Below are 55,394 nucleotides of genomic sequence, written 5' to 3' on the forward strand. Positions count from 1 at the left end.
GTCGGAATACAGGGCGTAGTTTTCCCGCATCCAGCCGATGTCCAGCGAGCCGCTGCTGAGCCCTTCCGCCAGCATGCCCGGCGCGCCGTAGAGATCGAGCTGTACGGCGCGACGCTGGCCGTTGATATCGGTAATGACCACCTCCGCCTGCCCGCTGCCGGTGAAGGAGGGCAGGGTATCCAGCAGAAAGTCTCCCGGCGTGACGCGCTGGCTGCTCTGCTTAAGGCCGTCGATATACAGATCGACCGTGGAAGGCAGCACGGCCGTGTCGCTGTAGCGGCTGCGCGGTTCGGTATTGAGCTGGGGATTGAGCTCAAAATTACGTGCCCAGTGCAGACCGCCAAAGCGTACCTGCCGGCTCCAGCGGGTGCCGGTGGTGATGCTGTCGCCCAGCGCCAGCGTGGTCAGCGAGTCGGTATTATCCCACTGCCAGCGGGTTTCGAGACGGGTGTGGGTAGGCCGACCGGCGCTGTTTTCCTCCCCGGCATGGCTTGAAAAACTGCTGCTGAACGTTCCGGGTAACCCTACGGACGCGGTCAGTATGGTCTGGGCATTAAGCTGGCGTTTCCCCTGCGCGTCGCTGGCGTAGAGCGCGTATCCGAGCGTGTAAGCGTTGACGGGCTGCGCATCAGGATAGCGAAACAGCGGCGTGGGCTTTGTGACGGTCAGATGCTGCTGGCCCTCGAACGCCTCTGCCTCTGCGGTAATCGACACCTGCTGGGACAGCACGTCGACATTGACCTTCAGGCCCGGCAGGGACGTCAGTTCAACCCACCCGGCGCCATCGTCCGGGGCGTGAAGCCCCAGCTTTTTCATGTCGCTGCGGCTTATCCATAGCGCATTATCCACCACCCGGCAGGCCCAAAGCTCTCCTCGCGGAGCGTGGTTCACGGTAATCGCCAGCCATTGCACGGTGTTGGCGGGTTCAGTCCGGGCTGACAGCATGAGCGGTACCCAAAACAGGAGCGCGAGAAGCGAGCGGGCGCAAGGGTATCTGGCTGGCATGGTGGTCATCATTGAGATAGACGCGTAGCGTGCTGAGCGCGTGTCGTGAAGCCTGCTTAAGCGGTAAAAGGGCGGTTTGTCCCGGGAGCACATAGCCCGCCAGGCCTTTAATCGACCCTACAACCTGCCCATCGGCCGTCAGGGCCTCAAGGTGGCTCAGGCGGATGTGGCGGTTTCCGGCGTTAAAGCAGCGGAGGGTGGCCGGCATTTCTGCCTGCTCACAGCTCAGTGCATCGTGGCTGGCTGGCGCGTCCTGGTTCCCGGCAATAAACACCGGAATCGAGTAGCGCAGCAGGAAGTGCACCGCGTTGGGATTGGCGGCACGGGACGTGGCGTCCGGCAGCTCGTCAATGACCAGCCGGTAACTTTGCTCCTGTGCACGGACGCCAGGCTGCATGACGATAATGCGCACCAGCTGCTGCTGGCCCGGCGCCAGTGATGTCATCGCCGGGCTGCTGACCACCTCCTCGGTGGCCACCAGAACATCTTTACCGTTTTTTTGCGTCCATTCGTACACCCGAATCTGCGCATGGATGGCCGCTTTCCCACTGTTAGTGAGATAGACCGCCGCTGCCCGCTGATTGCTCTGCAGGTCGAGCGTTACCGGGGCCACCTGAAGCGTGGCGGCCAGCGCGTAGCGCGACAGCAGCGCCAGCATCATGAGCCACAGAATGAAGCAGGGAAGGTAGCGACGCACGATCAGTACTCCAGTTTTAACGTGATATCGTCGCTGTAGGTACCTGCCTGGGCGGTTGTCAGCGCCCCGGCGTCAATGACGCCATACAGCGTTTCCTCCTGTTCCGCACCGTTGCCGGTATCGTCCAGGCCATTCGTGCCGGTGATTTGCGTCTGTTTGCCTTCGTCGGCAAAGAGTTTCCACGCAATCTTCTGCGCGCCCGTTTCGCCGTTTTCCGGCTTCAGCCAGAAGGTACCGTTTTCGCCGTCGTTGCTGGTGGCTGTAAGGGTGAAAGGCGTGCCGTTGGTACAGACGATATCGACCTGCGTTTTGGCCTGGATTTCGCTCGACTCATCGGAGCCGTGACGCGAGAAGTTGAGGTCGTTGGCTTTAAGGGTGCACGACTTCACGACCTCAAGTGATACGTGCATCGTCGCGCTTGCGGTACTGTCTGCGGCGATCGCAGCAGCAGGAAGCAGGAGAACGGAACAACTTACAAGGGTGGGAATAATTTTCATGATCTTATTTCCTGACGTGAGTAACAGTGCAATTACAAAGCGAATGACTGAGCGTCCAGCAGGCAGAGTTTTCGATGGAATTCCGCCAGGCTGTGACAACAAAATTTGTTCATCGCGTTACGCTTGTGGGTGTAGATCGTTTTAGGGGACTTATTCATGATTTTTGCGATGCGAACCGGACTGAATCCTTTATGGAGCAACATGCAAACCCGCCTCTCCTGATGCGAGAGCGTGGCGGCGTTTTCGATGGCGAATGTCGTGTCGCTAAAACAGTGGCTTAGCTGCGCAAACGAGAGGTTGTCCGCGACCACTCGGACCCGCTCGTTGCGCAGGCAGGCGTGAACGTCGCAGACCCGCGCGGCATCCGTAAATACCAGCCAGTTCTCTCCAGCGTGTGTATTAAGCAGCCGTTCCTGCAGGTGCAAAAGCCCTTCAGGATTAACGTCATGGATCCAATACATCTCCGGGCGAGGGGTAACGGCCGTCGAGATCATCGAAGTGAGGCCAAGCCATAAAAACGTATTCCCGCTCAGAACGATAACCTGATAACCAGCATTCGGAATGAAAGGGGTCATTTTCTACCCCACAGATAGCCCTGGCCGTAATCGGCCGCGCTGGCGCGGGCCAGCGCGAAATCACCCGCGGTTTCGATGCCTTCGATCAGCACCTTGCTGGCGACGCGCTTGCACTGGCGGGTGAGATGCAGAAACTTTGCCTGCTCGATCCGCCCGTTCCAGAAGGTATGTTTGTCAATTTTGATGCCGCAGAAGCGGATCTGGCTGGTCAGAAGATCGGGAAGAAGGTCTTCGCAGACATCGTCTGCCCACACTTCTATCCCCCACTGATGGAGCGTCGCGATGCATTTCCGCAGCACCTGGCTTTGCGTATCCTCAAGCTGGACCATCGTATGGAGATCGGTGACCTCGATAGCAAGTCTCTCCGGGCAGGGTGTCTCTTCTTTTAGCCTGTCGAGGAAGTCCGTTTCCAGCAGTAAATCCGATGTCGCATTGAGATAATACTTGTCGCCATCCTTGCAAAACATGGCATGACGAAGCTGCGCAAAGAAGTGCGCTTTACGCTGCGTCGCGGGCATCGAGCTAAAGTAATCTTCAAGATTGACGTGGGGCTTTGCCGTAGACAATACCTCCCAGGCAATCACATTTTCACTGCGCAGTGCCCGGATGGATTCGAACTTATAGCCGGTTAGCATGATAAAAGTGCGTAACGCTCCGTTGTGATTTCAGGAGTCGCACATTTTATTGATTTGTATTTTTGCGGGATATTTATAGATAAAAATGGCTTATATAAAGTGTTTTTATCTAATTTATAAGCCTGATATAGGATTATTTATTTTCATAAGCGCCCGGCAGCACGCCGGGCGCGACGCGTGTTAACCCGCTTTGCTGACGATTTTGATTTCAACCATGCCGATCCCGAGCTCGCGCGGTGAGTGCCCAAGGATATTCCCCTCGTTCGTGGACTGCGGGTCCGGCGGCACGATCACCAGGGTATTGCTGCGCGAAGGATTCTCAAAATGCAGCGTCTGCGTGCTCACGTCGTTCCCGAGCGTCAGCGTCTGCTCCCGATCGCCCACGCGCACGGGTACGGGCTTGTTAGCGTTAGGGCCATACGCTCTGGCGGTGATCACCAGGTCGAACTGTTCCGGCAGGGGATGGGCGTACTCAATTTTCACCTCGTTGCCCAGCTGCGCGTTGGACCAGCGCCCCCACGACTCCGGACGCGAGATGCCGCTAAACTGCTTCACTTCCTCGGGCGCGCCGGCCACGTTAAAGATAAAGCTGTCCGCTTTGTAGCGAATATCGTTATCGCTGACTTTAAGCATGTCGATGTTGTGCTGATAGCGCGCGGTATCAATCACCGTATCGTTGAACGCGGTTTTGCCTTTCCACTGGGCTTTATCCACGTGCTGCACGGTTTGCTCCCCGCCGAGCTGACCCTGAGAGACGCACCAGTCGGTAGAAAGCGCCAGCGGCTGCGACCAGAGCTGGCCCATTTTGTAACACCTGTCGACCCAGACAAAATTATCGCGTGGCGCAAAATCGGCCAGCTGATAGCGCAGCGGCGCGGAGTACTCGCTTTCCGGCAGCGGCTCGACGCGACCCTCCGACACGCGCACCAGCAGCGGCAGACGGAAGCTGCTGCCCGAGAAGGCAATCGTGTTTTTATCCCGATCGACGGTGAAGTCTTTCATCTCTTTCGGGAAGTTCCACAGGCGGATAATGTCTGGCTTCCAGGCGAGGATTTTATCCTTCATGTTGAGGAACACTTCCGACAGGGATTGTCCCGACAGCGTGCTGCGGCCCAGGCCAATAAAGTTGTCGCCGCCCAGAATGTCCAGCACGGTTGCGCCGTTATCCATGGAGTTGCGTTTGGTGGCAATTACCTCCTGCTGCGGCTGGTCGCCGCGCAGGACAAAGAACAGGTTGCTGCGGTCCTGCTTGTTGAGCCGATCCCAGGCGCTGTTTTTCATCGCCAGATGGTCAGACGAAACGACGATGACAGTATTTTTAAACCAGGGCGAGGCTTTGATTTTCTCGACCAGCGCGGCAATGTGCTCCTGACTGCAGGTGACGGCGCTGAAGGACTTGTTGTTTTTGCCGTCCACGTCGTAGCTTTTGCGTTTGCAGCTGCGCGAGACGAACCCGTCCGGATGGTGGGTATCCACCGTCAGCGCAAAGAGGGAGAAACGCTTGCCCGCGCGGGAAAGCTCCTCGAATTTCTTCCAGGTTTCGTCGAGTACCGTATCGTCATAGAAGCCCCAGTCGTTGCGGTAGCTCGGATCGGCAACCGTCGTTTTTAACTCTTCTGAGCCATACAGGTGGTCAAAACCGTGGGATTTCAGGAACACGTCTTTTCCGGCAAAGCGCAGGTTTGCCCCCTGCACAAAATAGTTTTCGTAGCCGGAGTTTTTCAGGATATCGCCGAGGCAAATATTCTGTGGGAAGAACGTCGACATTGAGGCTGAGGCGTTACCTTCAAAAGGCGCGAACAGCGGGATACCGCACTGGGAGGCAACCATACCGGCAATCGTATAATCCGTGCCGGGCAGCTGCATGGTGTGGCTGAAATCGAGACCTTCATTTTTCAGCGCGCCCAGGTCCGGCGTCAGGTTGGGGAAGGCATCGTTATCAAAGTACGTGCGCTCCAGGCTTTCACCGTAGATGTAGACCAGATTGAGCTTCGGGCTGGCGATCGTTTTGGACGGTTCTTTGTAGTAAGCCGCGAAATCCGGATCGCCGTCGCGAGACTGGGATTTCACCAGCTCGGTGATCTGATGGAACGCCGGGCTGGCGTCGACGGAGGCCAGCGCCAGGAACAACGCCAGCAGGCTATAGCCATGATGGTGCGGGTGATGGCGACGTCGGCGCAGCACCCAGGCCAGCGCGCCAAAAATCGTCACCAGCGCGGCGATAAGGCCTAGCCCCGGAAGAATGTATTTGCCCACGCCCGCGCCCGTCAGGCTGTTCGTCAGCGTGTAGAGCACCGCATCGTTAATACCGTCACCGGTAAAATAGTCGCTGGCGTATAAGGTAATGTTTAAAATAATAAAAATGCCGAGTACTACCAGCGTGGCGATAAACCACCAGGTGTGACGGCCGGCTTTCCAGGCGTAAACGCCGACAGAAGCTAGAAAAAGGATAAGAGACATGAATTCTGACAACAGCATATCCTCATGACGCCAGGTGCTTCGCTGGCTAACTGTTTATTTTTTGGGTCATACAATGTAATTGCGATGTCGTTAAGCTGCAATTTTAGTGTCACGAAAGTGTGCTGTTGTTAGGATTTGGTTTAGAAAATCGTTTTTATGAAGAAGGTCGCATCCTGACAACCGGACGCTGAGACGGTGGCAACCAGGAAAAACGCTCGTTTAGCGCCGCGTTGCAAGACTATCGCATTAAACGCGGCGTGTTGTGGCAGAAAAAGGGATGGATCAGGAGATGAAATTAAGGCCTTGTTTCAGCACCAGATCGCAGGCTTTGGTTTTCACCTGTTTTGCCAGAGAAGAGTTGCCGAGGGTGCTCAGGTTTAGCTGCTGCCCGTTTTGCGCGTTAAGCAGGCCCTGAATGCCGTCCATATAGTTGGTGTCCGCTTTCTGCTCCTGGGTATCCAGACCCAGTTTACCCAGCACCTGATTTTTCACGTTTTGCGCGTCGGTTACGGAGGCCAGCTTTTGCTTTGCGCAATATTCCAGAATCCCCGCCGCGTTGTTCATCGTGCCCGCGCTGAGGCTCTGAGAGCTGCTGCCCAGCAGGCTGGTGAGGGAAGAGGCGGAGAGTCCACCCTGAGAGCTGCTGCTCTCTTTGGTCAGCTCATTTGCCGCGCTTGACAGGGACTCCTGCCAGGACGCCGCTTCCGCTGCGCCGGTCATCAGCAGAGCGCCTAAAAAGGTGCTGATTAGAATCTGTTTTTTCATCATGGCTCTCTCAAAAAGGTCCGTTTTGGGCCGAAGGGGTTCCAGTATATACCTATGCCCTGGCGGCGATTCCTGGAACTGTCTTAATACTCTTTGCCGGTAACGCGGCTGCGGTAACTTTCCCAGTCGAAGATGACATAAAGACTATTACCCAGCTTCATGCGGTCCATGACGCGTTCACCCAGTAAGCGGGTCATCTCGTCGATATTGTGGTTCGTCAGCATGCCGGTGGGGCGCTTGGACGAGGAGCGGCGGTCGACAATCTGGTTGATGATCACTTTTTCATAGCGGGATTCTGTCTGAACGCCAATCTCGTCGATGACCAGTAAATCAACATTGCTCAGATCGTTGAGCAATTGCTCTTCGCTGGTTTCGCGGTTGCTGAAGGTATCTTTCATCGCGGACATGATATCGGCCACGGTGATGATAAGAACCGATTTACCCCGCAGAAGCAGCTCGTTGCAGATAGCGGCTGCAAGGTGGTTTTTTCCGGTGCCCGGCTTGCCGCTAAAGATGAAGCTGGCGATATTGCCGTCGAATTCATCCACGTACTGACGGGCGGCGGCAAGGGCGTTCATCTGCCCGCTGGTCTCGATTTTATAGTTATCGAACGAGCAGTTCTGGTGCAGGGGACGGATACCGGAACGGTTAAAGGTGCGCTGCATTTTCATCGCCCGGTTCTCCCTGGCGAGCGCGGCGGCGCGGATCTCACCTTGCTCTTTTTGCCACGCCAGAAGCTCTTCACCCGTGGTAAACGCGGGCTTCACGTTGGCAGGCATCATTTTTTGCAGACGTTTCATCAGGTCGCCGACGTTCTTCATTTCGCACCTCGGAATCCGTTGGGGATCTGTTTATCCGGTTCGGAAAACGCGTTGATATCGCGTTTGGGCTGGCCGTTGTTGCCGGCGCGGGTAATTTGAAGATGACGCGCGAGCTTTTGCTGCCATTGAATATGGGTGAAGACTTTCCCTTCCGCCTGCCACCAGGCGGTAAACGCGGCGAGCTCTTCCGCGGTGGCCGGCTGGGTTAGCGCAATGCCCCACAGCGCGGCCTGCCGCTGAAAATCCGCATCCGGCTGCCAGCCCGCGTACAGGGCAAATTTCCCCATCGGAACGGTCACGGGGACGTTAACCGGTTCATCAAAGAACTGGTTATCCAGCGTGATATCGCTCGCCGGGCGTGACAGTTGCGCTTCAATCTCCAGAAGCTGCGCCAGGCGTTCCGGCGTGATTGCGTAGAACGCCGGCGCGTTGTCGGCAAAAACCGCAACCGTGCCGCCTTCGGCATGGGTCAACACACCGCGTGGGTCGCGCATAAAGGCATCAATGCCAGCAATGCTGGTGGTCAGAATTCTGGAGGACATAACGCTTACTCTACTGATTACTACGGGCGTGATATGGGCTTATGGTAGCACAGAGAGAGGAAAGGGAAGGAGGGGATTTCCCCGGTGGCGCTGCGCTTACCGGGGCTACAGTCATAGACCTGATAAGCGCAGCACCATCAGGCATTTATCACGCGATGATATTCAGGGTCACGTCGATGTTGCCGCGGGTCGCGTTAGAGTACGGGCAAACAATGTGCGCCGCATCGACCAGCTTTTTAGCTTCCGCGGGATCCATACCCTCAACGTGGATGTTCAGTTTTGCCTCGATACCAAAACCGGTTGGCAGCGGTCCAATACCCACTTCGCCTTCAATAAAGGCATCTTTTGGCAGGGTGAATTTGTCGCGTGCGGCCACGAACTTCATCGCGCCCAGGAAGCAGGCAGAGTAGCCCGCAGCAAACAGCTGCTCAGGGTTAGTTACTTCTCCGCCCATGCCGCCCATCTCTTTTGGCACGCCCAGTTTTACGTCCAGTACGCCATCGGAAGATGTCGCGCGACCGTCACGGCCACCGGTTGCTTTTGCTTTGGCGGTATAAACAACTTTTTCTAAAGACATGGCAGGTTCCTCATCTTGCTTTAATGTGTGCTATTAAATAGCGTGCGATATATATGGGTGATAATCACGCATAAAGTATAGCTTTACGCGCGGTGTAGCTGTTGTCGCAAAAGTTCGAGCTGCTGTTTGAGCGCCAGCAAAGTGTCGGTATCACACTGCGCCGCGCAACCCACCGCATGGGGAATACCCAATGCCTGCTGCTGTAGTTCACGTCCCGCTTCACTCAGGGTGACGGCGACCTGACGTTCGTCTTTGCGTGAACGATGACGGTTGATTAACCCGGCACTTTCCAGCCGCTTCAAAAGCGGCGTCAGGGTCGCAGAGTCCAGAAACAGGCGTTCGCCGATGTCCGACACCGTGACGTCATCCTGCTCCCACAGCACCAGCATTACCAGATATTGCGGGTAAGTCAGGTTGAGCGGTGCCAGTAGTTGCCGGTACAGCTTGTTAAGCGCCAGATTTGCCGAATAAAGGGCAAAGCAGAGCTGGTTATCCAGCTTGAGCGCAGCGGTTGCGTCGTTCGTTTTCGCGTTCATGAAATGAATATAGGTAGTGTGCGATTTAATTGCAAGCAATTTTATGGGCAGGTGTAGCGGAGCGCCACCTGAACGGCCATTTTGCGGTAGTGCTGGCGCTGAGCCTGTTCGTCCGCCCCGTCTTCAAACAGCAGCGTGAAGGTGTAACTGTTGGCAACGTAGTGAAAGCTGAAGCTGCTTATCAGGCGGTGAAGATCGCGGGCGTCAACCGTCTGGCTGAAGAGCTGTTTTTCTTTGCCCCGGTGCAGGATGCTCTCAAGCAGGTCGAGCGCGCTACGGTTGACCTGGCGAAGATAGCTCGACTGCTGCATAAAGCGGCCCCGCTGCATGTTTTCCATGCAGATAATCCGGATGTAGTCCGGGTGGTCGGCATGATAGTCAAAGGTGGCTTCAACCAGATTGACCAGCGCTTCGACGGGGGGCATTCCCGCCAGGCTTAGCGCTTTTTCACTGGCGCGAATCTGGGTGTAAACATGTTCCAGAACCAGGAGATAGAGATTCTCTTTATTCTTAAAATGGTAAACCACCATGCGTTTGGTGGTACCCGCTTTCTCCGCGATCTGCTCCATGCGGGCACCGTTCAATCCATACTCGGCAAAAAGCGCGATGGCGCTCTGAAAAATTTTCTCTTTCAGGCTGGATTCTTCGCTGTGCTCGGGGTGTTCGCTGCCAGGGTTAGCCACATCCTTTCCTTATTTTCACCAAACGGACCAGAAGGATTATCTCCATGGCAGCGAAATAACACAAATATCAAACGCGTGGGCGTTTGCGGTACAGCCACAGTCCGGGGATCGACAGCCCTATGGAGAGCGCGCCGACGATGGACGAGGCCTTAAGAAAGTTGCTCAGGAGGAGGATCATCTGCGGCTCAGTGTAGCCAAAATGGCTGATTTTCACCGCGGAAATCATCGCCGTATACGCAGATATGCCCGGGAACATCGGGATCACGGCGGCGACGGTGAACACCTTGGGATGCGCCAGATACCAGCGCGACCACTGGATGCCGATACTGCCAACCAGCATGGAGGCCATAAATGTCGACCATTCGATGTTAAATCCTGCGGTCATCATCACCATTCGCGAGCCATGACCAATCGCGCCCAGCAGCGCACACCACCGCAGAGCGCGTTGCGGAACGTTAAACACCATCGCAAAGCCGACGGCAGGAATGGCGGCCAGAAGCATGTCCTGTGCCAGCGCCAGCAGAAAATCTATCACGCCCATCCGCGTAACCCCCAGAGCGTCATGGCCATCACTACGCCGATGCAGGTCGCCAGCGTCAGCAGGCTGGCAATAGCCCAGCGTGCCAGACCGGTATTGATGTGTCCTTTAAACATGTCGGCAACGGCGTTGATCAACGGAAAGCCCGGAACAAGCAGAAGCACGCTGGCGGCCATGGCAATCGTCGGGGTAGTGGCAAACTGCGGCAGGCGCAGCAGCAGGCCGGAAACCGTGGTGGCGACAAACGCGGTAATGCAGAAGTTAATTTGCGGATGCAGCTGCCGGTGCGTCAGCAGCTGGCGAACATACATGGCGATACTGCTGGCGAAAAAGGTGACGATCGCGCCGTCCCAGCCGCCTTTATTGAGCTTACAAAAGCAGGCGCAAGACAGCCCTACCATCACCACGACAAGCCAGCGCGGATAACGTAATGGCTTAATTTGGCTGAACCGTTTTTCAATCTCACGAAGATCGAGAAGCTTATGTTCAGCAAGGATGACGATGTGCTGCACTTCGGTTACGACGTGCATGTTAATGCCGCGGTCATGGTTTTTGCGGGTGGAGGTCAGGCACTGTCCGTCTTTGATCGTGGTCAACACGATGGCGTTGGATGAAATAGCGCTTTCAACGCTATCCATACCCAGCGCCAGTCCCAGCCGGGTGGAAAGCTCCTCAACAAGCGCGCTTTCCGCGCCGTGCTGGAGCAGAAAAAGACCGCACTGAATACATAGCCGCGTGATAGCACGCTGCGTTGACCGATCTGCCTGCATGTATTGTCCTGAAGAAGGTGAAAAGTTGCCGGTTGGCCCATAGCGATTATTTTTAGCACAAAGTGCAGTGCCTCTTGCTGTGGGTCAGATCAAGGTTTATGCAAACAGTTGCTGCCCTTAAGTGCGGAAGGGGTTGGGATTAATTCATCATTTTGGTGAATTATTAATATTAAAATATAAGTTATTTATATTTAGTTATTCTAATTTTATATTGTAGTTATTTTAATGACACTGCAATTAAAATTAATTTCGCTTTGTGAGATATTACTGCTGTTTAGGCATTTCTTAAACTACGAATACATCTCATCTTCTGCTTGTATTAACCTGCTTTACACTCAGGGACGAAAATACTCATACGTTGATGCGTTTTAACGTTACTCATCAAATGAAGAATGGACACGGAGGGTCTATGTTGTCTTTGCACGGTAAGCATAGCGTTATCATTAGCCGGATACCGGTCATGCAAAACGGGTTAGGGGGCGTGATGACTCGCCATTTCCCCGATTTTGAATTGACCTATTGCAGCTCATTGCAGGAGTTAACGCTGCTCCAGCTACGCCGCGCTGACGTCATCATTGCCGATATTTCAGGCGAATACTGGAATCCTCGGGGCGCGCTCGAAGAGTATTTCAGTTTATTGAATCAATACCGGAACATTCACTGGATCTTTTTAGTTTCGCGTCCGCTTAACCCTATTGCCGTTGAGTTACTTGTGCGCCCGGAAAGTACGTTGCTTTCTGATATTGAACCCATTGAAGGGCTGGTTAACGCTATTCGGGCAGGTAGCGAACGCGCAGAGCGGGTAAGCCAGGCGTTGCTAACCCCGGAACCTCAAAGTACGGGGGAAGAAGACGAACAGGTTATCGCGCTCACGCACTCCGAACGCAAAGTATTGCGGCTGTTAGGTAAAGGATGGGGAATTAACCAAATCGCCACATTGCTCAAGAAGAGCAATAAAACCGTCAGTGCGCAGAAAAACAGTGCGATGCGACGGCTGTCATTACGCAGTAATGCCGATATGTACGCCTGGATAAACAGTACACAGGGAATGCGAGAGCTGAGTTTGATGTCAGCCTATGGAGAGTTCGAGGAATGGAAAAAACCGATTCAACAAGACATATCGCCATCGTCGAAAATTGCACGATGAGTGCTGTTGGGCTAAAGCATCTTTTTGCGACGCCCGGCCTGAATCATTATCAGCTGCATCTGTTTAGTGAGTTTGACAGCTTTAAGAAAGCACTTCAGCACATCAATTTTTTCTCGCTGATCTATTCATATTCCGATGCGCGAGAAGAGCGTCGTAGCTGCCTGGCGCACCTGCGGGATTTTGCGTTTACGCATGGCCATATCCAGCGCATTATCCTGGTCGCTGATGAGATGGAAGCAAGATTAATTAGTCATCTTTCCCCGTCACGCCTTCACGGTGTGGTCAGCAAATCGCTGACGCTTGAGCGCCTGCAGAATGAACTCATGGTATTGCTGAGTGAAACCCTGCGCATCAATGACAATATGATGAATCACTGGTACCGGAGTCAAAGCAGAATGTTAAGCCCAACGGAACGGGCAATATTGCGTTATATGTCTTGCGGCTATTCCATTCCTCAAATCGCGGCACAGCTTGAACGCAATATTAAGACCATCCGGGCGCATAAGTTTAATGCGATGGTGAAGTTGGGGGTAAACTCTGACGTAGGGCTACTCGATGCGGCGGATATTATTACCCACCTTTCTGCAAGAGAACCGCGAAGTTCGGTACTCAGCAAGCCGACCTTTTTATAACCTGCCTGTTGCGCGCCAGAAAGGATCTGGCGCATCAATCAGATGCAAACATCAACCCATTTTGCGGACGTCAGCTCTGCCATTCTGTCAGGTGAGATACGAACGGCACTATGAATTGCGCCTGCGGCGGGCAGGACTTCGGCGTACTGCTTTAATGAAATATCGCAGTAAACCGCGAGCGGGTTTTCCAGGCCGAACGGGCATACGCCGCCAACGGGATGACCGGTGATGGTCACCACTTCATCACTGCTGAGCATGCGCGCTTTTGCACCAAACGTGTCTTTCAGCTTTTTGTTATCCAGGCGCGCATCGCCTTTCGCTACCACCAGAATCACCTCATTTTTCACCTTTAATGACAAGGTTTTGGCGATTTGTCCCGGTTCAACACGATGGGCGGCAGCAGCCAACGCAACGGTAGCGGTACTCTGACTAAGTTCAATAACGTCTATATCCGGCGCGTTGTCGGCAAAAAACTGCTGTACAGACTGCAAACTCATTGTTTCCTCCTGACAAATATCCTGCGTAATCTGTCATAAGAATTTATGCTCTGTAAATATCTCTTCAGTAACAAATATCCCGAACGGCTAATTTCTGGATCCTCTTCACAATCACGGAAACCGGTTACAGTAACCGGTTGCAGAGCGTGATGCGTCGATTAATACTGAGTACGTAACGTCCCCTGTACCCAATAATAAGAGCAAATTATGAAACCATTCCGTCTGAGCAGTACCCCTGGTCCACAAGCCAGCAAGGTTGTGAAGGTGATTTATGGAACAACGTGCGGCGCAAATGTGCCCGTAACAAACGTCTGACAGGAGATCTGCCATGTCTGCCAACCATGCTGCGTTTAACCTGATATTCCGTTTTGTTGAAAATTACGTGAGCCCGATTGCCGGGCGGATCTCTTCCCAGCGTCATGTCATGGCTATCCGTGATGGGTTTATCTCCGCGATGCCATTTATGATTGTGGGTTCATTTTTGTTAGTGTTCGCATACCCGCCGTTTTCGCCGGATACCACCTGGGGTTTCGCCCGAGCATGGCTGGATATGGCGAAGCAGTTTGAAGGTCAGATCCTGACGCCGTTTGATATGACGATGGGCATTATGTCCATTTATATCTGTGCCGCCATTGCCTACAACCTTGGCAAACACTATGTCAAATCGCACCAGTTAGACCCGTTTATGTGTGCCATGCTGTCGCTGATGGCGTTTCTGCTGGTCGCGGCACCGAAAACCAAAGGCACGCTGCCAGTCGATAGCCTGGGTGGGACGGGCATTTTTACTGCGATTCTGGTGGCGATCTACTGCGTTGAGATGATGCGTTTCCTCAAGGCGCATAACATCGGTATTCGCCTGCCAGACCAGGTACCTCCGATGATCAAAAACTCTTTTGATCTGCTCATCCCGGTGCTGGTAGTGGTGTTGACGCTTTATCCTCTGAGCCTGCTCATTCAGTCTCAGTTCGGCATGCTGATCCCGCAGGCCATTATGTCGGTCTTTAAACCTTTGGTTTCCGCAGCGGATTCCCTGCCTGCGATCCTGCTGGCCGTGTTGATTGGCCATCTGCTGTGGTTCGCCGGGATCCACGGCGCCGCCATCGTCTCCGGGATGCTGCAGATGTTCTGGCTGACTAACCTGGGCGCTAACCAGACCGCGCTGGCCGCCAGCCAGCCTCTGCCACATATTTTTATGGAGGCGTTCTGGACGTTCTTTATCGTGATTGGCGGGTCGGGCGCCACGATGGGGCTGGTGATTTGCTATCTGCGTAGCCGTTCAGCGCATTTACGCTCTATCGGGCGTTTGAGCGTGGTACCCAGCTTCTTTAACATCAACGAACCCGTCATTTTCGGTACGCCAATTGTGATGAACCCGGTGTTCTTTATTCCGTTCCTGCTGGCACCGATGGTAAATGCAGTGCTGGCCTGGGCGGCGATGACGTTTGACCTGATTGGCCGCGTCATCTCAGTGGTCCCCTGGACGGCACCGGCGCCAATAGGCGCAGCGTGGGCTCTGGGGTGGGATTTCCGCGCGGCTATTCTGGTTGTGGTTCTGGCCTGCGTATCGGCAATCATCTACTTCCCGTTCTTCAAAGTGTACGAGAAACAGCTGCTGGAGCAGGAAGCTGAAGAAGCGCAGCGTAACGCGGAAGAGGACAATCAGCAGGTGGCTTAGCTAAAAGCAAAACGGCAACTCAGGTTGCCGTTTTTAGTGTTTGTTCCCTGTCCCTGTGGGTGAGGGCATCAGGCCGGGGCCGACTACTTCAGCGTGCAATCCCCGCACTGCTTAACATCCGGCAGGCGGTAGCGCTGGCAGCAGGTGCGGCGAACCAGAAGCCCATCACGGAGCACGACGGTACGGAATAACGGGTTGTCGCGGCCATCGGAAAGCTGTTTTGCAAAGAAACAGGACTGACGCAGGGCATCAACGTTCTCATCACCAAGCAGAGGCTTCATTTCCGTTAAATACCAGTGGATTAAATAGCCCGTATTGCTCCAGATAAGCTTCGCGTTAATCTCTCCCGTCGCTTCAAGCGCTTCCACCACCGGGATCAGGGCCTGAGTGATAAGCCGCTCCATACGTTCCTGAGCCGTCAGGCGTTCCGCGTTCTGGTCTTCGTGCAGATCAATCCAGAAACAGGCTGCGCGCCCGGTTTCGTGAAATTCGACGTGGAAATTATCCGGCGAGAGTTCCAGCATGCTCTTCTGGGTTAACAGCGCCAGCATGAGGGGAGGCACCATCAGCCCGATATACCACTGCGCCCAAAGAGAGAGCAGTGGTTTATTTTCCCGCGTAAGAGTGGGCTGATTGCGATAGATATGGTCGGAATAGGTGGCCAATAGCGACTGCAGTTTTGTTGGTTTACGCCACTCTGAGAGCGTCATGGCGTGGTTCGGGTGCGCTTCATCAAGGCGGATAAAGTCCAGCAGGTGGGCGCGCGTTTCTGCAATCTTATCCCGTATGGCATCCGCAAGCGAAGCATTCCCGCTGGTGAGGGGCGCTCGCCAGAGGAGGGGTTCGACGATGTGTGCGGTATGCGTAGCCATAGTATAGATAGAAATCTAAATGATAATGATTGCCAATCCTAACTATTGCTCATACCAATGGCAAGACTTTTGTCCGGGTGACACCGCCGTGATGTTTACGCCGTCTGCAGCTCTTCACTCAACAGAATGTTATTGCGCCCCATATGCTTTGCTTCGTAGAGGGCTTTGTCCGCTTTTTCCAGCGCGCCTTCCACATCTTCATCCTCGAAAATAGCAATACCAATGCTGATGGTGACGTTTGTCGCGACACTCTCGTTAAATAGATGCGGGATTTTCAAATCGTAGACTTTCTGACGGATCCGCTCGGCCGTCTGGCGGGCATGTTCGAGAGAAATATTGGTCAGCAGCACCATAAACTCTTCTCCGCCAAAACGCGCCACAATATCGCGAGAACGCACGGCGTCGCGGATTGCCGCAGAGACGCGCTTAAGCGCCTGGTCGCCCATCATATGGCCATAATGATCGTTATAGGCTTTAAAGTGGTCGATATCCATCAGCAGAACAAAGTGCTCGCCATTTTCTACCGTCGGCAGGTTTTCCAGACGGCTTTGCAGACCGCGACGATTATAGAGGCCGGTAAGCGGGTCCATCATGCTGAGATCGGTAAGGGTTTCTCGCTCTTCCAACAGGCGTGAGAGCAATTCCTGAGCGAAACGATCGTTACGCGTTTGCAAAATGTTATGAATAGCAATTGCCACCACAGGAAGTGCGAAAGAATAGGTCATTCTCAGCCATATATCGTGATCGCTTAACCACAGGCAGGCAATAAAGGTGGGCAATGAGTGCAGCGTAAATGCTTTGATATTACTGGCGAATGCCAGCGTTCCGATAAAAAGCACCGTTAATAGGGCGATTAACAAATATGTCGCGTGGTCGTGGGTAATTAAGGCGAATTTAGACACAATTTGCGAGGCCCACAAAATACCGAAAATCCCTGAAACAACGGGAATATTTATCTTCCGCGCGCGCTTTCTCCAGTGCCAGACGAACAGGCCGGTGCTGATGGAGAAAATAGCAATAAGTGGGGCAGATAACAGGCGTACAGAATTGAGCGGATTTGTTACCGAGAACACTGCCGAGGTTGCGTTCAGAAATAAAAATAAACGTAACGACAATTGATATTTTCTGTGAACCAAAGACCGCCAGGATTGTGATGTCATAGTCGTGCGTTTTTATTAAAATTTAATTAAAACAAATAAGTAGGTGCCGTTTCGCAATAAAACATGCAAAAAACTCAAAGAGTAATTATCAGAAAATCTTTAGATGTTGTTAACAGGTGTGCAATTTATCACCTTAGGCAATTCCTGTCATTACGGGAAAGGTAAAGGTCGATGGATTTTGATTCATTCAGCTGACAAATGATAATGTGTGTCATATGATATTGGTTATCATTATCGTTATGAGAGGGCAGATCATGTTGAACAGGGCGCTTGGCAGTGGTTGGGGGGTATTGCTACCGGGAGCTATTCTCGGCGGGTTGATGTTTGCCGATCTCTCCCTTGATACCTGGAAAGCGATCATTGTGTCAGGACTGTTAGTCACGTCAGGCATGATCTGGCATAAGCAGCTGCGCCACTTTGTTTTACTGCCATCATGCGTAGCACTGGTCAGTGGAATTCTGGTGATACTGATGAGTTTGAAATAACAGGGAAAACAAGAGGAACTTCAGAAGGGATGTAAGATAATTGGTGCGAGGGGGGGGACTCGAACCCCCACATCCTAAGGACACTAACACCTGAAGCTAGCGCGTCTACCAATTCCGCCACCTTCGCACAGTCATCTTACTATTGTTGATATCGCCTCGTTGGTGCGAGGGGGGGGACTCGAACCCCCACATCCGTAAGGACACTAACACCTGAAGCTAGCGCGTCTACCAATTCCGCCACCTTCGCATACCATCGATACTGTAAAAGTATCGTAACCACGGAGGCGCATTCTAGATGTTTTCAGCTTTACGTCAACAGAAAAGTGCGCGCTACGCCTTGATTGCTGCAAAAATGGCCGATGCAGGCGCCATGCGGAGCCGGATGGCGCTTGCGCTTATCCGGCCTGCTGGAGTGGCGATTACTTTTTGGCCTGGCGCGTCATGACGGTACGGTAGACCTTAAAGCGGCCGGTCTGCGCGATCACTTCGTGGAAGCCGAAGGTTTCGTCCAGCACTTTCGGGTACGCCAGGAAGGCGTTCGCGACAATACGCAGCTCGCCGCCGCTGTTAAGGTGACGGGTTGCGCCACGGATCAGCGTTTGTGCCGCTTCAAGGCTGGTCTCCATGCCGTCGTGGAACGGCGGGTTGGAGATAATCATGTCGAAGCGACCGGTGACGTTGGAGAAGACGTTGCTGGCAATCACCTCGCCTTCAATGCCGTTTGCGGCAAGCGTTGCGCGGCTGGCTTCTACCGCCGGGGCGCTCACGTCACACAGGGTTAAGCGCACTTTTGGTGAATGGCTGGCGAGCACGGTAGAGAGCACGCCCGCGCCGCAGCCCACGTCCAGCACTTTGCCTTTGGTGTGCGGCGTCAGGGTGGAGAGCAGCAGCTTGCTGCCCGTATCCAGCGCGTCACGGCTGAACACGCCCGGCAGGGTTTTGATGGTCAGGCCGTCAAGCTGGTACTCGTCCCAGTAAGCCTGTGGATCGAACGTTGTCTGTTTTTCCAGACGGCCATGGTACAGACCACAGCGGCGTGCGCTGTCGACTTTATTCAGCGGCGCGTAGCCTTCCAGCATCTGTTCAGCGCTACGCACGCCGCTGCGGTTCTCACCCACAATGAAAATATCGCAGCCGACCGGCAGCAGGGAGAGCAGGTTCATCAGCTGGAACTGGGCTTCCGGCTTGTTCTTCGGCCAGTAGTAGATCAGCGTATCGCAGTCGGCGATATCGCTCTGCTCCGCCACCAGGCTAAAGCGCGCGCGCTCGCCCATCTGGCGGCTCAGCACCTGCCAGTGGTGGTAGTATTGGGTGTGGGCACGGCTTTCAGCACAGTCGAAACGCGCAGGCAGGTCATCCTGCATATCTCCGGCAAACAGAATACGGCTTTCTTCGAAATCATCACTGTGACGCAGCAAGACTTCACTTGCCGGGGTAAATGCAGACATGAATTGTTCCTCAATAAACTCAGGCGGGGATTATAGTAGGTAGATGGCGCACTTTCGACACATTTGCTATATTTGCGCGCCTGAGAGACAGGAGTTTTCCCTATGACATCCCGACGAGACTGGCAGTTGCAGCAGCTGGGCATTACCCAGTGGGCTTTGCGTCGCCCGACGGCGTTGCAGGGCGAAATCGCCATTTCCATCCCTGCGCACGTACGCCTGGTGATGGTGGCGGAAGAACTGCCTGCCCTGAATGAACCCCTGATCGATGATGTCCTTCGCAGCCTGAAGATGACGGCCGACCAGGTTTTACAGCTGACGCCAGAGCGTGTCGCGATGCTTCCTCCTGATAGCCGCTGTAACAGCTGGCGTATCGGAGAAACAAACGAGATCCCCCTCCAGGGGAGCCAGATCTGCACGCCAGCGCTGGACGAACTGAAAGCCAACCCAAAAGCGCGCAGCGCGCTATGGCAACAAATCTGCGAATATGAACACGATTTCTTCCCTCACGACGCCTGACCTGTCCACCGCGTTCGCGATTGAAACACGCGCCCACGCGTTTCCGTGGAGCGAAAAAACTTTCGCCAGCAATCAGGGCGAACGGTATCTGAACTACCGCCTGGACGTTGACGGCACCATGGCCGCTTTCGCGATCACGCAGGTTGTTCTTGATGAAGCGACGCTGTTTAATATCGCGGTTGATCCCGCGTTTCAGCGCCGTGGGCTGGGAAGAGAACTGCTTGAGCACCTCATCCGTGAGCTCGAAACCCGTGACGTTTTCACCCTGTGGCTGGAGGTGCGCGCGTCGAATGTCGCCGCCATCGCGCTCTATCAAAGCTTAGGCTTTAACGAGGCGACAATCCGCCGTAACTACTACCCCACCGCAGAGGGACGTGAAGACGCCATTATCATGGCTCTGCCGATTGGATAACGAATATAAGGTTGTAACGATGAAATGGGACTGGATTTTCTTTGATGCCGACGAAACGCTGTTTACGTTTGATTCGTTCGGCGGCCTGCAGCGGATGTTTCTCGACTATAGCGTGACCTTCACCGCTGAAGATTTTCAGGACTATCAGGCGGTAAATAAGCCGCTGTGGGTGGATTACCAGAACGGTGCCATCACCGCGTTACAACTTCAGCACCAGCGCTTTGACGTCTGGGCGGAACGCTTAAAGGTCAGTCCGGGGACGCTGAACGATGCGTTCCTGAACGCGATGGCCGATATCTGTGCGCCCCTGCCGGGCGCGGTTTCCCTGCTGAATGCGTTGAAAGGCAAGGTGAAACTGGGGATCATCACCAACGGTTTTACCGCCCTGCAGCAGATCCGCCTTGAGCGCACCGGCCTGCGCGATCATTTCGACGCGCTGGTGATCTCGGAAGAGGTTGGCGTGCCGAAGCCGGATCCGCGTATTTTCGACTACGCGCTGGCGCAGGCCGGAAATCCCGACCGCGATCGCGTCCTGATGGTGGGTGATACAGCAGAGTCAGATATTCTGGGCGGCATGAAGGCCGGTCTGTCGACCGTCTGGCTCAACGCGCATGGCCGCGTGAAGCCTGAAGGCATCGAGCCGACCTGGACCGTGACGTCGTTGAACGAACTGGAGCAACTCCTGTGTAAACAATGATTGCCTGCCCCCCATTGATGGGTAAAATAGCCGCAATTTTGTATTCCATGATGCGTGGCGTGCTGCCGCGCTTATAAAAGAAGATTTAATTATGACGTTGTCTCCTTATCTGCAAGAGGTGGCCAAGCGCCGCACTTTTGCCATTATCTCGCACCCGGATGCCGGTAAAACGACCATCACTGAGAAGGTGTTGCTGTTCGGACAGGCGATCCAGACTGCGGGTACCGTTAAAGGCCGTGGCTCCAGCCAGCATGCAAAATCCGACTGGATGGAGATGGAAAAGCAGCGTGGTATTTCGATTACCACCTCCGTGATGCAGTTCCCGTATCACGACTGCCTGGTGAACCTGCTGGATACCCCGGGCCACGAAGACTTCTCCGAAGATACCTACCGTACCCTGACGGCGGTGGACTGCTGTCTGATGGTGATCGACGCCGCCAAAGGTGTAGAAGACAGGACCCGCAAGCTGATGGAAGTCACCCGTCTGCGCGATACGCCGATCCTCACCTTCATGAACAAACTTGACCGCGACATCCGTGACCCGATGGAAGTGATGGATGAAGTGGAAAGCGAGCTGAAAATCGCCTGTGCGCCCATCACCTGGCCAATTGGCTGCGGTAAGCTGTTCAAAGGGGTGTATCACCTTTATAAAGACGAAACCTATCTGTATCAGACCGGTAAAGGCCACACCATTCAGGAAGTTCGCGTGGTGAAAGGTCTGGATAACCCTGAGCTGGACGTGGCAGTCGGCGAAGAGCTGGCCGCGCAGCTGCGCGACGAGCTGGAGCTGGTCAAAGGCGCGTCTCACGAATTCGACAAAGAGCTGTTCCTGAGCGGTGAAATCACCCCGGTCTTCTTCGGTACCGCGCTGGGTAACTTCGGCGTTGACCATATGCTGGACGGTCTGGTGGAGTGGGCGCCGCGCCCGATGCCGCGTAACACCGACACCCGTGAAGTGGAAGCGCAGGAAGAGAAATTCACCGGCTTCGTGTTCAAAATTCAGGCCAATATGGACCCGAAACACCGCGACCGCGTGGCCTTTATGCGCGTGGTGTCCGGTAAATATGAAAAGGGCATGAAGCTGCGCCAGGTGCGTACCGGTAAAGACGTGGTGATTTCCGACGCGTTGACCTTTATGGCGGGTGACCGTTCGCACGTTGAAGAGGCGTATCCGGGCGACATCATCGGTCTGCACAACCACGGCACTATTCAGATCGGCGATACGTTCACCCAGGGTGAAATGATGAAGTTCACCGGTATTCCGAACTTCGCACCGGAGCTATTCCGTCGTATCCGTCTGCGCGATCCGCTGAAGCAGAAACAGCTGCTGAAAGGCCTGGTTCAGCTCTCCGAAGAGGGCGCCGTGCAGGTGTTCCGCCCAATCGCGAACAACGACCTGATCGTTGGCGCGGTCGGCGTGCTGCAGTTCGACGTGGTTGTCGCGCGTCTGAAGAGCGAGTACAACGTGGAAGCGATTTACGAGTCCGTGAACGTCGCGACCGCGCGCTGGGTTGAGTGTTCTGACGTGAAGAAATTCGAAGAATTTAAGCGTAAGAACGAAATTCAGCTGGCGCTGGATGGCGGCGATAACCTGACCTATATCGCGCCAACTATGGTGAACCTGAACCTGACGCAGGAACGTTACCCTGACGTTCAGTTCCGTAAAACCCGCGAGCACTAATCCCCTCTCAGAGCACGGCTCCCGCCGTGCTCTTCTTTAATTCCTGTCTTATTAATCCCTTGCGGAATGTTCTTAATTCAACGCAATTTCACGCTATTCGCGCGTTTTTTACCCAATTCTGAAAGCGGCTCTGTGAGAGTGATCTATATTTAACTCAGTGTTTAACACCGGGCGTGGATAAATTAACTGTTCAATGCATGACTTTAGGTTATCCATTTTGCCCGTGTGTTTATTCGCAATATATAAAACTACTAAGGAAGTATGTAGCCCGAATAACGGGTAAACACAGGAATAGATCGATGAATATGACAAGACTGAAGATTTCGAAAACTCTGCTGGCTGTAACCCTGGGTAGCGTTCTGGTGAGCGGTTCCGCTCTGGCGGAAAGCAGCACAATGGATAAAGCCCAGTCCACGGCCGATAGCGCAGGGCAAAAAATCGATAGCTCTATGAATAAAGTCGGCAACTTCATGGACGACAGCTCAATCACAGCAAAAGTGAAAGCCGCACTGGTGGATGATGAATCCATCAAAAGCACCGATATTTCCGTTAAGACCGAGAAGAAAGTGGTCACGCTGAGCGGCTTCGTGGAAAGCCAGGCTCAGGCCGAACAGGCGGTGAAAGTCGCGAAGGGCGTTGAAGGCGTTGCGTCCGTCAGCGATAAGCTGCACGTACGTGACGGTAAAAACGCGTCGGTGAAAGGTTATGCCGGTGATGCCGCTACTACCAGCGAAATCAAAGCTAAACTTTTAGCAGATGACATCGTGCCGTCCCGTAAGGTGAAAGTGGAAACCACCGATGGTGTGGTTCAGCTTTCCGGTACGGTAGATTCGCAGGCGCAAAGTGAACGCGCCGAGTCCATCGCGAAAGCGATTGACGGTGTGAAAAGCGTTAAAAACGATCTGAAAACGAAGTAAATCTGGACCATTCGCCCGTCTGGTTAAAACCTGCGGGCGAAATAAGAACGACTCTGGAAAAACGCCGGTGAGTGACCTGAGCGCTCACGTTTAGCGGCCGACATTAACTATGGTAAAGGAGAAGCTTATGTTTCGTTGGGGCATTATATTTCTGGTTATCGCGTTAATTGCCGCCGCATTGGGCTTTGGTGGACTGGCAGGTACAGCGGCATGGGCAGCTAAGATTGTGTTCGTTGTAGGTATTATTCTGTTCCTGGTCAGCCTGTTTACGGGTCGTAGACGTCCGTAGCAAACGCAATATTCCTTCAACAAAATAAAGCCAGTCACTGCGACTGGCTTTTTCTTATTTGCGTAACAGGTCGGGTGCGTTACTGTGGTGTTATAAAATAATCAAAACAGGAAAGCAGAGGTGGGGCAACGAATTCCCGTTACGCTCGGCAATATTGCGCCGCTGACGTTAAAGCCGTTTCGCGCAGGACAACTCGCGCTGGTCTGCGAAGGTGGAGGACAGCGCGGCATTTTCACCGCCGGCGTGCTGGATGAATTTATGCGCGCGCAGTTCAACCCGTTTGACCTTTACTTCGGCACCTCTGCCGGAGCGCAGAACCTCTCTGCCTATGTTTGTAACCAGCCTGGCTATGCGCGAAAGGTCATCATGCGCTACACCACGGCAAAAGAATTTTTTAATCCGGTGCGCTTTGTGCGCGGCGGCAACCTGATCGATCTCGACTGGCTGCTGGAGTCGACCTCCAGCCAGATGCCGCTGGCCATGGATACCGCTGCCCGTCTGTTTGATAGCGGCAAAGAGTTCTGGATGTGCGCCAGCCGGGGCGATGACTATTCGCCGGGCTATTTTTCTCCTCAGAAGGAGAACTGGCTGGACATCATCCGCGCCTCCAGCGCGATCCCCGGCTTTTATCGTACGGGAGCCCTGCTGGACGGCATTAGCTATCTGGACGGTGGGATCAGTGACGCTGTGCCGGTGCAGGAAGCCGCCCGGCGCGGGGCGAAAACCATTGTGGTGATCCGTACCGTACCGTCGCAAATGTATTACACGCCGCAGTGGTTTAAACGGATGGAGCGCTGGTTGGGCGACAGCAGCCTGCAGCCGCTGGTGAACATCGCGAAGCAGCATGAAACCACCTACGGCGCGATGCAGCGCTTCATTGAAAAACCGCCGGGTAAGCTGCGTATTTTTGAAATCTATCCGCCTAAGCCGCTGCTGAGCATGGCCCTGGGCAGCCGCATCCCTGCGCTGCGCATGGATTACAAAACGGGGCGGCTGTGCGGGCGTTACTTCCTGGCGACGGTGGGGAAAATGCTGGCGGAGCAACCGCCGCTTCATCGCCATAAACGCATTATTTTGCCGCCTGCGATTGTCGCCAACGACGCCCTGACGACGCCGCTGGTGGATATTCCGCAGGCGAATGACGCTTTACTGGATAACGAGGATCTGGCGTGACGCTCCGCTTTGTCGATACCCACTGCCACTTTGATTTTCCGCCGTTTACGGGGGATGAAGACCAAAGCATTGCGAAAGCGGCTGAGGCAGGCGTTCAGGCTATTATTGTGCCGGCAGTGGAAGCGGCTTATTTTTCCCGGGTGCTGGATCTTTCCGCGCGGCACTCCGCGCTCTATGCCGCGCTCGGCCTGCATCCGATTGTGATTGAGCGGCATCTTGATGAGCACATTGAGAGTCTTGATGAGGTCGTGCAAACCGCAGGAGACAAACTTGTCGCCATCGGTGAGATCGGCCTCGATCTTTATCGCGAGGATCCGCAGTTTGAGCGCCAGCAGACGATCCTCGACGCGCAGCTCAGACTGGCGAAGCGCCACGATCTGCCGGTGATCCTCCACTCAAGACGCACGCACGATAAGCTGGCGATGCACCTGAAACGCATCGATCTGCCGCGCAGGGGCGTCGTGCACGGTTTCTCCGGCAGCCTGCAGCAGGCGCAGCGTTTTATTGAGCTGGGCTATAAAATCGGCGTCGGTGGCACCATCACCTATCCGCGCGCCAGTAAAACCCGGGACGTGATGGCACAGCTGCCGCTGTCGGCGCTTCTGCTGGAAACCGATGCGCCGGATATGCCGCTGAATGGTTTTCAGGGCCAGCCGAATCGCCCGGAACAGGCGGCGCGCGTATTTACCACCCTGTGTGAACTGCGAAAAGAGCCTGAAGAGGTGATTGCCGATGCGCTGCTGGAAAATACCCGTTCGGTATTTGGCATCACGCTATAGGTAAAGCGCCGGACGGATCACCGTTATCTTCTGTTTTTCCAGCGCCAGCGCCAGCGGTTCAACGTCCTCGGGCGTGGCGCTGCGCCATGAGGCCGCCTCACCGTAAACGCCCTGCGCATGAAACGCGTTGATTCGTACCGGCACATTTCCAAGTCCGTGGATAAAGGTCGTTAGCGGTTTGAGATGTTCCAGATAATCACACTGCTCCGGAATAACCAGTAGGCGGAGTTCCGTCAAACGGTGACGATCTGCCAGCCAGCGGATGCTCTGCTTAATCTGCGGGTTTTCGCGCCCGGTCAGGAAACGGTGATGCTCGTTCCCCCACGCCTTCAGATCCAGCATCGCGCCATCCAGTACCGGCAGCAGCTTTTGCCAGCCGGTTTCGCTTAACAGACCGTTGCTGTCTACCAGGCAGGTGAGGTGACGCAGGGCGGGATCGGCTTTGATCGCGGTGAACAGGGCGATCAAAAACGGCAATTGCGTTGTGGCTTCACCACCGCTCACGGTGATCCCTTCGATAAAGGGGGAGGATTTGCGGACATGAGTGAGGATCTCTTCCACGCTGAAGCGGTGCGCCATAGGCGTTGCCTGCTGCTGGCACAGGTGCAGACAGGTGTCGCACTGCTGGCAGTCACTCTCCTGCCACCAGACGCGTCCGGCCTGAATCGTCAGCGCGTCGTGCGGGCAGTGGGGCACGCAGTCCCCGCAGTCGTTGCAGCGACCGATCGTCCACGGGTTGTGGCAGGTTTTGCAGCGCAGGTTGCAGCCCTGCAGGAACAGCGCCAGGCGGCTGCCCGGCCCGTCCACGCAGGAAAAAGGAATGACCTGACTAACTAAAGCGCATCTGCTGTTCATGGCTAACCACGCGCGGCTGACGTTCCAGAATACGGGTATTGCGTGCGGCTTCTTCCCCCAGCCAGGTAGTATTGGTGCGCGATCCCGCTTCCCGGTATTTCTCCAGATCCGACAAGCGAACCATGTAGCCGGTCACGCATACCAGATCGTTACCCGCTACGTTGGCGGTAAATTCACGCATGCCGGCCCTGAACGCGCCCAGGCAAAGCTGAACCACCGCCTGCGGATTGCGTTTGACCGTCTCCTCCAGGGTGAGAATATCGCTGATTCCGGAGTGATAGTGTTTGTGATGCGGCGCAACGGCCAGCAGGTGGCTGACAGGATCCGGCTCATCGCCGTAGGGCAGGCGCGCGCCCGGCGTGGTGCCGGAGTCGGAGCTGATCCCCGACTGCGCGTGAAGCATCGCGCGGTGCTTCCAGCCGTGCTTCACCGGCGTGCTTTCAACGAACGCCGCAAGCTGTTCGCTGATGCGATAGCCCAGCGCGTTGGCCTGCTCGTCTTTTCCGTAACGGCCTTCAATGCCCTCCTTTTCACAGAGCGTATTCACCGCTTCCGCCAGGCCGTACATGCCAAACATGGGCACAAACCGATCCGCATCAATCAGCCCCTCTTTGACCAGGAAGCTATTCTCAAAGAAGCCAGATTGCTCGTACAGGAAACCGCAGCGCGCATCGATGATGGCAATTTGCTGCTGGCAGTAGTGCGGGAGCGCGCGGGTGAAGAAGTCTTCAATGGATGCGCTGCGTTCAGCAATGGCTTTGAGGTTGAGGCGCACCAGAGTGCTGCCACCGCCAGCAAGCGGCAGGGAGTTGTAACAGCTCACTACGCCGTAACGGCCTTTTGTGAAAATTTTATCATTCATCGGGCCATTAGAAATATGCGGTTTGCTGCATTCACATATGTTTTTTGCCACCTCAAGCAGCAGGTCGTCCGGGGTGATATCGGGATCGTAGATAAAGGTCAGGTTCGGCGCGACCTGCTTCAGCTCTGCATCGGCACGCAGAATGGCGCGCGCGAGGGGCGTATCTTCAGGCCCGATGTTTGCGTGCATAAACGCATCCGGCAGCGTACGGTCGAGATAGCGCCAGAAACGTTTTATTCGGCTATCGACCTCTTCTTGTGTTAGAATTCTAACATATGGCGTCAATATCGCATCAAGCTGACCGAGATAGACCGGCATCGATGTGACGGACGGAACATGATGGTAGAGGATGGTTAACAGCGAGAGGGCGTCGTCGAGATCTTTCGCGCCTTCCAGCTCCAGCCACTCTGAACCGTTAGCCAGAAATTTTGCGTAATCCGGCAGAACGTAACGGGGTTTGTAAGACGCATGGCCTTCGAACATGTCGCAGATAAAACCCTCGTCCAGCGCGGCTCGTGCGGCCTCAGGAAGTGCCGGGTAAGGCAGGTTGTTCTCCGCTTCCAGCGCCAGAAAATGACGTTTTTGTTCCGGGGTTAACACCGGGCTTGTCACAATGTGCTGGCAACGTTGTTGCAGGGCGTCGGGGCTGGAGTGGGGCATAGTCGCTTCCTTGAGTGTTCTGCGGATGATGAACGGATTGTAGGAAGCCAGCCTGTTGGGGCTTTTGATCCGACAGGGGGTATCGCTGCTTTAGTCGGCAACTTACGCACTAAAGTTTGAAGAAGATCTCATTACAGTAATGCAAATTTGTATGCAGTTTTCATTAACTGTGATGAATGTCGAAGTGTGGATGCGGGTGAATGTTAGAATACTCACAGACCCGCAAGGTAAAATTTATACGGCACTGCCGTTGGAGAATGTTATGACCGATTTAACTGCAAGCAGCCTGCGCGCGTTGAAGCTGATGGACCTGACGACCCTGAACGATGACGACACCAATGAAAAAGTCATCGCCCTGTGCCATCAGGCGAAAACGCCGGTGGGTAACACCGCAGCCATCTGTATCTACCCGCGCTTTATCCCGATTGCCCGTAAGACGCTGAAAGAGCAGGGCACGCCGGACGTGCGTATTGCAACCGTAACTAACTTCCCGCATGGCAACGACGATATCGAGATTGCGCTGGCAGAAACCCGCGCGGCGATTGCTTACGGCGCAGACGAAGTTGACGTGGTGTTCCCGTACCGCGCGCTGATCGCCGGCAACGAGCAGGTCGGTTTTGACCTGGTGAAAGCCTGTAAAGACGCGTGCGCGGCGGCAAACGTGCTGCTGAAAGTGATCATCGAAACCGGCGAGCTGAAAGAAGAGGCGCTGATTCGTAAAGCATCTGAAATCTCCATCAAAGCCGGTGCGGATTTCATTAAAACCTCTACCGGTAAAGTGCCGGTGAATGCGACCCCGGAAAGCGCGCGCATCATGATGGAAGTGATCCGCGACATGGGCGTATCCAAAACCGTTGGTTTCAAACCTGCGGGCGGCGTGCGTACCGCTGAAGACGCGCAGCAGTTCCTGGCGATTGCCGACGAGCTGTTTGGCGCCGACTGGGCGGACTCCCGTCACTACCGCTTCGGTGCGTCCAGCCTGCTGGCCAGCCTGCTGAAAGCGCTGGGTCACGGCGACGGTAAGAGCGCAAGCAGCTACTGATTGCCAGACACTGCCGGATGATACTTTGATTATCCGGCCGACAGGATCGTAGGGCGGGTAAGCGTCACGCCACCCGCCACAACTCCCCCGATTCCGCATGGAGGTTACCGTGTTTCTCGCACAAGAAATTATTCGTAAAAAACGTGATGGTCATGCATTAAGCGACGAAGAGATCCGCTTCTTTATCAACGGCATTCGTGATAACACCGTCTCAGAAGGGCAGATTGCGGCTCTGGCGATGACCATCTTCTTCCACGATATGTCGATGCCTGAGCGCGTGTCGCTGACCATGGCGATGCGAGATTCAGGAACCGTTCTGGACTGGAAAAGCCTTAACCTTAACGGCCCGATTGTGGATAAACACTCCACCGGCGGCGTAGGCGACGTGACGTCTCTGATGCTCGGCCCAATGGTGGCAGCCTGCGGCGGTTACATCCCGATGATTTCCGGGCGCGGCCTGGGCCACACCGGCGGTACGCTCGACAAACTGGAAGCCATTCCGGGCTTCGATATCTTCCCGGACGACAACCGCTTCCGCGACATTATTAAAGACGTTGGTGTGGCGATTATCGGCCAGACCAGCTCTCTTGCTCCGGCAGACAAGCGTTTCTACGCGACCCGCGACATCACCGCGACCGTTGACTCCATCCCGCTGATCACCGCCTCTATCCTGGCGAAGAAACTGGCAGAAGGGCTGGACGCGCTGGTGATGGACGTGAAGGTCGGCAGCGGCGCGTTTATGCCGACCTATGAACTTTCTGCTGCGCTCGCAGAAGCGATCGTTGGGGTCTCCAACGGCGCGGGCGTGCGCACCACCGCGCTGCTCACTGACATGAACCAGGTGCTGGCCTCCAGCGCCGGTAACGCCGTCGAAGTACGTGAAGCCGTCCAGTTCCTCACAGGCGAATACCGTAACCCGCGTCTGTTCGACGTCACCATGGCGCTGTGCGTTGAGATGTTAATCTCCGGCAAGCTGGCCAAAGACGACGCAGAAGCCCGCGCGAAGCTGCAGGCGGTGCTGGATAACGGCAAAGCGGCGGACATTTTCGGCCGCATGGTTGCAGCCCAGAAGGGCCCGACCGATTTCGTCGAAAACTACGCGAAATACCTGCCAACCGCGACGCTCAGCAAAGCGGTGTATGCCGATAGCGAAGGGTTTGTCTCTACAATGGACACCCGTGCGCTGGGTATGGCGGTGGTCTCGATGGGCGGCGGCCGTCGTCAGGCGTCAGACACCATTGATTACAGCGTCGGCTTTACCGATATGGCCCGTCTGGGCGACAGCGTTGACGGTCAACGTCCGCTGGCGGTGATCCACGCCAAAGACGAAGCCAGCTGGCAGGAAGCGGCTAAAGCGGTGAAAGCGGCTATTACGCTTGACGATAAAGCGCCGGAAACCACACCGACTGTCTATCGCCGTATCACCGAATAGCGGTATACTGATCTGATCGATAATTTTTGAAGCACTACGTACGGAGAACAATTATGAAACGTGCATTTATTATGGTGCTGGACTCATTCGGCATCGGTGCAACCGAAGATGCAGAACGTTTTGGTGACGTGGGTTCCGATACCATGGGCCACATCGCGGAAGCCTGTGCGAAAGGCGAAGCGGACAACGGTCGTAAAGGCCCTCTGACTCTACCTAACCTGACCCGCCTCGGTCTGGTGAAAGCGCATGAAGGTTCTACCGGTAAAATCGCAGCCGGTATGGACGGCAACGCGGAAGTCGTGGGCGCCTATGGCTGGGCTCACGAACTCTCCTCCGGTAAAGACACCCCGTCTGGCCACTGGGAAATTGCCGGTGTGCCGGTGCTGTTCGACTGGGGTTACTTCTCCGATCACGAGAACAGCTTCCCGCAGGAGCTGCTCGATAAGCTAGTGAAGCGCGCCAACCTGCCGGGCTACCTCGGTAACTGCCACTCTTCCGGTACCGTGATTCTGGATCAGCTCGGCGAAGAGCACATGAAAACCGGCAAGCCGATTTTCTACACCTCTGCTGACTCCGTGTTCCAGATTGCGTGCCACGAAGAGACCTACGGCCTGGATAAACTCTACGAGCTGTGCGAAATCGCCCGTGAAGAGCTGACCGAAGGCGGCTACAACATTGGCCGCGTGATCGCGCGTCCGTTTATCGGCGACAAAGCGGGTAACTTCCAGCGTACCGGTAACCGTCATGACCTGGCCGTTGAGCCACCGGCACCGACCGTACTGCAGAAGCTGGTTGAAGAGAAAGACGGCCACGTGGTTTCCGTGGGTAAAATCGCGGATATCTACGCCAACTGCGGCATCACCAAAAAAGTGAAAGCCACCGGTCTGGACGCGCTGTTCGATGCCACCATCAAAGAGATGAAAGAAGCGGGCGACAAGACCATCGTTTTCACCAACTTCGTGGACTTCGACTCCTCCTGGGGCCACCGTCGCGACGTCGCAGGCTATGCGGCCGGTCTTGAGCTGTTCGACCGTCGTCTGCCGGAGCTGATGGAGCTGGTGGGTGAAGATGACATTCTGATCCTGACCGCGGACCACGGCTGTGACCCAACCTGGACCGGTACCGACCACACCCGTGAGCACATTCCGGTGCTGGTATACGGCCCGAAAGTGAAGCCTGGCTCGCTCGGTCACCGTGAAACCTTTGCGGACATCGGCCAGACCCTGGCGAAATACTTTGGTACGTCTGACATGGAATATGGCAAGGCCATGTTCTGAATCATGTTGGGTGAGGTCTGATGCCCTCACCCCGGCCCTCTCCCACAGGGAGAGGGTGAAAAGAATAAACAATGTAAAAGGAACTGAAGATGGCAACTCCTCACATTAATGCAGAAATGGGTGATTTCGCTGACGTCGTATTGATGCCGGGCGACCCGCTGCGCGCGAAGCACATTGCAGAAACTTTCCTGGAAGACGTGCGTGAAGTGAACAACGTTCGCGGCATGCTGGGCTTCACCGGTACCTATAAAGGCCGCAAAATCTCCGTTATGGGCCACGGTATGGGTATCCCATCCTGCTCTATCTACACCAAAGAGCTGATCACCGACTTCGGCGTGAAGAAAATCATCCGCGTTGGCTCCTGCGGCGCGGTGCGCATGGACGTTAAGCTGCGCGACATCGTTATCGGTATGGGTGCCTGCACCGATTCCAAAGTTAACCGCATGCGTTTCAAAGACCATGACTTCGCGGCGATTGCTGACTTCGGCATGGTGCGTGACGCGGTTGACGCGGCAAAAGCGCTGGGCGTTGAAGCGCGCGTGGGTAACATCTTCTCTGCTGACCTGTTCTATGCCCCGGACGGCGGCGAGATGTTCGACGTGATGGAGAAATACGGCATTCTGGGCGTGGAAATGGAAGCGGCGGGTATTTACGGCGTCGCGGCTGAGTTTGGTGCGAAAGCGCTGACCATCTGCACCGTGTCTGACCACATCCGTACCCACGAGCAGACCACTGCTGCCGAGCGTCAGACTACCTTTAACGACATGATCAAAATCGCGCTGGAATCCGTTCTGCTGGGCGATAAAGAGTAATTCTGTCTCTTCCCTCCCTCTCCCTGTGGGAGAGGGCCGGGGTGAGGGCACCAGACCGCACCTAGCGCACGGCCTGTGCAATCCACGCCGACAGCTCCCGCAGCTCTTTTTCCTGCTCCGGGAAATCTCCGATCAACGCGTCGCATTCCTGCTGCAGCATATCTGCCCTGTACAAACAGCCCTGCAAACGTGCCGCCAGCGCCTCTAACGGTGCCGGGTTCAGGCTATCGGTAAACACCTGCGTGCGGGTGATATGGCCTTTCTCCACGTCAAAATGCAGCTCCACGCCGCCCCAGGTAAAACGCTCGTCCAGCAGATGGGAAAACGCAGGAGCCTGACCGAAGTTCCACTCCCAGCTGCTCTGGCGGGCGAAGGTTTTGGCGAAGTTGGGCAGGTCCGGGTTTTTTTCAGGGGAGATGACTTCTGCTTCAACGCGCTCGCCGTAATATTCAAAGAACGCGTCACCGATGGCATCGCAAATCTGCTCGTGCGTGATCCCCGGCAGCAGCTCCACCAGATTTGCCACGCGGCCGCGTACGGAGGTAATTCCTTTGGCCTGGAGCTTTTTCTTATCCGGATTCAGGTAGTTCGCCAGACGGCTCAGATCGGCGTTCAGCAACAGGGTGCCGTGGTGGAAGCCGCGATCCATCGTTTCACGGTAGGCGGAGCCGGAGACCTTCCGGTCGCCCTCGGGGGTTTTCACCACCAGATCGTTACGCCCGGAGGCTTCTGCCGTCACGCCGAGTGAATTGAGCGCGTTGAGGACGATGGACGTTGAGATGGTTTTATCGTATTCCGGTTTGCCCGCCATAAAGGTAAAGCAGGTATTGCCCAGATCGTGAAACACCGCGCCGCCGCCGCTGCTGCGGCGCGCGAGACGGACGTTGTCCTCTTCCATGCGCCGCGTATTGCACTCTTTCCACGGGTTTTGCGCGCGGCCGATGACCACCGTATCGGCGTTACGCCAGAGAAACAGTACGCGCTGGGTAGCGGGCATCTGGCGGAAGATGCACTCTTCTACGGCGAGATTAAACCAGGGATCGTAAGAGTCAGAGATAAGCAGGCGTAACGTCGTCATGGCAAAGTTCCTTTTCCGAATCGTTCGCCTACTTTATCACTAATCTTTCTTCTCGCTCTCTTCGTCTTCGGGGACGGATTTGCTGGCGGTCAGCAGGAACGGGGATTGCTGCCAGCGCGAGCGCTTGCCGCGAAGCAGGGTGCGCGCCAGCACAACGCCGATGGCGAGTGAAAGCAGCAGCATCAGGCGCAGAATATTGGTGGTATTATCGACCTGTTTGGCTTCAGTAGGCAGGGTGTGGGTATCGAGGGTCAGGCGCAGATAGCCCAGCGGGCCATTCTTCCCCTGAATAGGTTCGACAATCTGCTGGTTAAAGTAGCCCCCGGCTTTTTTCCCGTCCAGCGCCAGCCTGTCGCGCACGTCGACGTGCTCGCCCGCGCGGGCAATAAGGTTGCCTTGCTCATCATAGACGCCAGCATCAAGAATGCGGCTGTTCTCCGTGAGCAGGCGTAAAACCTGGCCTATCCGCTTATCGTCCGGCGTTTCGGTACGCATGGACGGTGCGACGTTGAGCGTCACCTGGCGCGCCAGCGTGCGGGCCAGCTCTTCAAACTGCGGGTTGCGTTGCCGTTGATGGTTCTGGCTAAACCACGATGCCCCTTGCATCAGCACCACTAGTAGTGCGAGACAGGAAAGGACAATCACGGCGCGATGAAGCCGGAATTTCAGTTTTGCGCGAGCCATATTCCACCTGCTGAAAATTTACGGCTTAATGTTGCCAGAAGTGATGGTTACAGGGTAGCCTCATGCGTTATTTTCCCTCTGCAACCTTCCGGCGCGAACGAAATTACAGGAGCTTTAATGCCGAACATTACCTGGTGTGACCTGCCAACGGATGTCTCTTTATGGCCAGGATTGCCGCTCTCTTTAAGTGGCGATGAGGTGATGCCTCTGGATTACCACGCCGGTCGTAGCGGCTGGCTCCTCTACGGACGCGGTCTGGATAAGCAACGCCTGACTCAGTATCAAAGCAAGCTCGGTGCGGCAATGGTCATCGTCGCCGCCTGGTGCGTGGAAGACTACCAGGTTATTCGCCTGGCGGGTTCCCTGACGCAGCGCGCAACGCGTCTGGCGCATGACGCGGGGCTGGACGTCGCGCCGCTGGGCAAAATTCCGCATCTGAAAACCCCGGGCCTGCTGGTGATGGACATGGACTCAACCGCCATTCAGATCGAGTGTATTGACGAGATTGCGAAGCTGGCGGGCAGCGGCGAGCTGGTGGCGGAAGTCACCGAACGTGCGATGCGCGGCGAGCTGGACTTCACCGCCAGCCTGCGCCAGCGCGTGGCGACCCTGAAAGGGGCCGATGCCAACATTCTGCGTCAGGTGCGCGACGTGCTGCCGCTGATGCCTGGGCTGACGCAGCTGGTGCTGAAGCTGCAGTCCCTCGGCTGGAAAGTGGCGATCGCCTCCGGTGGCTTCACCTTCTTCGCGGATTACCTGCGGGAAAAACTGCATCTGACCACCGTGGTGGCCAACGAGCTGGAGATCATGGACGGCAAGCTGACCGGCCAGGTGATCGGCGATATCGTAGATGCCCAGTACAAAGCCAATACGCTGACGCGTCTGGCGGAAAAATATGAAATTCCGGTCGTCCAGACCGTCGCCATCGGCGATGGCGCGAACGACCTGCCGATGATCAAAGCCGCCGGGCTGGGCATTGCCTACCATGCCAAGCCAAAAGTGAATGAAAAGACGGAAGTCACTATCCGTCACGCTGACCTGATGGGGGTGTTCTGCATTCTCTCCGGCAGCATTAATCAGAAATAACGGTCTGCTTTGTAGGCCGGGTAAGCGTAAGCGCCGCCCGGCACGCAGGCCGCACAGAAATAACGAGGTAAACCGTGGCGAAAGCTCCAAAACGCGCATTTGTTTGTAATGAATGTGGTGCGGATTATCCGCGCTGGCAGGGGCAATGCAGCGCCTGTCATGCCTGGAACACCATCACCGAAGTGCGTGGTGTGGCGGCTTCGCCGAGCGTGGCGCGTAATGAGCGCCTGAGCGGCTATGCCGGTAACGCGGGCGTGGCGAAGGTGCAAAAACTTTCGGACATCAGCCTCGAAGAGCTGCCGCGCTTCTCCACCGGGTTCAAAGAGTTTGACCGCGTGCTCGGCGGCGGCGTGGTGCCGGGCAGCGCGATCCTGATCGGCGGTAACCCGGGCGCGGGTAAATCGACCCTGCTGCTGCAAACGCTCTGCAAGCTCGCCGAACAGATGAAAACCCTGTACGTCACGGGCGAAGAGTCACTGCAGCAGGTGGCGATGCGCGCGCACCGTCTGGGCCTGCCGACCGGCAACCTGAACATGCTCTCCGAAACCAGCATCGAGCAGATCTGCATGATCGCTGAAGAAGAGCAGCCGAAGCTGATGGTGATCGACTCCATCCAGGTGATGCACATGGCGGACATTCAGTCTTCGCCGGGCAGCGTCGCGCAGGTGCGTGAAACCGCGGCTTACCTGACGCGCTTTGCCAAAACGCGCGGCGTGGCGATTGTGATGGTCGGCCACGTGACCAAAGACGGCTCGCTGGCCGGGCCGAAGGTGCTTGAACACTGTATCGACTGCTCCGTAATGCTCGATGGCGACGCGGATTCTCGCTTCCGTACCCTGCGCAGCCACAAGAACCGCTTTGGGGCGGTGAATGAGCTAGGCGTATTTGCCATGACCGAACAGGGGCTGCGCGAAGTCAGCAACCCGTCGGCCATCTTCCTGAGCCGCGGCGATGAGATCACCTCCGGCAGTTCGGTGATGGTGCTGTGGGAGGGGACGCGCCCGCTGCTCGTCGAAATTCAGGCGCTGGTGGATCACTCGATGATGGGCAACCCGCGGCGCGTGGCGGTCGGTCTGGAACAGAACCGTCTGGCGATCCTGCTGGCGGTGCTGCACCGTCACGGCGGGCTGCAGATGGCGGATCAGGACGTCTTCGTTAACGTGGTCGGCGGCGTCAAAGTCACGGAGACCAGCGCAGACCTGGCGCTGCTGCTGGCGATGGTCTCCAGCCTGCGAGACAGACCGCTGCCGCAGGATCTGGTGGTATTCGGCGAAGTGGGCCTCGCCGGGGAAATCCGTCCGGTACCCAGCGGCCAGGAGCGTATCTCCGAGGCGGCAAAACACGGTTTCCGCCGGGCGATCGTTCCCGCCGCCAACGTGCCGAAAAAGATCCCGGAAGGGATGCAGGTATTTGGCGTGAAAAAACTCGCAGATGCGTTAAATGTCTTTGACGACTTATAATTACGTAAATTTGATTTTGCAGGAGGCACCGTAATTTATGTCATCATTTGACTACATCAAGACCGCAATCCGCCAGAAGGGCTGCACGCTGCAGCAGGTGGCGGATGCCAGCGGCATGACCAAAGGCTACCTGAGCCAGCTGCTGAACGCCAAAATCAAAAGCCCCAGCGCGCAGAAGCTGGAAGCGCTGCACCGCTTTCTGGGGCTGGAATTCCCGCGTATGCAAAAGAACATCGGCGTGGTGTTCGGCAAGTTTTACCCCCTGCATACCGGACATATCTATCTGATCCAGCGCGCCTGTAGCCAGGTTGACGAGCTGCATATCATCATGGGATACGACGAAACCCGTGACCGTCAGCTGTTTGAAGACAGCGCCATGTCGCAGCAGCCGACCGTGCCGGACCGCCTGCGCTGGCTGCTCCAGACCTTTAAGTATCAGAAAAATATTCGTATTCATGCCTTTAACGAAGAGGGCATGGAGCCGTATCCGCACGGCTGGGACGTGTGGAGCAATGGCATCAAAGCGTTTATGGAAGAGAAGGGCATTGCGCCTAACTGGATCTACACCTCTGAAGAGTCCGACGCGCCGCAGTTCCGCGAGCATCTGGGTATCGAGACGGTGCTGATCGACCCGAAACGTACCTTTATGAACATCAGCGGGGCGCAGATCCGCGAGAACCCGTTCCGCTACTGGGATTACATCCCGACTGAGGTGAAGCCGTTCTTCGTGCGTACCGTCGCGATCCTGGGCGGCGAGTCGAGCGGGAAATCAACGCTGGTCAACAAGCTGGCGAACATCTTCAACACCACCAGCGCGTGGGAGTACGGCCGCGATTACGTCTTCTCGCACCTTGGCGGCGACGAGATGGCGCTGCAGTATTCCGACTACGACAAAATCGCGCTCGGTCATGCCCAGTACATTGATTTTGCGGTCAAATACGCCAACAAGGTGGCATTTATCGATACCGATTTTGTCACCACCCAGGCGTTCTGTAAAAAATACGAAGGTCGCGAGCACCCGTTCGTGCAGGCGCTGATTGACGAATACCGCTTTGACCTGGTGATCCTGCTGGAAAACAACACCCCATGGGTGGCCGACGGCATGCGCAGCCTCGGAAGCTCCGTGGACAGGCGTGAGTTCCAGTCCATGCTGGTGGAGATGCTCAACGAAAACAACGTTGAGTTTGTCCATGTGGAGGAGTCGGACTACGACTCCCGTTTCCTGCGCTGCGTCGAGCTGGTGAAGGAGATGATGGGGGAGCAGGGGTAAAAACTTACCCCTCACCCTAACCCTCTCCCACAGGGAGAGTGGACGTTAACCTCCCTCTCCCTGTGGGAGAGGGCCGGGGTGAGGGCATCAAGCCACTCAGAACTCAACCACCACTTTACCCCGCATATGTCCCTCCAGCACTTTACGGTGCGCCTCGGTAATGCTCTCCACGCTCAGCCCGTGCAGCGTTTCACTCAGTGAGCTTTCCACCACGCCGTTATCCACCAGCTTTGCCACCTCATTGAGGATCTCACCCTGACGCGCCATATCCGCGGTCTGATACATGCTGCGGGTGTACATAAATTCCCAGTGCAGGGCGGCGGATTTGGACTTCAGCTTGTCCTGGTTCAGCGGACGTTCATTCTCAACGATGGAACAGATATGCCCCTGAGGCGCAATCAGGTCGCTGACCGCATCCCAGTGCCCGTCGGTGTCGTTGAGGATGAAGATGTAATCCACAAAGGTGAGCCCGTGTTTCGCCAGCTCGCCTTTCAGGTCGCGGTAGTTGACGACAACGTCAGCCCCGCGATCGCGACACCACCGGGCGGAATCTTCTCGTGAAGCGGTTGCGACGATCTTCACCTTGCTGTTGTGCTTCGCAAAGGGGATCGCCAGCGATCCCACTCCGCCCGCGCCGCCAATGATCAGCAGCGTTTTATCCGCCCCGGCATCCTGAATGTTCAGCCGCTCGAATAATCCTTCCCAGGCTGTAAGGGCGGTCAGTGGCAACGCGGCAGCCGCGGCCCAGCCGAGGCTGGCAGGCTTGTGCCCGACAATGCGCGCGTCGATCAGCTGGTGCGTGGTGTTGCTGCCCGGGCGGGTGATGTCGCCCGCGTACCACACTTCATCCCCCGGTTTGAATCCGGTGACGCCACCCCCAACGGCTTTGACGATCCCGCTGGCATCCCACCCGAGGATGCGCGGCTCATTCAGCCCGTTTTTGGCAATACCCGCATGGACTTTGGTATCGACCGGGTTAACGGAGACGGCCTTCACCTCCACCAGCAGATCGTGCTCGCCGGGCTGCGGCATCGGCGGGGTGATTTCAATGAAGGTGGACGGATTTTCTGGGTTAACGGCAATGGCTTTAACAGACATGGTGTGCTCCTCAATGGAATGCGTTTTGTTGAGGCTAGTCTATAAAGTGGCCAGCTGCGTGATAAGATGGACAATCAAGAACTCAGCGTTCGTACAGAGTGAACAATCATGTTTAAACAGCTGCAGGATATGGCGCTGTTCGCGCTGGTGGCGGAGATGGGCAGCTTTACCGCTGCCGCGCAGAAAGCCGAACTGCCGAAATCCAGCGTTAGTCAGCGAATTAGCCAGCTGGAGCAGCAGGTGGGTATCCGCCTGCTGAACCGCACCACGCGCAGGATTAGCCTCACGTTTGCGGGCGAGCACTATCTGGTGCACTGTCGTGAGATGCTGGCGGCCAGCGAGCGGGCAGAGTACGCCATTCAGCGCCTGCGCGAAAACCCCAGCGGGCGGCTGCGGATCACCTGTCCGGCGGGGATAGGGGCGACGCTGCTGGCGCACATGAATGCCGAGTTCCAGCTTCGCTATCCTGACGTTTCGCTGGATGTGTCAATTTCTGATGACGTGGTGGATCTGGTCGAGGCCGGTTTTGACGTAGCGCTGCGCACCGGTAAGCCGCAGGACTCCTCCCTGATTGGCCGGATGATCGGGCACTGCCCGCGTTATATGCTGGCTTCGCCGGACTATCTGGCGCGTCGGGAGTCGCTGACGCATCCCCGCCAGCTGGTGGAGCACCGCTGCATTACGCACAGGGCGTGGTCGGAGTGGCTTCTGCGAAGCGAGAGCGAGGATTACCGCTACCTGCCGGATAACGCGCACATGACCGATAATCTGGTATACGCCCGCGAGTGTGCGATTGCCGGTGCGGGGATCACGCTCTTACCCGCATTTCTGCTGGAAGATAAAATTGAAAAAGGTGCGCTGGTTCAGGTGCTGCCGGAGTGGAATGTTGAAGGTAACGATCTGTGGCTGGCGTATCCAAGCCGCAAGCTGAACTCGCCCGCGCTGATGAGCTATATCGACTTTGCGATGCAGTTTGACGAGGTGAAGCGGTATTACGTGGGTGGCTGAATTTGTGCGGCCTGATGCCCTCACCCTGACCCTCTCCCACGGGGAGAGGGTACAAACATAAAAAACGGCAACCGAGGTTGCCGTTTTGCTTTTATTTCGCGATACGCTTGTACTTAATACGCTTCGGCTCCAGCGCGTCGGCGCCCAGCGTGCGTTTCTTGTACTCTTCGTATTCGGTGAAGTTACCTTCGAAGAACTCCACTTTACCTTCGTCCTGGTAGTCCAGGATGTGGGTCGCGATACGGTCCAGGAACCAGCGGTCGTGCGAGATAACCATCGCGCAGCCCGGGAACTCCAGCAGGGCGTTTTCCAGCGCGCGCAGGGTTTCGATATCCAGGTCGTTGGTTGGTTCATCGAGCAGCAGGACGTTACCGCCCACCTGCAGCAGCTTCGCCAGGTGCAGACGACCGCGCTCACCGCCGGACAGCTCGCCCACGCGTTTGCCCTGGTCGGTGCCTTTAAAGTTAAAGCGGCCAACGTAGGCGCGGCTTGGCATCTCGGTGTTGCCGATACGCATGATATCCAGACCGCCGGAGACTTCTTCCCACACGGTTTTGCTGTTGTCCATCGCGTCACGGAACTGGTCAACGGAGGCCAGCTTCACGGTCTCACCCAGGGTGATAGAGCCGCTGTCAGGCTGTTCCTGACCGGACATCATGCGGAACAGGGTAGATTTACCCGCGCCGTTCGGACCGATGATGCCAACGATAGCGCCTTTTGGTACGGAGAAGGTCAGGTCGTCGATCAGCACACGGTCGCCGTAGGACTTACGCAGGTTGGTCACTTCAACCACTTTATCCCCCAGACGTGCTCCAGGTGGAATAAACAGTTCGTTGGTTTCGTTACGTTTCTGGTATTCGGTGTTGTTCAGCTCTTCGAAGCGTGCCAGACGGGCTTTGCCCTTAGACTGGCGGCCTTTCGCGCCCTGACGAACCCACTCCAGCTCTTTCTCGATAGACTTACGACGCGCCGCTTCCTGTGAAGCTTCCTGCGCCAGACGCTGATCTTTCTGCTCCAGCCAGGAAGAGTAGTTGCCTTCCCACGGAATACCTTCACCGCGGTCCAGCTCCAGGATCCAGCCAGCGACATTGTCGAGGAAGTAACGGTCGTGGGTAATCGCCACAACTGTACCTTCGAAGTCGTGCAGGAAGCGCTCCAGCCACGCCACGGATTCTGCATCCAGGTGGTTAGTCGGTTCGTCAAGCAGCAGCATGTCTGGTTTTTCCAGCAGCAGGCGGCACAGCGCCACGCGGCGGCGTTCACCACCGGAGAGGTTAGCGATTTTCGCATCCCAATCCGGCAGACGCAGGGCATCAGCCGCGCGCTCCAGCTGCACGTTCAGATTGTGACCGTCGTGCGCCTGGATGATCTCTTCATACTTGCCCTGCTGTGCGGCCAGCTTGTCGAAGTCCGCATCCGGCTCGGCGTATTTGGCATACACTTCGTCCAGACCTTTCAGCGCGTTAACCACTTCGGATACCGCTTCTTCAACGGATTCGCGAACGGTGTGTTCCGGGTTCAGCTGAGGTTCCTGCGGCAGGTAACCAATCTTGATGCCAGGCTGCGGACGGGCTTCACCTTCGATGTCTGTATCAATGCCGGCCATGATGCGCAGCAGGGTGGACTTACCGGCACCGTTGAGACCCAGAACACCGATTTTTGCGCCCGGGAAGAAGCTCAGCGAGATATTTTTAAGAATATGACGTTTCGGCGGGACAACTTTGCCGACACGATGCATGGTATAAACGAATTGAGCCACGTTGGACTTCGCCTCTTTTATCGTAATGAGAAGGAATTTCAGCCTCGAAGTGTAGCCTTTTTCACGTCCTAATCCCAGCCAGGAACGTCGGGAGTGTTAAAACGCGCAAGAAAGGTAAAAAAGTGTCCATGACGTGGCGCGTTGAAGGATGCCTGGTTAGCATAAGTTAATTAGACTTTGACGTAGCAAGACGCTGCAATTGACGAAAAAACAATGAGGAAGAGCTTGTGGAAAAAGCCAAACGGGTGGTCTGGCGTCTGCTGGCTGCCAGCGTATGCGTAATGGCGGTAAGCCAGGCGGTGCATGCCGATTCACTGGATGAACAACGTAACCGCTACGCCCAGATTAAACAGGCGTGGGACAACAAGCAGATGGATACCGTGCAGGCACTGATGCCGACGCTAAAGGATTATCCGCTGTATCCGTATCTGGAGTATCGCCAGATTACGGACGACCTGATGAACCAGCCTACCGTCACCGTGAATAACTTCATTCAGGCGAACCCGACCCTGCCGCCTGCCCGAAATCTCCAGTCTCGCTTTGTGAATGAGCTGGCGCGTCGCGAAGACTGGCGCGGCCTGCTGGCGTTTAGCCCTGAGAAGCCGAATGCCACCGAAGCCCAGTGTAACTATTACTACGCAAAATGGGCGACCGGCCAGCAGGAAGAGGCCTGGGCCGGGGCGAAAGAGCTCTGGCTGACCGGAAAAAACCAGCCGAACGCCTGTGATTCCCTGTTTAGCGCGTGGCGTGCTTCCGGCAAGCAGGATCCGCTCTCCTACCTTGAGCGCATCCGTCTGGCGATGAAAGCCGGTAACACGCGTCTGGTGACCACGCTGGCGGGGCAGATGCCGTCCGATTACCAGACGATCTCTACCGCGGTTATCGGGCTTGCAAACGATCCCAACAGCGTGCTGACCTTTGCCCGCAGTACGGGCGCGACCGATTTTACCCGCCAGATGGCGGCGGTGGCCTTTGCCAGCGTGGCGCGTGACGATGTGGAAAACGCGCGGCTGATGATCCCGCAGCTGGTGCAGGCGCAGCAGCTCAATGAGGAGCAAACCCAGGAGCTGCGCGACATTGTGGCGTGGCGACTGATGGGCACCGATGTGACCGATGAACAGGCGCGCTGGCGTGACGATGCGATTATGCGTTCGAACTCCACCTCGCTGGTGGAACGCCGCGTGCGCATGGCGCTGGGCACGGGCGATCGTCGCGGGCTCAATACCTGGCTCGCGCGTTTGCCAATGGAGGCCAAAGAGAAAGACGAATGGCGCTACTGGCAGGCCGATCTGCTGATGGAGCGCGGCCGTGATGATGAAGCCAAAGATATCCTCCATACGCTGATGCAGCAGCGCGGGTTTTACCCAATGGCTGCCGCGCAGCGTCTGGGCGAGGAATACACCTTCCGTATAGATAAAGCGCCTGCCAACGCGAACCCGTCGCTGACGCAGGGGCCAGAAATGGCGCGCGTTCGCGAGCTGATGTACTGGAATATGGATAACACCGCGCGCAGCGAGTGGGCGAATCTGGTGACCAGCCGCACCACCGATGAGAAAGCCCAGCTTGCCCGCTATGCGTTTGATAATCACTGGTGGGATCTCAGCGTGCAGGCGACGATCGCCGGCAAGCTCTGGGATCATCTGGAAGAGCGTTTCCCGCTGGCTTACAAAGACCTGTTCGATCGCTACACCAGCGGCAAAGATATCCCGCAAAGCTACGCGATGGCGATTGCCCGTCAGGAGAGCGCGTGGAACCCGAAAGTCCGTTCCCCGGTGGGTGCCAGCGGCCTGATGCAGATTATGCCAGGCACGGCGACGCACACGGTGAAGATGTTTAATATTCCGGGGTACAGCAGTCCGTCGCAGCTTCTGGATCCGGATACCAACATCAATATCGGTACCAGCTATCTCCAGTACGTGTATCAGCAGTTCGGCAATAACCGCATCTTCTCTTCGGCGGCGTATAACGCGGGGCCAGGACGCGTGCGCACCTGGCTCGGCAACAGCGCCGGACGCATCGACGCGGTAGCGTTTGTGGAGAGCATCCCGTTCTCGGAAACGCGCGGCTACGTGAAGAACGTGCTGGCCTATGACGCTTACTATCGCTACTTCATGGGGCAGAAAGATACCCTGATGAGCGATGCCGAGTGGCAGAGGCGTTACTGATCGGCGTGGGTTGTGTTATGCTGTACTCGCTAAAGAGTACAAGAGGCAGCATAACATGACCCAGCATTCCCCGTATTCCTCGGCAATGGCCGAACAACGTCATCTGGAGTGGCTTCGTTTTGTGGAGCTGCTGCGTCAGTCTTACGAACAGGATCTGCATTTACCCCTGATGCAGCTGATGCTCACGCCGGACGAGCGTGAGGCGCTTGGCACGCGCGTGCGCATCATTGAAGAGCTGCTGCGCGGAGAAATGAGCCAGCGCGAGCTGAAAAATGAGCTCGGCGCGGGCATTGCAACGATCACCCGCGGCTCGAACAGCCTGAAGTCGGCGCCGGTTGAGCTGCGCCAGTGGCTGGAAGCGGTATTGCTGAAAAATGCCGGATGACGGCTTTTCTTTATCCGGCCAACAAACTTACCGATAAATCGCGTTATGGAACGGGCTTAACGCCAGAATCACGGCCTGGTGGTAAACGCCTGAACGCGTCAGCTTGCCAGCGGTAAAGACGCCAATAGCCCCTTCTTTACGGCCAATCTCATCGATGCCGGTGTACTGCGACATCACTGGCCCGAGCGCTTCACCCGCACGGACTTTTTCCAGAATGATTTCCGGCAGCGGCAGGGTGGCCGAACGCGCTTCACCGCGCTGCTCGCGGCTTTCGATGACAACCCAGCTAAAGGTTGCGCCTTCGTCGATACCTGCTTCAATCGCTACCCAAAAGTCAGCATCTGGTGCGGCAGCCTTAGCGTTTGCCACGCGATTTCGTGCGCCAGCGCGCGTTTCCTCGCTGCCAAACGGCTGTTCAGGAACGCCACTCTCGACGCCGATGGCCTCAATATGGCAGGATCCTGCGCCGAAGATCTCGTCAAATGCCCTTAGAATTGCCTGAATTTTGGCAGGATTAGTGGTAGCAGAGACAACATGGTGCATAATTAAGCTCGATTCAAAAAAAACTCATCGCAGTATAACGGAAAAAAAGCATGTTACAGGTATACCTTGTTCGCCACGGTGAAACGCAGTGGAACGCCGAGCGACGTATTCAAGGCCAGTCAGACAGTCCTCTCACCGAGAAGGGGGTGCAGCAAGCGTGGCAGGTGGCGGAACGCGCCAGAACGCTGGGCATTACCCACGTGATTACCAGCGATTTAGGTCGCACACAGCAGACGGCGCGCATCATCGCAGATGCCTGCGGCTGCGACGTCATGCTGGAGCCGCGCCTGCGCGAGCTGGATATGGGCGTGCTGGAGAAACGCCATATCGATACGCTGACGGAAGCGGAGGAGGGCTGGCGCCGCACCCTGGTGAACGGTACCGAAGATGGTCGAATTCCTGAAGGCGAATCCATGCAGGAGCTTAGCGTACGCATGCATGCCGCCCTGGCGGAATGCCTGAAGTTGCCGGCGGGAAGCCGTCCGCTGCTGGTGAGTCACGGGATTGCGTTGGGTTGCCTGGTGAGCACGATTCTGGGGTTACCGGCTTACGCTGAGCGCCGTTTGCGTCTGCGCAACTGCTCCATTTCCCGGATTGATTATCAGGAAAGCGCGTGGCTGGCGTCGGGCTGGGTAGTGGAGATGGCAGGGGACATTTCGCATCTTGATGCCCCTGCGCTTGACGAACTGCAGCGTTAACGACGTATCGGAATCAAGAATTCCATACGCAGATTGATTGGGCCTTCTTCCGGTTTGGCATCCTGCGCCGGGTAGTAGCGCTCAATGTCCTGACCTTTACGGCGATTCAGATTCAGCATCGGCATGCAGGTTCCGTAAACGGTCAGGATAAACTCCTGAACCCCCGTTCCCAGCCCTTCATAGGTGAACATCACGTATTCGCCGCCTTCCAGCACGACAGGCTTCGAACCCTGAATATACCCATTCGCCATCTCTGGCGTCAGCGCGGTGGTGTAGAACACCTCCTGCTCGTCGTCTTTTTCCTGGCTTGGGTGCGTTTCGTTGAGGCCATAAAGGATTGGCGGGATCGTCGGTGCGTGGCTCAGGAAGTCGCGCCAGAACTGGACGCGCATCTGATGACGGAACTCAGAAATCTGCTCCAGTGAACAGGAGTAGCTCTGCGTCGTGCCGATCAGATGGGTTTCCGGCAGCGCGACAATTTCATATTTCGGCATCGCGAACTCGCCCAGACGCAGCGGCGGACGCATGCCAAACGAGCTCCAGTCAGGCGAGCGACGATACAGCGCTGGCGTCAACGAAAACTGTTTTTTAAAGGCGCGGGTGAAGGTCTGCTGCGAATCGAAACGATATTGCAGGGCAATATCCAGAATCGGCCGCGCGGTCAGGCGCAAAGCCACCGCAGATTTTGATAAACGACGTGCGCGAATATAGGCCCCGATAGCATGACCGGTGACATCCTTGAACATCCTTTGCAGATGCCACTTGGAATAGCCTGCTTTAGCCGCCACATTATCCAGTGACAAAGGCTGGTCGAGATGACCTTCCAGCCAGGTGAGCAGGTCGCGAATAATTCCAGCCTGATCCATATACTATCCTCATCCTTAAAACAGCAGGTGCCTGATAACAGGTTATCGGATAATAGCATTTTTTGATGTTTTAGCATTCAGTGTTTTTTTTGCGCATTCATGCTTTTTAGAGCACATTACAGGCAGATATATTCTAATCCTGTGATCTTGCTACATTTTTGTCTAAAGTGTTGAATAATCGCTCAGTGTAATTTTAAAGAATGGTAACAATATGAAATACAAGACTTTGATCTTCACCGCGTTGATGCTGATGGTCGGGCGCGTGGCGCAGGCAGAACAGATTGGCTCCGTCGATACCGTGTTCAAAATGTTCGGCCCGGACCACAAAATCGTGGTGGAGGCGTTTGACGATCCGGACGTGAAAAACGTCACCTGCTACGTCAGCCGCGCGAAAACGGGCGGTATCAAAGGCGGGCTGGGACTGGCGGAAGATACTTCCGATGCGGCGATTTCTTGTCAGCAGGTGGGGCCGGTTGAGTTGAGCGATAAAATTAAAAACGGCAAAGCGCAGGGCGACGTTGTATTCCAGAAACGGACTTCGCTGGTATTCAAAAAACTGCAGGTGGTGCGTTTCTATGATGCCAAACGCAACACCCTGGCGTACCTTGCCTACTCTGACAAAGTGGTGGAAGGCTCGCCGAAAAACGCAATCAGCGCGGTGCCGATTATGCCGTGGCGGGAATAAAAAAAACGGCGCAAAGGCGCCGTTTTTTAATGCGTTAACTGCGGGATTACTCCTGCAGATCGCCGCAGAAACGATACCCTTCGCCGTGGATCGTGGCGATGATTTCCGGCGTATCTGGCGTAGATTCGAAATGCTTACGAATACGACGAATGGTCACGTCTACGGTACGGTCGTGCGGTTTCAGCTCACGGCCGGTCATTTTCTTCAGCAACTCTGCACGGGACTGAATTTTGCCCGGGTTTTCGCAGAAGTGCAGCATCGCGCGGAATTCACTGCGCGGCAGTTTATACTGCTCACCGTTCGGGCTAATCAGCGAACGGCTATTGATATCAAGTTCCCAGCCGTTGAATTTGTAGCTGTCTACGCTACGACGCTCTTCGCTGACCGTACCCAGGTTCATGGTGCGGGACAGCAGGTTGCGTGCACGAATGGTTAACTCGCGAGGATTGAACGGCTTGGTGATGTAGTCATCCGCACCGATTTCCAGGCCAAGAATTTTATCAACTTCGTTATCACGGCCCGTCAGGAACATTAACGCGACGTTCGCCTGCTCGCGCAGTTCGCGCGCCAGAAGAAGACCGTTTTTGCCCGGCAGGTTAATATCCATGATCACCAGGTTGATATCATTTTCAGAAAGGATCTGATGCATCTCTGCGCCATCGGTCGCTTCAAAGACATCGTAGCCTTCTGCTTCGAAAATGCTCTTTAACGTGTTGCGTGTTACCAACTCGTCTTCAACGATAAGAATGTGCGGGGTCTGCATGTTTGCTACCTAAATTGCCAACTAAATCGAAACAGGAAGTACAAAAGTCCCTGACCTGCCTGATGCATGTCGCAAATTAACATGATCGGCTTAACGTGACTAAAGTACGTAATTGCGTTCTTGATGCACTTTCCATCAACGTCAACAACATCATTAGCTTGGTCTTGGGTACTTTCCCTTTGGACCCGACAGTGTCAAAAACGGCTGTCATCCTAACCATTTTAACAGCAACATAACAGGCTAAGTGACACCAGACACCCAATAAAACTACGCTTCGTTGACATATATCAAGTTCAATTCTAGCACGTTAACAGTTTGATGAAATCATCGTAGCGGAATGCTAGCCTTTGTCACAATTTTTCAATAAACCAACTAGTTGCGGACATTGATTTATAAACGAAGCGAATCCAATCAGAATAGGGTATTCATGTTGCTATTATCATTATAAAACATAGGGATAATAGTGTTCTGTTAACATTCTAACTGATTGTTCAGACAAGGAATAGTTTAGCGTTTTTAATTTGTTATGAAACGCTATTTCGGTGATTTGTGTTGCAATTTTGTAAATTCGCGCTGCGTAATATGTTGAAGTGCATCACATTTTTACCCGCTAACTGATTAAAAAGAGAGCATAAATGCATCTGTCGATTGTACTGGTTGCCCCAGCCAGAGCCGAAAATATAGGCGCTGCCGCGCGTGCCATGAAAACCATGGGGTTCACAGATTTACGTATCGTGGACAGCACTGCCCACCTGGAGCCTGCGGCTCGTTGGGTAGCGCACGGATCGGGCGATATCCTCGATAATATAACCACTTACGCTACGCTTGCTGATGCGCTGCACGACATTTCGTTTACCGTTGCGACCACCGCGCGCAGCCGTGCGAAGTTCCATTACTATGCCACGCCAGCGGAGCTGGTGCCGATGCTGAGCGAGAAAAGCCAGTGGCTGGAGAAGGCCGCTCTGGTGTTTGGTCGCGAAGATTCCGGATTAACCAACGAAGAGCTGGAGCTGGCGGACGTTCTTACCGGTGCGCCGATGGTCGCCGATTATCCCTCCCTGAATTTAGGCCAGGCGGTCATGGTTTACTGCTATCAATTAGCCTCCCTAATACAAATCCCCCAACCTCCGGCAGAAGGGGCAAATGAAAATCAGCTGGCTGCGCTGCGCGCTCGCGTTGAGCAACTGTTGTCTCAGCTGGGGGTAGCGGACGATCAGAAAATGGCTGACTGGCTGCAGCAGCGTTTGGGCCGTCTTGAGCAGCGGGACACCGCAATGCTGCACCGTTTGCTGCACGATATTGAAAAAAAATTAGCGGAGTAAAATCCTGTCATAAGTTTTTACTATGGAGAATAAGTCTGTCCTGATGGGTTGCATCTGGGTGAATCGGATGAAAATAAATCTGCAAACAGCGGGAGGTGAGAGTCTCCCGAATTGTGATCAAATTAAAAATTCGTTGACTTAAGGTGCCCGATCCTTTAACCCTAAAAGAATACAGGACAGACAGATAATAATGACAGAGTACACAACATCCATGAAACGCATCAGCATCACCACCATTACTACAACCATCATCATTACCACAGGTAACGATGCGGGCTGACGCGTACAGGAAAAACAAAAAAAAGCCCGCACCTGAACAGTGCGGGCTTTTTTTTCGGCTAAAGGAAACGAGGTAGAACCATGCGAGTGTTGAAGTTCGGCGGTACATCAGTGGCAAATGCAGAACGTTTTCTGCGTGTTGCCGATATCCTGGAAAGCAACGCCAGGCAGGGGCAGGTTGCTACCGTGCTCTCTGCCCCGGCAAAAATCACGAACCATCTGGTGGCGATGATTGAAAAAACCATCGGTGGCCAGGATGCACTCCCGAACATCAGCGACGCAGAGCGTATCTTCGCTGACTTACTGCAAGGGCTGGCAGAGGCGCTGCCTGGCTTCCCGCACGCTCAGCTGAAGTCCTTCGTTGAGCAGGAGTTCGCGCAAATCAAACACGTCCTGCACGGCATCAGCCTTCTCGGCCAGTGCCCGGACAGCGTCAACGCGGCGCTGATCTGCCGGGGCGAAAAACTTTCTATCGCCATCATGGCCGGCGTGCTGGAAGCGCGCGGCCATAGCGTGACCGTAATCGATCCGGTTGAAAAACTGCTGGCGGTGGGCCACTACCTCGAATCCACCGTTGATATTGCCGAATCAACCCGCCGTATCGCCGCTAGCAAAATTCCGTCTGACCACATGATCCTGATGGCAGGCTTCACCGCCGGTAACGAGAAGGGCGAGCTGGTGGTGCTGGGCCGTAACGGCTCCGACTACTCCGCCGCCGTGCTGGCCGCCTGTTTACGTGCGGACTGTTGTGAAATCTGGACTGACGTCGACGGCGTTTATACCTGCGACCCACGCCAGGTACCCGATGCCAGACTGCTGAAGTCGATGTCGTACCAGGAAGCGATGGAGCTTTCCTACTTCGGCGCCAAAGTGCTTCACCCGCGTACCATCTCCCCGATTGCCCAGTTCCAGATCCCTTGCCTGATTAAAAACACCGGTAATCCGCAGGCGCCGGGTACGCTGATTGGCGCGAGTACCGATGAAGACGGTTTGCCGGTCAAAGGCATCTCCAACCTCAACAACATGGCGATGTTCAGCGTCTCCGGTCCGGGGATGAAGGGGATGGTTGGCATGGCGGCGCGCGTCTTTGCTGCTATGTCCCGCAACGGTATCTCGGTGGTGCTGATTACCCAGTCTTCTTCCGAATACAGCATCAGCTTCTGCGTGCCGCAGGCCGACTGCCTGCGCGCCCGCCGCGCGCTGGAGGACGAGTTCTACCTGGAGCTGAAAGAAGAGCTGCTGGAGCCGCTCGCCATTCAGGAGCGTCTGGCGATTATCTCCGTGGTCGGCGACGGCATGCGCACGCTGCGCGGTATCTCCGCCAAGTTCTTTGCCGCGCTGGCGCGCGCCAATATCAATATCGTGGCGATTGCCCAGGGCTCGTCAGAGCGTTCAATTTCCGTTGTTGTGGACAACGATGACGCCACCACCGGCGTACGCGTGGTTCACCAGATGCTGTTCAACACCGACCAGGTTATCGAACTGTTCCTGATTGGCGTCGGCGGGGTGGGCGGCGCGCTGCTGGAGCAGGTGAAGCGTCAGCAGGAGTGGCTGAAGAAGAAACATATCGATCTGCGCGTCTGTGGGATTGCCAACTCCAGAGCGTTGCTGACCAATGTGCATGGCCTTAACCTGGAAAACTGGCAGGCCGAGATGAACGAGGCGAAAGAGCCGTTCAACCTGGGGCGCCTGATCCGCCTGGTGAAAGAGTATCATCTGCTTAACCCGGTGATCGTCGACTGTACCTCGAACCAGGCGGTGGCCGATCAGTACGCCGACTTCCTGCGCGAGGGGTTCCACGTGGTGACGCCGAACAAAAAGGCCAACACCTCGTCGATGGATTACTATCACCAGCTGCGTCTGGCGGCGAGCAAGTCGCGCCGCAAGTTCCTGTACGACACCAACGTGGGCGCGGGCCTGCCGGTTATCGAGAACCTGCAGAACCTGCTGAACGCCGGCGACGAACTGCAGCGTTTCTCCGGCATTCTCTCCGGCTCGCTGTCGTTTATCTTCGGCAAGCTGGATGAGGGGATGAGCCTGTCGGAAGCCACCCGCGCCGCGCGCGAGCTGGGCTATACCGAGCCGGATCCGCGTGACGATCTCTCCGGTATGGACGTGGCGCGCAAGCTGCTGATCCTCGCCCGTGAAACGGGCCGTGAGCTTGAGCTTTCCGATATCGTGATTGAACCCGTGCTGCCAGCAGAATTTGACAGCAGCGGTGATGTCGCTGCATTCATGGCAAATTTGCCGCAGCTTGACGACGCTTTTGCCGCTCGCGTTGCGAAAGCCCGTGATGAAGGTAAGGTATTGCGCTATGTTGGCAACATTGAAGAAGATGGCGTGTGCCGGGTGAAGATTGCCGAAGTGGATGGCAACGACCCGCTGTACAAAGTCAAAAACGGCGAAAACGCCCTCGCGTTTTACAGCCACTATTATCAGCCACTGCCGCTGGTGCTTCGCGGCTATGGCGCAGGGAACGATGTTACGGCGGCGGGTGTGTTTGCCGATCTGCTGCGTACCCTGTCATGGAAGTTAGGAGTTTAACATGGTCAAAGTTTATGCCCCGGCTTCCAGCGCGAATATGAGCGTCGGATTTGACGTGCTGGGCGCGGCGGTGACGCCGGTGGATGGTTCACTGCTGGGCGATACGGTCACGGTGGAAGCGGCAGACAGCTTCAGCCTGAACAACGTGGGCCGCTTCGCCAGCAAACTGCCGTCAGACCCGCGCGAGAATATCGTCTATCAGTGCTGGGAACGCTTCTGTCAGGAGATCGGTAAAAACGTGCCGGTTGCCATGACGCTGGAAAAAAGTATGCCGATTGGCTCGGGTCTGGGTTCCAGCGCCTGCTCGGTGGTCGCCGCGCTGGTGGCGATGAACGAGCACTGCGGCAAGCCGCTAAACAACAACCGCCTGCTGGGGTTGATGGGCGAGCTGGAAGGGCGCATCTCCGGCAGCATTCACTATGACAACGTGGCGCCGTGCTTCCTCGGCGGCATGCAGCTGATGATCGAAGAAAATGGCATCATCAGCCAGCAGGTGCCAGGGTTTGATGAGTGGCTGTGGGTGCTGGCCTATCCGGGCATTAAGGTCTCTACCGCGGAAGCGCGTGCGATCCTGCCCGCGCAGTATCGTCGTCAGGACTGTATCGCCCACGGGCGTCATCTGGCGGGCTTTATCCACGCCTGCTACACCCGTCAGCCGCAGCTGGCGGCGAAGCTGATGAAGGACGTCATTGCCGAGCCGTACCGCACGAAGCTGCTGCCGGGCTTTAACGAGGCGCGACAGGCATCCATGAATATCGGCGCGCAGGCGTGCGGCATCTCCGGCTCCGGCCCGACGCTGTTCGCCCTGTGCGACAAGCCTGACACCGCGCAGCGCGTGGCGGACTGGCTCTCTAAACACTACCTGCAAAATCAGGAAGGCTTTGTTCATATTTGCCGTCTGGACACGGCTGGCGCACGAGTACTGGGATAATTAATGAAACTCTACAATCTTAAAGATCATAACGAGCAGGTCAGCTTCGCGCAGGCGGTGACTCAGGGACTGGGCAAAAATCAGGGGCTGTTCTTCCCGCATGACCTGCCGGAATTCCAGCTGACCGACATCGACGAGCTGCTGAAACAGGACTTCGTCACCCGCAGCACCACAATTCTGTCTGCGTTTATCGGCGACGAAATTCCGCAGGAGCTGCTGGAAGAGCGCGTGCGTGCGGCGTTCGCTTTCCCGGCGCCGGTTAAGCAGGTTGAGCCTGACGTTGGCTGCCTGGAGCTGTTCCACGGCCCGACGCTGGCGTTTAAAGACTTCGGCGGCCGCTTTATGGCGCAGATGCTGACCCACATCAGCGGCGACAAACCGGTGACCATCCTGACCGCGACCTCCGGCGATACCGGTGCGGCGGTGGCGCATGCCTTCTACGGCCTGAAAAACGTCCGCGTGGTGATCCTCTATCCGAAAGGCAAAATCAGCCCGCTGCAGGAAAAACTGTTCTGTACGCTCGGCGGCAACATTGAAACCGTGGCAATTGACGGCGATTTCGATGCCTGCCAGGCGCTGGTCAAGAAGGCTTTCGACGACGAAGAGCTGAAGGTGGCTCTGGGTCTGAACTCTGCTAACTCCATCAACATCAGCCGTCTGCTGGCGCAGATTTGCTACTACTTCGAAGCGGTGGCGCAGCTGCCGCAGGAAGCGCGCAACCAGCTGGTGATCTCCGTGCCGAGCGGTAACTTCGGTGACCTGACGGCAGGTCTGCTGGCGAAATCCCTGGGTCTGCCGGTGAAACGCTTTATCGCCGCGACCAACGCCAACGACACCGTGCCGCGCTTCCTGAAAGACGGGAAGTGGGCGCCGAACGCTACGCAGGCGACGCTCTCCAACGCGATGGATGTGTCACAGCCGAACAACTGGCCGCGCGTGGAAGAGCTGTTCCGCCGTAAGATCTGGCGTTTGGGTGACCTGGGTTACGCCGCGGTGACGGATGAAACCACCAAAGAGACCATGCGCGAGCTGAAGGCGGTGGGGTATACCTCTGAACCGCACGCGGCGATTGCCTACCGCGCGCTGCGCGACCAGCTTAACCCGGGTGAATATGGCCTTTTCCTGGGCACCGCGCATCCGGCGAAGTTCAAAGAGAGCGTAGAAGCGATCCTGGGCGAAACGCTGCCGCTGCCGAAAGAGCTGGCCGAGCGCGCCGACCTGCCTCTGCTGTCACATGAGCTGCCGGCAGATTTTGCCGCGCTGCGTAAGCTGATGATGACTCGCGCGTGATTGTGTTGCCCGGTGGCGGCTACGCCTTACCGGGCCTACAACGACCACGACGACCTAATCGTAGGCCGGGTAAGCGCAGCGCCACCCGGCAATCGCAACACCGATCTCTATGCCGGGTAAGGCGAAGCCGCCACCCGGCTTTTTTATGGAGAAATTAAGGAGAGAAAAAGCAGGAAAAAAGCAGAAATTCCCAATAAATGCGGTCACTTAGCCTTTAGGATTGCAGAGAATAACATCCCCCGCTCCCCTCGCGTAATCTCCTTACATCGGCCCACGTTGGGCAAGAAGAATAAGGAGTCACCTGTGTCTACACTGAAACCTGCACTCATCGCGCTTTCACTGGTGCTGGCCGCCCCCATGGCGGTTCAGGCATCAGAAATTACCCTCGTACCGGCGGTTAAACTGCAGATTGGCGACCAGGATAACAACGGTCATTACTGGGACGGCGGCCGCTGGCGCGACCACGACTGGTGGAAGGCGCATTATGACTGGCGTGATAACCACTGGCGTCCACATGATGAGCATCGTAAACACGACGATCGTCACGATGACCATCACCACGATGACCACCGCAACGATCGCGGCCCGGACTGGAAACACCATTAATGCAAAACCCCGCCAGCTGGCGGGGTTTGTTTTACTGATCGTGGCGCTTAAACACCAGCTCGCCTTTCCCTGACGCTTCTTCGTCAAAGAAATAGCCTTCGTTGTTGAAGGCGGTCAGCTGCTCCGGCTTCGTCAGGCGGTTCTGGATGATGTAGCGGCTCATCAGGCCGCGCGCTTTCTTGGCGTAGAAGCTGATCACCTTGAACTTACCGTTCTTCTCGTCGAGGAATACCGGTTTGATAATCTCCGCATCCAGCTTTTTCGGCTTCACCGACTTGTAGTATTCATCGGATGCCAGGTTTATCACCACGTTGTCGCCCTGGGCGTGCAGCGCCGCATTAAGCTTGTCGGTAATGATATCGCCCCAGAAATGGTACAGATCTTTGCCTTTGGCATTTTCCAGGCGAATCCCCATCTCCAGACGATACGGCTGCATCAGATCCAGCGGGCGCA

General features: G+C 55.8%; 59 protein-coding genes, 2 tRNA genes and 1 other annotated feature (2 of these 62 running past the window's edge). Of the genes, 31 read left to right on the forward strand and 30 right to left on the reverse strand.

What is annotated here, in order from left to right:
- The 14 genes from ACOTZC_RS07560 to ACOTZC_RS07625 form a co-directional block, all read right to left on the reverse strand.
- On the reverse strand, positions 1-1,005 hold the start of the coding sequence (locus ACOTZC_RS07560) for a fimbria/pilus outer membrane usher protein (protein ID WP_421635700.1). Its footprint begins 1,284 nt before the window's first position; the window shows 1,005 of its 2,289 coding nt (coding positions 1-1,005); its start codon is at positions 1,003-1,005; the stop codon falls past the left edge of the window.
- Entirely contained in the window at positions 926-1,702 is a 777-nt protein-coding gene (locus ACOTZC_RS07565; protein WP_045400881.1) for a fimbrial biogenesis chaperone, read from the reverse strand. The genes ACOTZC_RS07560 and ACOTZC_RS07565 overlap by 80 nt, the downstream gene beginning before the upstream one ends.
- 2 nt (positions 1,703-1,704) lie before the next feature.
- Positions 1,705-2,199 (reverse strand): Csu type fimbrial protein, encoded by a 495-nt coding sequence (locus ACOTZC_RS07570; RefSeq protein ID WP_109845625.1) that lies wholly within the window; start codon positions 2,197-2,199, stop codon positions 1,705-1,707.
- Positions 2,200-2,231: 32 nt separating this feature from the next.
- Positions 2,232-2,774, reverse strand: coding sequence for a helix-turn-helix transcriptional regulator (locus ACOTZC_RS07575; RefSeq protein WP_047173292.1), 543 nt, complete (start codon positions 2,772-2,774; stop codon positions 2,232-2,234).
- On the reverse strand, positions 2,771-3,409 hold the full coding sequence (locus tag ACOTZC_RS07580) for an EAL domain-containing protein (RefSeq protein WP_047173293.1): 639 nt from the start codon (positions 3,407-3,409) through the stop codon (positions 2,771-2,773). Before ACOTZC_RS07580 ends, ACOTZC_RS07575 begins: the two co-directional genes overlap by 4 nt.
- Before the next feature lie 180 nt (positions 3,410-3,589).
- Entirely contained in the window at positions 3,590-5,881 is a 2,292-nt protein-coding gene (gene opgB, locus ACOTZC_RS07585) for a phosphatidylglycerol--membrane-oligosaccharide glycerophosphotransferase (protein WP_126303611.1), read from the reverse strand.
- 270 nt (positions 5,882-6,151) lie between these two features.
- Positions 6,152-6,634, reverse strand: a complete 483-nt coding sequence (locus tag ACOTZC_RS07590; RefSeq protein WP_074400235.1) for a DUF2501 domain-containing protein — start codon at positions 6,632-6,634, stop codon at positions 6,152-6,154.
- An 83-nt stretch (positions 6,635-6,717) separates the two neighbouring features.
- Positions 6,718-7,455, reverse strand: coding sequence for a DNA replication protein DnaC (gene dnaC, locus ACOTZC_RS07595; RefSeq protein WP_023310297.1), 738 nt, complete (start codon positions 7,453-7,455; stop codon positions 6,718-6,720).
- On the reverse strand, positions 7,452-7,997 hold the full coding sequence (dnaT, locus tag ACOTZC_RS07600; RefSeq protein ID WP_047173731.1) for a primosomal protein DnaT: 546 nt from the start codon (positions 7,995-7,997) through the stop codon (positions 7,452-7,454). The genes dnaC and dnaT overlap by 4 nt, the downstream gene beginning before the upstream one ends.
- A 148-nt stretch (positions 7,998-8,145) precedes the next feature.
- Positions 8,146-8,574: an organic hydroperoxide resistance protein gene (locus ACOTZC_RS07605; protein WP_023310299.1), complete on the reverse strand. Its 429-nt coding sequence runs from the start codon at positions 8,572-8,574 to the stop codon at positions 8,146-8,148.
- Between the two features lie 83 nt (positions 8,575-8,657).
- Positions 8,658-9,110 (reverse strand): MarR family winged helix-turn-helix transcriptional regulator, encoded by a 453-nt coding sequence (locus ACOTZC_RS07610; RefSeq protein ID WP_023310300.1) that lies wholly within the window; start codon positions 9,108-9,110, stop codon positions 8,658-8,660.
- A gap of 41 nt (positions 9,111-9,151) precedes the next feature.
- Positions 9,152-9,793 carry a TetR family transcriptional regulator gene (locus ACOTZC_RS07615; protein ID WP_045400893.1) on the reverse strand — a complete coding sequence of 214 codons (642 nt, stop codon included), beginning with the start codon at positions 9,791-9,793 and terminating at the stop codon, positions 9,152-9,154.
- 67 nt (positions 9,794-9,860) lie between these two features.
- Complete coding sequence (locus tag ACOTZC_RS07620) at positions 9,861-10,334, reverse strand: threonine/serine exporter (RefSeq protein ID WP_023310302.1); 474 nt, start codon at positions 10,332-10,334, stop codon at positions 9,861-9,863.
- Positions 10,325-11,101, reverse strand: coding sequence for a threonine/serine ThrE exporter family protein (locus tag ACOTZC_RS07625; RefSeq protein ID WP_023310303.1), 777 nt, complete (start codon positions 11,099-11,101; stop codon positions 10,325-10,327). The genes ACOTZC_RS07620 and ACOTZC_RS07625 overlap by 10 nt, the downstream gene beginning before the upstream one ends.
- Positions 11,102-11,510: 409 nt before the next feature.
- Here ACOTZC_RS07625 and ACOTZC_RS07630 point away from each other — a divergent pair, with 409 nt between their 5' ends.
- Positions 11,511-12,248 (forward strand): helix-turn-helix transcriptional regulator, encoded by a 738-nt coding sequence (locus tag ACOTZC_RS07630; protein WP_126303609.1) that lies wholly within the window; start codon positions 11,511-11,513, stop codon positions 12,246-12,248.
- Positions 12,245-12,880, forward strand: coding sequence for a DNA-binding transcriptional activator BglJ (gene bglJ, locus ACOTZC_RS07635; RefSeq protein ID WP_045400897.1), 636 nt, complete (start codon positions 12,245-12,247; stop codon positions 12,878-12,880). Before ACOTZC_RS07630 ends, bglJ begins: the two co-directional genes overlap by 4 nt.
- A gap of 38 nt (positions 12,881-12,918) precedes the next feature.
- Here the strand turns inward: bglJ and ACOTZC_RS07640 are convergent, their stop codons facing one another.
- The gene (locus tag ACOTZC_RS07640) at positions 12,919-13,377 is read right to left on the reverse strand and encodes a YbaK/EbsC family protein (RefSeq protein WP_008502085.1); all 459 of its coding nucleotides are present in this window, start codon (positions 13,375-13,377) and stop codon (positions 12,919-12,921) included.
- A 328-nt stretch (positions 13,378-13,705) separates the two neighbouring features.
- Between ACOTZC_RS07640 and ACOTZC_RS07645 the strand changes: the two genes are divergently transcribed.
- Positions 13,706-15,052: a PTS sugar transporter subunit IIC gene (locus ACOTZC_RS07645; RefSeq protein WP_023310306.1), complete on the forward strand. Its 1,347-nt coding sequence runs from the start codon at positions 13,706-13,708 to the stop codon at positions 15,050-15,052.
- Between the two features lie 83 nt (positions 15,053-15,135).
- Here the strand turns inward: ACOTZC_RS07645 and fhuF are convergent, their stop codons facing one another.
- The gene (gene fhuF, locus ACOTZC_RS07650; RefSeq protein WP_045400898.1) at positions 15,136-15,924 is read right to left on the reverse strand and encodes a siderophore-iron reductase FhuF; all 789 of its coding nucleotides are present in this window, start codon (positions 15,922-15,924) and stop codon (positions 15,136-15,138) included.
- Between the two features lie 95 nt (positions 15,925-16,019).
- Positions 16,020-17,084, reverse strand: coding sequence for a GGDEF domain-containing protein (locus tag ACOTZC_RS07655; protein ID WP_421635701.1), 1,065 nt, complete (start codon positions 17,082-17,084; stop codon positions 16,020-16,022).
- 215 nt (positions 17,085-17,299) lie between these two features.
- On the opposite strand from ACOTZC_RS07655, the gene ACOTZC_RS07660 reads away from it, so the two are divergent.
- The gene (locus tag ACOTZC_RS07660) at positions 17,300-17,569 is read left to right on the forward strand and encodes a DUF1435 domain-containing protein (protein WP_032668059.1); all 270 of its coding nucleotides are present in this window, start codon (positions 17,300-17,302) and stop codon (positions 17,567-17,569) included.
- A gap of 41 nt (positions 17,570-17,610) precedes the next feature.
- On the opposite strand, the gene ACOTZC_RS07665 is transcribed toward ACOTZC_RS07660, so the two are convergent.
- The 3 genes from ACOTZC_RS07665 to rsmC form a co-directional block, all read right to left on the reverse strand.
- Positions 17,611-17,696, reverse strand: a tRNA-Leu gene (locus ACOTZC_RS07665).
- 33 nt (positions 17,697-17,729) lie between these two features.
- Positions 17,730-17,816 (reverse strand) — tRNA-Leu (locus ACOTZC_RS07670).
- A gap of 172 nt (positions 17,817-17,988) precedes the next feature.
- Positions 17,989-19,017, reverse strand: a complete 1,029-nt coding sequence (gene rsmC / locus ACOTZC_RS07675; RefSeq protein ID WP_047173726.1) for a 16S rRNA (guanine(1207)-N(2))-methyltransferase RsmC — start codon at positions 19,015-19,017, stop codon at positions 17,989-17,991.
- A 102-nt stretch (positions 19,018-19,119) separates the two neighbouring features.
- Between rsmC and ACOTZC_RS07680 the strand changes: the two genes are divergently transcribed.
- The 8 genes from ACOTZC_RS07680 to ACOTZC_RS07715 all read left to right on the forward strand — a co-directional run bounded on the left by ACOTZC_RS07680 (position 19,120) and on the right by ACOTZC_RS07715 (position 25,481).
- A complete protein-coding gene (locus ACOTZC_RS07680) occupies positions 19,120-19,533 on the forward strand; it encodes a DNA polymerase III subunit psi (RefSeq protein WP_029740017.1) in 414 nt (137 codons plus the stop codon).
- The gene (rimI, locus tag ACOTZC_RS07685; RefSeq protein WP_111964094.1) at positions 19,502-19,945 is read left to right on the forward strand and encodes a ribosomal protein S18-alanine N-acetyltransferase; all 444 of its coding nucleotides are present in this window, start codon (positions 19,502-19,504) and stop codon (positions 19,943-19,945) included. The genes ACOTZC_RS07680 and rimI overlap by 32 nt, the downstream gene beginning before the upstream one ends.
- A gap of 19 nt (positions 19,946-19,964) precedes the next feature.
- Positions 19,965-20,642, forward strand: coding sequence for a pyrimidine 5'-nucleotidase (gene yjjG / locus ACOTZC_RS07690; protein WP_045400908.1), 678 nt, complete (start codon positions 19,965-19,967; stop codon positions 20,640-20,642).
- Positions 20,643-20,733: 91 nt separating this feature from the next.
- On the forward strand, positions 20,734-22,323 hold the full coding sequence (gene prfC, locus ACOTZC_RS07695; RefSeq protein ID WP_023310314.1) for a peptide chain release factor 3: 1,590 nt from the start codon (positions 20,734-20,736) through the stop codon (positions 22,321-22,323).
- A gap of 299 nt (positions 22,324-22,622) precedes the next feature.
- On the forward strand, positions 22,623-23,240 hold the full coding sequence (osmY, locus tag ACOTZC_RS07700) for a molecular chaperone OsmY (protein WP_335264481.1): 618 nt from the start codon (positions 22,623-22,625) through the stop codon (positions 23,238-23,240).
- Between the two features lie 127 nt (positions 23,241-23,367).
- Positions 23,368-23,529, forward strand: a complete 162-nt coding sequence (locus tag ACOTZC_RS07705) for a DUF1328 domain-containing protein (RefSeq protein WP_003856556.1) — start codon at positions 23,368-23,370, stop codon at positions 23,527-23,529.
- Between the two features lie 120 nt (positions 23,530-23,649).
- A complete protein-coding gene (locus tag ACOTZC_RS07710) occupies positions 23,650-24,702 on the forward strand; it encodes a patatin-like phospholipase family protein (protein WP_045400913.1) in 1,053 nt (350 codons plus the stop codon).
- Positions 24,699-25,481: a TatD family hydrolase gene (locus ACOTZC_RS07715; protein WP_239631871.1), complete on the forward strand. Its 783-nt coding sequence runs from the start codon at positions 24,699-24,701 to the stop codon at positions 25,479-25,481. The genes ACOTZC_RS07710 and ACOTZC_RS07715 overlap by 4 nt, the downstream gene beginning before the upstream one ends.
- Here the strand turns inward: ACOTZC_RS07715 and ACOTZC_RS07720 are convergent.
- Together ACOTZC_RS07720 and ACOTZC_RS07725 are read right to left on the reverse strand one after the other, a co-directional pair.
- Positions 25,476-26,336 carry a YjjW family glycine radical enzyme activase gene (locus ACOTZC_RS07720; RefSeq protein WP_023310318.1) on the reverse strand — a complete coding sequence of 287 codons (861 nt, stop codon included), beginning with the start codon at positions 26,334-26,336 and terminating at the stop codon, positions 25,476-25,478. The genes ACOTZC_RS07715 and ACOTZC_RS07720 overlap by 6 nt on opposite strands.
- On the reverse strand, positions 26,311-27,858 hold the full coding sequence (locus ACOTZC_RS07725) for a YjjI family glycine radical enzyme (RefSeq protein ID WP_421635702.1): 1,548 nt from the start codon (positions 27,856-27,858) through the stop codon (positions 26,311-26,313). Before ACOTZC_RS07725 ends, ACOTZC_RS07720 begins: the two co-directional genes overlap by 26 nt.
- Positions 27,859-28,120: 262 nt before the next feature.
- Here ACOTZC_RS07725 and deoC point away from each other — a divergent pair, with 262 nt between their 5' ends.
- The 4 genes from deoC to deoD all read left to right on the forward strand — a co-directional run bounded on the left by deoC (position 28,121) and on the right by deoD (position 32,421).
- The gene (gene deoC / locus ACOTZC_RS07730; RefSeq protein ID WP_023310320.1) at positions 28,121-28,900 is read left to right on the forward strand and encodes a deoxyribose-phosphate aldolase; all 780 of its coding nucleotides are present in this window, start codon (positions 28,121-28,123) and stop codon (positions 28,898-28,900) included.
- Positions 28,901-29,009: 109 nt separating this feature from the next.
- Positions 29,010-30,332, forward strand: a complete 1,323-nt coding sequence (gene deoA, locus ACOTZC_RS07735) for a thymidine phosphorylase (protein WP_047173720.1) — start codon at positions 29,010-29,012, stop codon at positions 30,330-30,332.
- Between the two features lie 53 nt (positions 30,333-30,385).
- Positions 30,386-31,609, forward strand: a complete 1,224-nt coding sequence (gene deoB / locus ACOTZC_RS07740) for a phosphopentomutase (RefSeq protein WP_045355085.1) — start codon at positions 30,386-30,388, stop codon at positions 31,607-31,609.
- Between the two features lie 89 nt (positions 31,610-31,698).
- Complete coding sequence (deoD, locus tag ACOTZC_RS07745) at positions 31,699-32,421, forward strand: purine-nucleoside phosphorylase (RefSeq protein WP_010427122.1); 723 nt, start codon at positions 31,699-31,701, stop codon at positions 32,419-32,421.
- 61 nt (positions 32,422-32,482) lie between these two features.
- On the opposite strand, the gene lplA is transcribed toward deoD, so the two are convergent.
- Both lplA and ACOTZC_RS07755 read right to left on the reverse strand, forming a co-directional pair.
- Positions 32,483-33,499 carry a lipoate--protein ligase LplA gene (gene lplA, locus ACOTZC_RS07750; RefSeq protein WP_047173719.1) on the reverse strand — a complete coding sequence of 339 codons (1,017 nt, stop codon included), beginning with the start codon at positions 33,497-33,499 and terminating at the stop codon, positions 32,483-32,485.
- Positions 33,500-33,538: 39 nt separating this feature from the next.
- Positions 33,539-34,183 carry a YtjB family periplasmic protein gene (locus ACOTZC_RS07755; protein ID WP_023310324.1) on the reverse strand — a complete coding sequence of 215 codons (645 nt, stop codon included), beginning with the start codon at positions 34,181-34,183 and terminating at the stop codon, positions 33,539-33,541.
- A 117-nt stretch (positions 34,184-34,300) separates the two neighbouring features.
- Here ACOTZC_RS07755 and serB point away from each other — a divergent pair, with 117 nt between their 5' ends.
- From serB to nadR, 3 genes are all read left to right on the forward strand, one after another.
- The gene (gene serB / locus ACOTZC_RS07760; protein WP_023310325.1) at positions 34,301-35,269 is read left to right on the forward strand and encodes a phosphoserine phosphatase; all 969 of its coding nucleotides are present in this window, start codon (positions 34,301-34,303) and stop codon (positions 35,267-35,269) included.
- Positions 35,270-35,343: 74 nt separating this feature from the next.
- Positions 35,344-36,729: a DNA repair protein RadA gene (gene radA / locus ACOTZC_RS07765; RefSeq protein ID WP_023293325.1), complete on the forward strand. Its 1,386-nt coding sequence runs from the start codon at positions 35,344-35,346 to the stop codon at positions 36,727-36,729.
- A 37-nt stretch (positions 36,730-36,766) separates the two neighbouring features.
- Positions 36,767-37,999 carry a multifunctional transcriptional regulator/nicotinamide-nucleotide adenylyltransferase/ribosylnicotinamide kinase NadR gene (gene nadR, locus ACOTZC_RS07770; protein ID WP_006810194.1) on the forward strand — a complete coding sequence of 411 codons (1,233 nt, stop codon included), beginning with the start codon at positions 36,767-36,769 and terminating at the stop codon, positions 37,997-37,999.
- A 96-nt stretch (positions 38,000-38,095) separates the two neighbouring features.
- Here nadR and ACOTZC_RS07775 read toward each other — a convergent pair whose 3' ends face one another.
- Complete coding sequence (locus tag ACOTZC_RS07775; protein WP_047173718.1) at positions 38,096-39,097, reverse strand: zinc-binding alcohol dehydrogenase family protein; 1,002 nt, start codon at positions 39,095-39,097, stop codon at positions 38,096-38,098.
- Positions 39,098-39,205: 108 nt separating this feature from the next.
- On the opposite strand from ACOTZC_RS07775, the gene ACOTZC_RS07780 reads away from it, so the two are divergent.
- Positions 39,206-40,105 (forward strand): LysR family transcriptional regulator, encoded by a 900-nt coding sequence (locus ACOTZC_RS07780; protein WP_045400935.1) that lies wholly within the window; start codon positions 39,206-39,208, stop codon positions 40,103-40,105.
- Positions 40,106-40,196: 91 nt separating this feature from the next.
- On the opposite strand, the gene ettA is transcribed toward ACOTZC_RS07780, so the two are convergent.
- Positions 40,197-41,864 carry an energy-dependent translational throttle protein EttA gene (ettA, locus tag ACOTZC_RS07785; protein ID WP_003856515.1) on the reverse strand — a complete coding sequence of 556 codons (1,668 nt, stop codon included), beginning with the start codon at positions 41,862-41,864 and terminating at the stop codon, positions 40,197-40,199.
- A gap of 227 nt (positions 41,865-42,091) precedes the next feature.
- On the opposite strand from ettA, the gene sltY reads away from it, so the two are divergent.
- Both sltY and trpR read left to right on the forward strand, forming a co-directional pair.
- Complete coding sequence (gene sltY, locus ACOTZC_RS07790; RefSeq protein WP_047173717.1) at positions 42,092-44,029, forward strand: murein transglycosylase; 1,938 nt, start codon at positions 42,092-42,094, stop codon at positions 44,027-44,029.
- Positions 44,030-44,084: 55 nt separating this feature from the next.
- Positions 44,085-44,414, forward strand: a complete 330-nt coding sequence (gene trpR, locus ACOTZC_RS07795) for a trp operon repressor (RefSeq protein WP_023310330.1) — start codon at positions 44,085-44,087, stop codon at positions 44,412-44,414.
- A 27-nt stretch (positions 44,415-44,441) separates the two neighbouring features.
- Here the strand turns inward: trpR and yjjX are convergent, their stop codons facing one another.
- On the reverse strand, positions 44,442-44,957 hold the full coding sequence (gene yjjX / locus ACOTZC_RS07800; protein WP_023310331.1) for an inosine/xanthosine triphosphatase: 516 nt from the start codon (positions 44,955-44,957) through the stop codon (positions 44,442-44,444).
- Positions 44,958-45,007: 50 nt separating this feature from the next.
- Between yjjX and gpmB the strand changes: the two genes are divergently transcribed.
- Positions 45,008-45,655 (forward strand): 2,3-diphosphoglycerate-dependent phosphoglycerate mutase GpmB, encoded by a 648-nt coding sequence (gene gpmB / locus ACOTZC_RS07805; RefSeq protein ID WP_023310332.1) that lies wholly within the window; start codon positions 45,008-45,010, stop codon positions 45,653-45,655.
- On the opposite strand, the gene robA is transcribed toward gpmB, so the two are convergent.
- A complete protein-coding gene (gene robA, locus ACOTZC_RS07810; RefSeq protein WP_258756899.1) occupies positions 45,652-46,521 on the reverse strand; it encodes an MDR efflux pump AcrAB transcriptional activator RobA in 870 nt (289 codons plus the stop codon). The two genes, gpmB and robA, sit on opposite strands and share 4 nt — an antisense overlap.
- Before the next feature lie 211 nt (positions 46,522-46,732).
- Between robA and creA the strand changes: the two genes are divergently transcribed.
- Positions 46,733-47,206: a protein CreA gene (gene creA / locus ACOTZC_RS07815; protein ID WP_032660778.1), complete on the forward strand. Its 474-nt coding sequence runs from the start codon at positions 46,733-46,735 to the stop codon at positions 47,204-47,206.
- Positions 47,207-47,252: 46 nt separating this feature from the next.
- Here creA and arcA read toward each other — a convergent pair whose 3' ends face one another.
- Positions 47,253-47,969, reverse strand: a complete 717-nt coding sequence (arcA, locus tag ACOTZC_RS07820) for a two-component system response regulator ArcA (protein ID WP_003856501.1) — start codon at positions 47,967-47,969, stop codon at positions 47,253-47,255.
- Positions 47,970-48,064: 95 nt separating this feature from the next.
- On the opposite strand from arcA, the gene yjjY reads away from it, so the two are divergent.
- The 7 genes from yjjY (at position 48,065) to ACOTZC_RS07855 (ending at position 54,941) form a co-directional block, all read left to right on the forward strand.
- Positions 48,065-48,205, forward strand: coding sequence for a protein YjjY (gene yjjY, locus ACOTZC_RS07825; RefSeq protein ID WP_085928893.1), 141 nt, complete (start codon positions 48,065-48,067; stop codon positions 48,203-48,205).
- 399 nt (positions 48,206-48,604) lie between these two features.
- Positions 48,605-49,291: a tRNA/rRNA methyltransferase gene (locus tag ACOTZC_RS07830; RefSeq protein ID WP_032660775.1), complete on the forward strand. Its 687-nt coding sequence runs from the start codon at positions 48,605-48,607 to the stop codon at positions 49,289-49,291.
- A 211-nt stretch (positions 49,292-49,502) separates the two neighbouring features.
- On the forward strand, positions 49,503-49,571 hold the full coding sequence (thrL, locus tag ACOTZC_RS07835) for a thr operon leader peptide (protein WP_015572623.1): 69 nt from the start codon (positions 49,503-49,505) through the stop codon (positions 49,569-49,571).
- Positions 49,510-49,627 (forward strand) — a sequence feature (Thr leader region). It overlaps the preceding gene by 62 nt.
- A 24-nt stretch (positions 49,628-49,651) precedes the next feature.
- Positions 49,652-52,114: a bifunctional aspartate kinase/homoserine dehydrogenase I gene (thrA, locus tag ACOTZC_RS07840; RefSeq protein WP_045355097.1), complete on the forward strand. Its 2,463-nt coding sequence runs from the start codon at positions 49,652-49,654 to the stop codon at positions 52,112-52,114.
- Position 52,115: 1 nt separating this feature from the next.
- Complete coding sequence (gene thrB, locus ACOTZC_RS07845) at positions 52,116-53,045, forward strand: homoserine kinase (RefSeq protein WP_421635703.1); 930 nt, start codon at positions 52,116-52,118, stop codon at positions 53,043-53,045.
- A gap of 3 nt (positions 53,046-53,048) precedes the next feature.
- Positions 53,049-54,335 (forward strand): threonine synthase, encoded by a 1,287-nt coding sequence (gene thrC / locus ACOTZC_RS07850; RefSeq protein ID WP_045400946.1) that lies wholly within the window; start codon positions 53,049-53,051, stop codon positions 54,333-54,335.
- Positions 54,336-54,638: 303 nt separating this feature from the next.
- Positions 54,639-54,941: a DUF2502 domain-containing protein gene (locus ACOTZC_RS07855; protein ID WP_045400948.1), complete on the forward strand. Its 303-nt coding sequence runs from the start codon at positions 54,639-54,641 to the stop codon at positions 54,939-54,941.
- 31 nt (positions 54,942-54,972) lie between these two features.
- Here ACOTZC_RS07855 and yaaA read toward each other — a convergent pair whose 3' ends face one another.
- Positions 54,973-55,394, reverse strand: the 3' portion of a protein-coding gene (gene yaaA / locus ACOTZC_RS07860; RefSeq protein ID WP_045400951.1) for a peroxide stress protein YaaA. 352 nt of this gene lie beyond the right edge of the window; the window shows 422 of its 774 coding nt (coding positions 353-774); the start codon falls outside the window, past its right edge — the gene reads right to left on this strand; its stop codon occupies positions 54,973-54,975.

The organism is Enterobacter cloacae complex sp. SHL009 (genome assembly GCF_049237205.1).
Lineage (GTDB): Bacteria > Pseudomonadota > Gammaproteobacteria > Enterobacterales > Enterobacteriaceae > Enterobacter > Enterobacter cloacae_M.

Excerpts from the sequence above, each read along its gene's own strand:
- ACOTZC_RS07680 (WP_029740017.1), top strand. The coding sequence starts at position 19,120 with ATGACATCCCGACGAGACTGGCAGTTGCAGCAGCTGGGCATTACCCAG.
- arcA (WP_003856501.1), bottom strand. The coding sequence starts at position 47,969 with ATGCAGACCCCGCACATTCTTATCGTTGAAGACGAGTTGGTAACACGC.
- ACOTZC_RS07705 (WP_003856556.1), top strand. The coding sequence starts at position 23,368 with ATGTTTCGTTGGGGCATTATATTTCTGGTTATCGCGTTAATTGCCGCC.
- bglJ (WP_045400897.1), top strand. The coding sequence starts at position 12,245 with ATGAGTGCTGTTGGGCTAAAGCATCTTTTTGCGACGCCCGGCCTGAAT.
- prfC (WP_023310314.1), top strand. The coding sequence starts at position 20,734 with ATGACGTTGTCTCCTTATCTGCAAGAGGTGGCCAAGCGCCGCACTTTT.
- ACOTZC_RS07625 (WP_023310303.1), bottom strand. The coding sequence starts at position 11,101 with ATGCAGGCAGATCGGTCAACGCAGCGTGCTATCACGCGGCTATGTATT.
- thrB (WP_421635703.1), top strand. The coding sequence starts at position 52,116 with ATGGTCAAAGTTTATGCCCCGGCTTCCAGCGCGAATATGAGCGTCGGA.
- rsmC (WP_047173726.1), bottom strand. The coding sequence starts at position 19,017 with ATGTCTGCATTTACCCCGGCAAGTGAAGTCTTGCTGCGTCACAGTGAT.
- serB (WP_023310325.1), top strand. The coding sequence starts at position 34,301 with ATGCCGAACATTACCTGGTGTGACCTGCCAACGGATGTCTCTTTATGG.
- creA (WP_032660778.1), top strand. The coding sequence starts at position 46,733 with ATGAAATACAAGACTTTGATCTTCACCGCGTTGATGCTGATGGTCGGG.
- yjjG (WP_045400908.1), top strand. The coding sequence starts at position 19,965 with ATGAAATGGGACTGGATTTTCTTTGATGCCGACGAAACGCTGTTTACG.
- osmY (WP_335264481.1), top strand. The coding sequence starts at position 22,623 with ATGAATATGACAAGACTGAAGATTTCGAAAACTCTGCTGGCTGTAACC.
- ACOTZC_RS07780 (WP_045400935.1), top strand. The coding sequence starts at position 39,206 with ATGTTTAAACAGCTGCAGGATATGGCGCTGTTCGCGCTGGTGGCGGAG.
- ACOTZC_RS07655 (WP_421635701.1), bottom strand. The coding sequence starts at position 17,084 with ATGACATCACAATCCTGGCGGTCTTTGGTTCACAGAAAATATCAATTG.
- nadR (WP_006810194.1), top strand. The coding sequence starts at position 36,767 with ATGTCATCATTTGACTACATCAAGACCGCAATCCGCCAGAAGGGCTGC.
- rimI (WP_111964094.1), top strand. The coding sequence starts at position 19,502 with ATGAACACGATTTCTTCCCTCACGACGCCTGACCTGTCCACCGCGTTC.
- fhuF (WP_045400898.1), bottom strand. The coding sequence starts at position 15,924 with ATGGCTACGCATACCGCACACATCGTCGAACCCCTCCTCTGGCGAGCG.
- deoB (WP_045355085.1), top strand. The coding sequence starts at position 30,386 with ATGAAACGTGCATTTATTATGGTGCTGGACTCATTCGGCATCGGTGCA.
- ACOTZC_RS07580 (WP_047173293.1), bottom strand. The coding sequence starts at position 3,409 with ATGCTAACCGGCTATAAGTTCGAATCCATCCGGGCACTGCGCAGTGAA.
- ACOTZC_RS07755 (WP_023310324.1), bottom strand. The coding sequence starts at position 34,183 with ATGGCTCGCGCAAAACTGAAATTCCGGCTTCATCGCGCCGTGATTGTC.
- ACOTZC_RS07610 (WP_023310300.1), bottom strand. The coding sequence starts at position 9,110 with ATGAACGCGAAAACGAACGACGCAACCGCTGCGCTCAAGCTGGATAAC.
- ACOTZC_RS07605 (WP_023310299.1), bottom strand. The coding sequence starts at position 8,574 with ATGTCTTTAGAAAAAGTTGTTTATACCGCCAAAGCAAAAGCAACCGGT.
- ACOTZC_RS07570 (WP_109845625.1), bottom strand. The coding sequence starts at position 2,199 with ATGAAAATTATTCCCACCCTTGTAAGTTGTTCCGTTCTCCTGCTTCCT.
- deoC (WP_023310320.1), top strand. The coding sequence starts at position 28,121 with ATGACCGATTTAACTGCAAGCAGCCTGCGCGCGTTGAAGCTGATGGAC.
- yjjX (WP_023310331.1), bottom strand. The coding sequence starts at position 44,957 with ATGCACCATGTTGTCTCTGCTACCACTAATCCTGCCAAAATTCAGGCA.
- ACOTZC_RS07575 (WP_047173292.1), bottom strand. The coding sequence starts at position 2,774 with ATGACCCCTTTCATTCCGAATGCTGGTTATCAGGTTATCGTTCTGAGC.
- deoD (WP_010427122.1), top strand. The coding sequence starts at position 31,699 with ATGGCAACTCCTCACATTAATGCAGAAATGGGTGATTTCGCTGACGTC.
- ACOTZC_RS07620 (WP_023310302.1), bottom strand. The coding sequence starts at position 10,334 with ATGGGCGTGATAGATTTTCTGCTGGCGCTGGCACAGGACATGCTTCTG.
- thrC (WP_045400946.1), top strand. The coding sequence starts at position 53,049 with ATGAAACTCTACAATCTTAAAGATCATAACGAGCAGGTCAGCTTCGCG.
- ACOTZC_RS07720 (WP_023310318.1), bottom strand. The coding sequence starts at position 26,336 with ATGAACAGCAGATGCGCTTTAGTTAGTCAGGTCATTCCTTTTTCCTGC.
- lplA (WP_047173719.1), bottom strand. The coding sequence starts at position 33,499 with ATGACGACGTTACGCCTGCTTATCTCTGACTCTTACGATCCCTGGTTT.
- thrA (WP_045355097.1), top strand. The coding sequence starts at position 49,652 with ATGCGAGTGTTGAAGTTCGGCGGTACATCAGTGGCAAATGCAGAACGT.
- dnaT (WP_047173731.1), bottom strand. The coding sequence starts at position 7,997 with ATGTCCTCCAGAATTCTGACCACCAGCATTGCTGGCATTGATGCCTTT.
- robA (WP_258756899.1), bottom strand. The coding sequence starts at position 46,521 with ATGGATCAGGCTGGAATTATTCGCGACCTGCTCACCTGGCTGGAAGGT.
- ACOTZC_RS07640 (WP_008502085.1), bottom strand. The coding sequence starts at position 13,377 with ATGAGTTTGCAGTCTGTACAGCAGTTTTTTGCCGACAACGCGCCGGAT.
- dnaC (WP_023310297.1), bottom strand. The coding sequence starts at position 7,455 with ATGAAGAACGTCGGCGACCTGATGAAACGTCTGCAAAAAATGATGCCT.
- ACOTZC_RS07725 (WP_421635702.1), bottom strand. The coding sequence starts at position 27,858 with ATGCCCCACTCCAGCCCCGACGCCCTGCAACAACGTTGCCAGCACATT.
- ACOTZC_RS07660 (WP_032668059.1), top strand. The coding sequence starts at position 17,300 with ATGATATTGGTTATCATTATCGTTATGAGAGGGCAGATCATGTTGAAC.
- ACOTZC_RS07775 (WP_047173718.1), bottom strand. The coding sequence starts at position 39,097 with ATGTCTGTTAAAGCCATTGCCGTTAACCCAGAAAATCCGTCCACCTTC.
- ACOTZC_RS07645 (WP_023310306.1), top strand. The coding sequence starts at position 13,706 with ATGTCTGCCAACCATGCTGCGTTTAACCTGATATTCCGTTTTGTTGAA.
- ACOTZC_RS07630 (WP_126303609.1), top strand. The coding sequence starts at position 11,511 with ATGTTGTCTTTGCACGGTAAGCATAGCGTTATCATTAGCCGGATACCG.
- gpmB (WP_023310332.1), top strand. The coding sequence starts at position 45,008 with ATGTTACAGGTATACCTTGTTCGCCACGGTGAAACGCAGTGGAACGCC.
- trpR (WP_023310330.1), top strand. The coding sequence starts at position 44,085 with ATGACCCAGCATTCCCCGTATTCCTCGGCAATGGCCGAACAACGTCAT.
- ACOTZC_RS07830 (WP_032660775.1), top strand. The coding sequence starts at position 48,605 with ATGCATCTGTCGATTGTACTGGTTGCCCCAGCCAGAGCCGAAAATATA.
- ACOTZC_RS07590 (WP_074400235.1), bottom strand. The coding sequence starts at position 6,634 with ATGAAAAAACAGATTCTAATCAGCACCTTTTTAGGCGCTCTGCTGATG.